This is a genomic window from Alteromonas sp. CH_MED4-4 (assembly GCF_037029575.1).
Taxonomy (GTDB): Bacteria; Pseudomonadota; Gammaproteobacteria; order Enterobacterales; family Alteromonadaceae; genus Alteromonas; species Alteromonas macleodii.
The window spans coordinates 57672-115342 of record NZ_JAYMEU010000012.1 but is presented as its reverse complement, the minus strand read 5'-3'; the positions used below and the strand labels follow the sequence as shown (position 1 = coordinate 115342).

General features: G+C 45.8%; 38 protein-coding genes (2 of these 38 cut by a window edge). 21 read left to right on the top strand and 17 right to left on the bottom strand.

Going from position 1 to position 57671, the window contains the following annotated elements:
- Both WA381_RS10485 and WA381_RS10480 read left to right on the top strand, forming a co-directional pair.
- Nucleotides 1–648, top strand: partial view of a TonB-dependent receptor gene (locus tag WA381_RS10485; protein WP_156087003.1) — the 3' end only. 1470 nt of this gene lie to the left of the window's left edge; only the last 648 of its 2118 coding nucleotides appear in the window; the start codon falls outside the window, past its left edge; the stop codon is at nt 646–648.
- A gap of 130 nt (nt 649–778) precedes the next feature.
- Nucleotides 779–2995, top strand: a complete 2217-nt coding sequence (locus WA381_RS10480; protein WP_156087001.1) for a molybdopterin oxidoreductase family protein — start codon at nt 779–781, stop codon at nt 2993–2995.
- 77 nt (nt 2996–3072) lie between these two features.
- On the opposite strand, the gene gorA is transcribed toward WA381_RS10480, so the two are convergent.
- The 5 genes from gorA to WA381_RS10455 form a co-directional block, all read right to left on the bottom strand.
- Nucleotides 3073–4422, bottom strand: coding sequence for a glutathione-disulfide reductase (gorA, locus tag WA381_RS10475; protein ID WP_014977556.1), 1350 nt, complete (start codon nt 4420–4422; stop codon nt 3073–3075).
- A 244-nt stretch (nt 4423–4666) separates the two neighbouring features.
- A complete protein-coding gene (locus WA381_RS10470; protein WP_014977555.1) occupies nt 4667–5974 on the bottom strand; it encodes a response regulator in 1308 nt (435 codons plus the stop codon).
- Nucleotides 5975–6044: 70 nt separating this feature from the next.
- Nucleotides 6045–7712 (bottom strand): HAMP domain-containing sensor histidine kinase, encoded by a 1668-nt coding sequence (locus WA381_RS10465; RefSeq protein ID WP_156086999.1) that lies wholly within the window; start codon nt 7710–7712, stop codon nt 6045–6047.
- Between the two features lie 10 nt (nt 7713–7722).
- Nucleotides 7723–8547 (bottom strand): phosphate/phosphite/phosphonate ABC transporter substrate-binding protein, encoded by an 825-nt coding sequence (locus WA381_RS10460; protein WP_156086997.1) that lies wholly within the window; start codon nt 8545–8547, stop codon nt 7723–7725.
- Between the two features lie 23 nt (nt 8548–8570).
- Nucleotides 8571–9131, bottom strand: a complete 561-nt coding sequence (locus tag WA381_RS10455; RefSeq protein ID WP_014977552.1) for a response regulator — start codon at nt 9129–9131, stop codon at nt 8571–8573.
- 316 nt (nt 9132–9447) lie between these two features.
- On the opposite strand from WA381_RS10455, the gene prlC reads away from it, so the two are divergent.
- From prlC to cspE, 6 genes are all read left to right on the top strand, one after another.
- Nucleotides 9448–11484, top strand: a complete 2037-nt coding sequence (gene prlC, locus WA381_RS10450) for an oligopeptidase A (RefSeq protein WP_014977551.1) — start codon at nt 9448–9450, stop codon at nt 11482–11484.
- 6 nt (nt 11485–11490) lie between these two features.
- Nucleotides 11491–12192: a DNA-3-methyladenine glycosylase I gene (locus WA381_RS10445; RefSeq protein WP_014977550.1), complete on the top strand. Its 702-nt coding sequence runs from the start codon at nt 11491–11493 to the stop codon at nt 12190–12192.
- 172 nt (nt 12193–12364) lie between these two features.
- On the top strand, nt 12365–13162 hold the full coding sequence (gene ubiE / locus WA381_RS10440) for a bifunctional demethylmenaquinone methyltransferase/2-methoxy-6-polyprenyl-1,4-benzoquinol methylase UbiE (protein WP_156086995.1): 798 nt from the start codon (nt 12365–12367) through the stop codon (nt 13160–13162).
- Nucleotides 13162–13797 (top strand): ubiquinone biosynthesis accessory factor UbiJ, encoded by a 636-nt coding sequence (locus WA381_RS10435; protein WP_156086994.1) that lies wholly within the window; start codon nt 13162–13164, stop codon nt 13795–13797. Before ubiE ends, WA381_RS10435 begins: the two co-directional genes overlap by 1 nt.
- A gap of 23 nt (nt 13798–13820) precedes the next feature.
- A complete protein-coding gene (gene ubiB / locus WA381_RS10430) occupies nt 13821–15449 on the top strand; it encodes a ubiquinone biosynthesis regulatory protein kinase UbiB (RefSeq protein ID WP_014950939.1) in 1629 nt (542 codons plus the stop codon).
- Between the two features lie 293 nt (nt 15450–15742).
- Nucleotides 15743–15952 (top strand): transcription antiterminator/RNA stability regulator CspE, encoded by a 210-nt coding sequence (gene cspE, locus WA381_RS10425; RefSeq protein WP_012519905.1) that lies wholly within the window; start codon nt 15743–15745, stop codon nt 15950–15952.
- Between the two features lie 149 nt (nt 15953–16101).
- Here the strand turns inward: cspE and WA381_RS10420 are convergent, their stop codons facing one another.
- The gene (locus tag WA381_RS10420) at nt 16102–16242 is read right to left on the bottom strand and encodes a hypothetical protein (RefSeq protein ID WP_156086993.1); all 141 of its coding nucleotides are present in this window, start codon (nt 16240–16242) and stop codon (nt 16102–16104) included.
- A 105-nt stretch (nt 16243–16347) separates the two neighbouring features.
- Here WA381_RS10420 and WA381_RS10415 point away from each other — a divergent pair, with 105 nt between their 5' ends.
- Both WA381_RS10415 and WA381_RS10410 read left to right on the top strand, forming a co-directional pair.
- Nucleotides 16348–16992, top strand: coding sequence for a hypothetical protein (locus tag WA381_RS10415; RefSeq protein ID WP_156086992.1), 645 nt, complete (start codon nt 16348–16350; stop codon nt 16990–16992).
- Nucleotides 16993–17071: 79 nt separating this feature from the next.
- Nucleotides 17072–17554: an Lrp/AsnC family transcriptional regulator gene (locus tag WA381_RS10410; protein WP_014977547.1), complete on the top strand. Its 483-nt coding sequence runs from the start codon at nt 17072–17074 to the stop codon at nt 17552–17554.
- A 41-nt stretch (nt 17555–17595) separates the two neighbouring features.
- Here the strand turns inward: WA381_RS10410 and WA381_RS10405 are convergent, their stop codons facing one another.
- From WA381_RS10405 to WA381_RS10390, 4 genes are all read right to left on the bottom strand, one after another.
- Entirely contained in the window at nt 17596–17760 is a 165-nt protein-coding gene (locus WA381_RS10405; RefSeq protein ID WP_014950935.1) for a hypothetical protein, read from the bottom strand.
- A 391-nt stretch (nt 17761–18151) separates the two neighbouring features.
- On the bottom strand, nt 18152–19159 hold the full coding sequence (locus WA381_RS10400) for a cytochrome d ubiquinol oxidase subunit II (RefSeq protein WP_014950934.1): 1008 nt from the start codon (nt 19157–19159) through the stop codon (nt 18152–18154).
- Nucleotides 19160–19170: 11 nt separating this feature from the next.
- Nucleotides 19171–20544, bottom strand: coding sequence for a cytochrome ubiquinol oxidase subunit I (locus WA381_RS10395; protein ID WP_156086991.1), 1374 nt, complete (start codon nt 20542–20544; stop codon nt 19171–19173).
- 11 nt (nt 20545–20555) lie between these two features.
- Entirely contained in the window at nt 20556–21113 is a 558-nt protein-coding gene (locus WA381_RS10390; protein ID WP_014999724.1) for a GbsR/MarR family transcriptional regulator, read from the bottom strand.
- Nucleotides 21114–21881: 768 nt separating this feature from the next.
- Here WA381_RS10390 and WA381_RS10385 point away from each other — a divergent pair.
- From WA381_RS10385 to WA381_RS10375, 3 genes are all read left to right on the top strand, one after another.
- Nucleotides 21882–39146, top strand: coding sequence for a tandem-95 repeat protein (locus WA381_RS10385; protein ID WP_156086990.1), 17265 nt, complete (start codon nt 21882–21884; stop codon nt 39144–39146).
- Nucleotides 39143–39913 carry an outer membrane beta-barrel protein gene (locus tag WA381_RS10380; protein ID WP_156086989.1) on the top strand — a complete coding sequence of 257 codons (771 nt, stop codon included), beginning with the start codon at nt 39143–39145 and terminating at the stop codon, nt 39911–39913. The genes WA381_RS10385 and WA381_RS10380 overlap by 4 nt, the downstream gene beginning before the upstream one ends.
- A 182-nt stretch (nt 39914–40095) precedes the next feature.
- The gene (locus WA381_RS10375) at nt 40096–42819 is read left to right on the top strand and encodes an ATP-binding protein (RefSeq protein WP_075177826.1); all 2724 of its coding nucleotides are present in this window, start codon (nt 40096–40098) and stop codon (nt 42817–42819) included.
- Nucleotides 42820–43053: 234 nt separating this feature from the next.
- Here WA381_RS10375 and WA381_RS10370 read toward each other — a convergent pair whose 3' ends face one another.
- From WA381_RS10370 to ubiD, 4 genes are all read right to left on the bottom strand, one after another.
- Nucleotides 43054–44079 carry a substrate-binding periplasmic protein gene (locus tag WA381_RS10370; RefSeq protein ID WP_156087375.1) on the bottom strand — a complete coding sequence of 342 codons (1026 nt, stop codon included), beginning with the start codon at nt 44077–44079 and terminating at the stop codon, nt 43054–43056.
- Between the two features lie 292 nt (nt 44080–44371).
- A complete protein-coding gene (locus tag WA381_RS10365) occupies nt 44372–45790 on the bottom strand; it encodes a M28 family metallopeptidase (RefSeq protein ID WP_101566059.1) in 1419 nt (472 codons plus the stop codon).
- 197 nt (nt 45791–45987) lie between these two features.
- Nucleotides 45988–46683: an NAD(P)H-flavin reductase gene (gene fre, locus WA381_RS10360; protein ID WP_049586742.1), complete on the bottom strand. Its 696-nt coding sequence runs from the start codon at nt 46681–46683 to the stop codon at nt 45988–45990.
- 99 nt (nt 46684–46782) lie between these two features.
- Nucleotides 46783–48249, bottom strand: a complete 1467-nt coding sequence (gene ubiD, locus WA381_RS10355; RefSeq protein ID WP_014950926.1) for a 4-hydroxy-3-polyprenylbenzoate decarboxylase — start codon at nt 48247–48249, stop codon at nt 46783–46785.
- A gap of 294 nt (nt 48250–48543) precedes the next feature.
- Here ubiD and WA381_RS10350 point away from each other — a divergent pair, with 294 nt between their 5' ends.
- Nucleotides 48544–48795 carry a TIGR02647 family protein gene (locus tag WA381_RS10350; protein ID WP_014950925.1) on the top strand — a complete coding sequence of 84 codons (252 nt, stop codon included), beginning with the start codon at nt 48544–48546 and terminating at the stop codon, nt 48793–48795.
- A 178-nt stretch (nt 48796–48973) separates the two neighbouring features.
- Nucleotides 48974–49618, top strand: a complete 645-nt coding sequence (locus WA381_RS10345) for a tetratricopeptide repeat protein (RefSeq protein WP_014977534.1) — start codon at nt 48974–48976, stop codon at nt 49616–49618.
- A gap of 137 nt (nt 49619–49755) precedes the next feature.
- Here the strand turns inward: WA381_RS10345 and WA381_RS10340 are convergent, their stop codons facing one another.
- Nucleotides 49756–50325 carry a cytochrome b/b6 domain-containing protein gene (locus WA381_RS10340; RefSeq protein ID WP_156086988.1) on the bottom strand — a complete coding sequence of 190 codons (570 nt, stop codon included), beginning with the start codon at nt 50323–50325 and terminating at the stop codon, nt 49756–49758.
- A 101-nt stretch (nt 50326–50426) separates the two neighbouring features.
- Nucleotides 50427–50708, bottom strand: coding sequence for a PepSY domain-containing protein (locus WA381_RS10335; protein WP_156086987.1), 282 nt, complete (start codon nt 50706–50708; stop codon nt 50427–50429).
- A gap of 320 nt (nt 50709–51028) precedes the next feature.
- On the opposite strand from WA381_RS10335, the gene WA381_RS10330 reads away from it, so the two are divergent.
- The 3 genes from WA381_RS10330 (at nt 51029) to WA381_RS10320 (ending at nt 54131) form a co-directional block, all read left to right on the top strand.
- A complete protein-coding gene (locus tag WA381_RS10330) occupies nt 51029–53392 on the top strand; it encodes a TonB-dependent receptor (RefSeq protein WP_156086986.1) in 2364 nt (787 codons plus the stop codon).
- A gap of 231 nt (nt 53393–53623) precedes the next feature.
- Complete coding sequence (locus WA381_RS10325; protein WP_156086985.1) at nt 53624–53872, top strand: CopG family ribbon-helix-helix protein; 249 nt, start codon at nt 53624–53626, stop codon at nt 53870–53872.
- Nucleotides 53853–54131, top strand: a complete 279-nt coding sequence (locus WA381_RS10320) for a type II toxin-antitoxin system RelE/ParE family toxin (protein ID WP_156086984.1) — start codon at nt 53853–53855, stop codon at nt 54129–54131. Before WA381_RS10325 ends, WA381_RS10320 begins: the two co-directional genes overlap by 20 nt.
- Before the next feature lie 143 nt (nt 54132–54274).
- Here the strand turns inward: WA381_RS10320 and WA381_RS10315 are convergent, their stop codons facing one another.
- Nucleotides 54275–55975: an alkaline phosphatase D family protein gene (locus tag WA381_RS10315; protein ID WP_156086983.1), complete on the bottom strand. Its 1701-nt coding sequence runs from the start codon at nt 55973–55975 to the stop codon at nt 54275–54277.
- A 228-nt stretch (nt 55976–56203) separates the two neighbouring features.
- Between WA381_RS10315 and WA381_RS10310 the strand changes: the two genes are divergently transcribed.
- The 3 genes from WA381_RS10310 to rnr all read left to right on the top strand — a co-directional run.
- Complete coding sequence (locus WA381_RS10310; protein WP_231506577.1) at nt 56204–56428, top strand: hypothetical protein; 225 nt, start codon at nt 56204–56206, stop codon at nt 56426–56428.
- Between the two features lie 73 nt (nt 56429–56501).
- Nucleotides 56502–56861 (top strand): HigA family addiction module antitoxin, encoded by a 360-nt coding sequence (locus WA381_RS10305; RefSeq protein ID WP_156086982.1) that lies wholly within the window; start codon nt 56502–56504, stop codon nt 56859–56861.
- A gap of 328 nt (nt 56862–57189) precedes the next feature.
- On the top strand, nt 57190–57671 hold the 5' portion of the coding sequence (gene rnr / locus WA381_RS10300) for a ribonuclease R (RefSeq protein WP_156086981.1). It continues 1936 nt past the right edge of the window; the window shows 482 of its 2418 coding nt (coding positions 1–482); it begins with the start codon at nt 57190–57192; its stop codon lies off the right edge, out of view.

Here is a 57671-nt window from a genome sequence, read left to right as displayed (position 1 = left end):
GCTGCAACGGTAGATGATATTGGTCTTATTCAAACGGAAGCTTCTATCATCGATAACTACGAAGTGGGTTTCACTTCTCTTTTCGACCAGGTACGCCTTGAAGTTGCGGCTTACAGAAGTACATCTGAACTTGGTACGACCAATAGTTTCAACGAAGTGACAGGTGTGTATGAGCCTGTACGCGCACCACAGGAAATTTGGGGTTATGAAGGCTTAGTAGACTATCGAATCTCTGAAACGCTCAATGTGATAGCCACATATAGTTACGTTGAAGGGAAAAATACCGAAGCTGATGTGTACCTTGGCTCTCGCCAAATTAGTCCACCCAAAGCAACGGCAAACGTAAACTGGAAGCCATCAGACACTTTATCGTTAACAGTTAGCTATCTGTATGTGGGTGATCGTAAACGCTTCTCGCCAAATGCTGACGGCGACTATGTGGGCGATCAAGGACCTATATCGAGCTATAATATTGTTAACCTAAGTGGACAGTACCAGTTCGCTGAAAACTGGAACGCGTTTATGGGTGTCGAAAACCTGTTTAACAGCGACTACTATCCTGCGCGCGCTCAGTCATACACCTACGGTGGCTACAATATTAAAGGATTAGGCACCACAGCAACCCTTGGTGTGACTTACTCTTTCTAACCAATAGCACCTCGTCTAATTGTGGCGAGGTGCCTTCTCTTTATCATCACTTTCAGTGATGCTTGTCTATTACAGCAATAATCGATAATTTCGTAGCAACTCATTAACAATGAATTGTGTAGGAATTACCGTGAGCAACGCTGAACAACAATTGCATTATTCTACTTGTACGCTTTGTGAAGCAATGTGTGGTATTGAGGTAGCGACGAAAGGCCGTCAAATACTGTCAATAAAAGGGGATAAAGAAAACCCATTTAGCCAAGGTCATATCTGCCCGAAAGCGAGTGCGTTAAAAGACTTGTACGACGATCCTGACCGCTTGAAGCGCCCGGTAAAAAGGGTACGAATTGACGGCGAAGACAGCGCCTGGGAAGAGATTACGTGGGATGAAGCTTTTGATTTGGTCGCAAGCAAGTTACACAACATCCAGCAGGCCCACGGCAATAATGCGGTAGGTGTGTATTTAGGAAATCCTAATGCGCACAATATGGGCTCAATATTATTCGGGCCGTATTTCTATCGTGCCCTCAAGTCGCACAACCGCTACTCCGCTACCTCCGTTGACCAGTTGCCCCATCATATTGTTAGTCGCCGACTTTTTGGTCATATTTCCCAAATTCCCATTCCTGACATTGATCACACGCAGCACTTTATGATTATCGGCGGGAATCCGCTGGCCTCTAATGGCAGCATTATGACCGTGCCAAACGTGAAAAAGCGTTTAAAGGGCATTCAAAAACGTGGAGGGAAGGTCGTCGTTATCGACCCTAAACGCAGCGAAACTGCCGATATCAGCTGTGAACATCACTTTATTCGTCCAGGCAGTGACGCGCTGTTACTGCTAGCTATGCTGCATGTATTGGTTGAAAAGCAGTTATACAAGGCGGATGAAATTTTACCTTATGCCGAGGATATAAAAGCGGTCGAAAAATACGTTCGCGATTATTCACCACAAAAGGTGAGCGAGCTTACCGGTATTACAGCTTCACAAATCACTCAGCTTGTTTTGGACTTCTGCAATGCTGAGTCTGCAGTTTGTTATGGAAGGATGGGGGCTAGCGTACAAGCGTTTGGTACGCTCACTCAGTATCTAATCATGCTGTTTAATATGCTCACCGGAAACCTAGATAAGCGGGGTGGCATGATGTTTACTCAGCCAGCCGCTGACGTATTACCTGTATCAGGCAAGGGCAGCATGGGAGGATTTACTTCTCGCGTAAGAGGGCTTCCGGCGTTTGCTGGTGAGTATCCGGTAGCGTGTTTAGCCGAGGAAATCTTAACCCCGGGAGAAGGACAAATTAAGGCCATGGTAATTGGTGCAGGTAATCCAGTGGTCACTACGCCAAATGCAGAACAGCTTGATAAAGCATTTTCTCAACTCGATTTTATGGTTGCGGTGGATTTTTACGTTACCGAAACCTCCCGACATGCAGATGTGATCCTTCCTCCGGTAACCGCGCTAGAACGCGACCACTACGACATTGTTTTTCACAACTTTGCCGTGCGAAATTTCGCTAAGTATTCGGAAGCGGTGGTGGACATTGACGAATACCAGCTTAGCGACTGGCAAATATACCTTTCGTTAGCAGAAAGGCTCGATGCGCTAAACGGAAAAAACACCGCACACTATGCTGCGCTTTGGGACAAGCAGCCTAAAGGTGTGGTCGACGATTTGTTGCAAGCAGGTCTTTATGGTCGAGCAGCAAGTAAAAAAGAAGGCGCTGACGCTAACTTAAGCGAAACTCCAACCGCTATTCCGGAAGGCGGGCTGTCGATTGATACGCTTAAAGCACACCCACACGGTATCGACTTGGGACCGCTACAACCGTCTTTGCCTCATGCCTTGTTCCATGAAGATAAGAAGATTCACTTAGACTTTGATTATTTCATGGCTGATTTAGACAGGGTTAACGCGCATTTTTTTGGAAAAGCGAACCATGGTACGCCGCAAAATCAGTCCGTCGTTTTAATAGGGCGCCGGCATATTAAAACCAATAATTCGTGGCTGCATAACAGCCCCCGTATGGTGAAAGGCAACAATCGATGTACGCTGCAGCTTCATCCTGATGACGGGGCTAAATATGGCATTACAGATGGCGATGAAGTAAGTGTGAAATCGCGGGTTGGCCGGCTAACCATAGAGGCTGAAATCACAGATGCAATTATGCCCGGCGTGGTATCTATTCCCCATGGATGGGGGCACAACAAAAAAGGCATAAAGTTGTCTGTGGCAAGTCAGCACCCTGGGGTAAACACCAATATTCTTACTGACGATTTACAGGTAGACGAATTATCGGGAAATGCGGTGCTAAATGGCGTGCCCGTGGAGCTAGAAAAAGTAAGTTAAACACATAAAAAAAGCCGGCATTAACTAATAAGCTAATGCCGGCTTTTGTGAGAAAGCGCTCAATTGAGCGCGTCTACCTAGGTCATAGTAACAAATTCTTCTGCACTGGTTGGGTGAATAGCTACACACGCATCAAAGTCAGCTTTGGTCGCACCCATTTTTATGGCAACGGCGAAGCCTTGCAGAATTTCATCCATGCCGTGCCCAATACCGTGAAGGCCTACCACTTTTTCGTCTTTACCCGCGCATACCAACTTCATCTTGGTCATTTGACGGTGGCGGGTTACCGCGGTGTACATAGACGCAAAACTAGAGGTGTACACTTTAACGTTGTCTTCACCGTATTCTTCAATAGCTTCTGGCTCTGTTAAGCCAATAGTGCCAATGGGTGGATGACTAAAGACCACGGTTGGAATCATTGAATAATCCATGTGAGCGTCTTTTTGGCCGTTGAATAAGCGTTCGCTTAGCAAGCGACCTGCTTTAACTGCCACTGGAGTAAGCTCTGCTTCACCGGTAATATCACCAACCGCGTAGACATTCTTCGCAGTGGTGTTTTGATATTTGTCGACCTTAACCGTGCCGTTGTCGTTCAGTTCAACGTCGGTATTTTCAATATCAATTTTGTCGGTAGAGGGTTTACGGCCAATCGCCCAAATCAAGCAGTCAGCTTTTAACACTTCTCCATTGGTTAAGTGTACTGATAGCTCGCCATCGTCAGCTTTTTCCACTTTCTCTACGCTAGCATGGTCGTGCAATTTGCAACCTTCAGCGTGGATCATATCCACTAAGGTTTCGTGAATAATAGGGTCGAAATTTCTAAGCGGAGCGTGTTTGCGAACTACCAGATGCGATTCTGTACCAAGGGCGTGAAGAACGCCGGCCAGTTCAACTCCAATGTAGCCTGCGCCAACCACGACAGCGCGCTTCGGCTGCTCTTTCAGGGCAAAGAAACCATCAGAATCAATACCGTACTCAGCACCTTCAATATCTGGGATGATTGGGCGGCCGCCTACAGCAATCGTAATATGATCAGCCGTGTACTTTTCGCCGTTGACTTCTACCGTGTTGTTATCGATAAACTTCGCGAAACCGCGAATTAAGGTAACGTCATTTGCGGTAAGAGCGCGGTCGTAAGAAGCATGAATACGCTCAATATAAGCCTGGCGGCTGGCAATTAGGCTGTCCCAGCTAAAGTGATTTACCGACAAATCGAACCCGTATTCAGGTGCATAGCGATGTATGGCTTCAGCCACCTGTGCTCCGTACCACATGGCTTTCTTAGGCACGCAGCCTACGTTCACGCAAGTACCGCCAATATCTTTCGCTTCAATGATGGCGGCCTTCTTTCCGTGTTTAGCTGCACGGTTTGCAGATGCGATACCACCGCTGCCACCGCCAATACATATATAATCAAAATGTGTCATTCAAAAAGCCTTCTTTGTCGGTTAGGCGAACATAAACGATAAGCATAGATGCCTTCGGTAGGTTCGCACAGCAAATCATTCTCTATCGGTCTTGTCATAAAGAGTGATTAAAAGACCGAGATTTGCTTTAGGGAATTTCATTTAGTTTATCAATGGGGACAGTGCAGCCTAATTAAAAGGCTAAGACAAAGCGAAGCATATTCATGCATCGCTCATCCTGTTTTCAGCACGTAACCTGTAGAACTTATTCACTTATAGTAGCAGAAAGCTCTTCTGGTTCTATTTGAATACTAAACGCTTTTCCACGTTCTTCTTCAAAGTGTACGAGTTTTTGAATGGTGGCATCACTAAACACATGTCCCTCGGGAAGGATAAGGATGTGACTATCGTTATACAAATTTTGGGCTAGTACCATGCCTGCTTTGAGCTGCGAGGCTTTCAATGATGTAGAAAGCAGTTTAGATGTCGTTACATCTTCTGCTTCGAGCAACAGGTCCAAAAATTCACCGTCATAGCGGGTGTTTCTGTGCTTTTTCATTTCTAGTTTGGCATCGCGAGGGCTCATTTCGATGCCGCTCATTCTGCCAGTTACTAAGCGCCAGTAATCTCGGGCTATGGCCAAGATACGCGCGCCAGCAGGTATTTCTTTTGCAACTTTGTTATACAAGCCTGAGCCATTATAGTGCTCGAACTGAAATTCAATAATGTCAGAAACTTGATGTAGTTCGTGCGCCGGAGCAAGTATTAACGCAGCCTGCTTGGTTTGCGATAGATAGTTTTGCTGCTGTTGATATTTAAGTTTTGAAAAAGGCGCCTTAAAATCTTCGCTTTCAAGCCCTAGTAACCCAAGCTCGCAGATAAGCCCCGCATAACGCACCTGTTTGATTTCTTCTTTCTCTAACCGAGCAATACGCGCCAGTTTTGATGCCAACTCGCTAACCTCAATGGCAAACTTACCATTAATGTCAGGGTTAATGCTTATCACGTTGAACAGCACCTGCTCCATTGCAAGGTTGTGTTTTTCGATTTTATTTAGCGCCGCTTTTATTTGGCGCGTGCGCTTTTGAACCACTTGTTCTAGTGAGGCATTTACGTCGCGTAGCTTTTTATTTTGCAGTCGTGTTAGTTTTTGTAGACGAAGGTTTTCCGCCTTTAACTTAACTCGCTCTAAGCCTTCTTCTACAACAGCGATAAGCTCTTGGTTGTCCCATGGCTTTTGCAGGTAACGGTGTATCTTGCCTTGGTTTACAGCTTTAATTGTTGACTCAATGTCGGCATAGCCGGTGAGCACAACTCTAAAAGTCTCGGGATAATTGATAGCGACCTGTTCGAGTAATTCCGCACCTGACATCTGCGGCATTTTCATGTCAGAAATAACTACATGAACATCGTGTTTACTCATTAAATCTAACGCTTTGGCACCACTATCAGCAAGCAGTAAGGTGATGTCCATAGTGAACAGCGCACGCTTAATAGCGCGAAGGATATTCGGCTCGTCGTCGACAAATAGAACCGTGTAGGTCGTGGCTTGTTCTGTAGTAGGCTCTGTCATAAATTATTATCCTTATAAGCGACGTTACAACTATTACACGCAATGCTGCTTGATAACACTATTAGTTGCTTCATCCTTCGCTCTCTAATGTTTTGTCTGAGTGTGAAACAAGGGGGAGCGCTAACGTAAATATGCTTCCTTCTCCCTCTTTGCTGGTGGCTGAGAGCGTGCCGCCATGCTCCTGAGCAATGCCAAACGAAATTGAAAGACCTAAGCCAGTGCCTTGCCCTTCAGGTTTAGTTGTAAAAAATGGATTGAAGAGTTTGTCTAAATGACTTGATGGAATACCGCAGCCAGTGTCTTCTACACGAAGCTCGACAAACTTGCCCGCAGTACAGGTGGTAATAGTTACCTTACCGTTCTTACCCGTGCTCTCTATCGCTTGTCCCGCGTTAATGAGTAAGTTGGTAACAACTTGAGAAACCTTGCCTACATTCATGGCAACGTCAGGGACTTTGCCTAAATGCGTTTCAACAGTACAAATATACTTTAATTGGTTGTTCACCATGGCAAGGGTAGTGCGTACACAATCATTAATGTTGTGCTGCTGCATGTGGTCACTGTCTACACGAGAGAATAGCTTTAACCCTTTTACAATTTCAGCAACCCGACTTAAACCGTCTCTCGAATCGCTGAGAAGGTCGGTGATATCTTCATTGATAAACGCCATATCCTGATTAGCTAACATTTTTTCTAGTTCTGACAAGGCAGAAGCACGCTTACCCTCGTCTTGCTCATTAAGGACCGCGTTAATTTGTGAAAATATCATTTGGTAGGTAGCAACGTACTCACTTAAGGTGGATATGTTGCTGCTGACAAAACCGACAGGATTGTTAATTTCATGGGCGACACCCGCTGCGAGCTGGCCAACTGACGCCATCTTCTCAGCTTGAAGTAGTTGTACCTGGGTCTCTTTTAGATCTTTATTGGCCTCTTGGAGTTGATAGTTTTTCTGATGCAGCAATGCGGTTCTATCCTGAACCTTTTCTTCAAGTAGCGTGTTAAGCTCTTTAAGCTCATCTTGCGCGTATTGACGCTGCGCATGTTCTTCTTTCAAACGCTCAACCAGTTGATTAAATGCCTCTGCCAGTTCGCTTAACTCATCAGTGCCGCGCACGGGAACAAAAACATCTTGATAGCTGTTGTTTTTCACTGCATCACCTAAACATTTAGCGCCTTCGTGTAATTGATGAAGTTGCGACATCAGGTAAGAGCCAAGTAAGTAAGAGCACAATCCGACCAAAATAAATTCTAGAAAAGCCAGTGTAACTGTCCAGTTTCTCACCCTCGATACTGATTCAGTTACTGAAGCAATGTTAAGCCCAATCTCTACATAGCCGTACAAAGTCCTGTTCACCATGATGGGGGCTCGGGTGTCGTAAATACCATCATCAGCGTCCGAAACACTTGTGTCGGCAGTAAAAGGGCGGTTTAGTGCGTTGGTGTTCCCCTTTTCTACGAAAACTCTGCCTAATTTGTCTTTAACTTTGACGTAAGCAATATTGGGGTTGGTAAGAATTTCTGAGACGTCGGCATCTAGAGCTGCAAGGTCGTAGCTTAAAAAGGCATTTTTTGTCGTCGAAACAAAAAGGGCAACCGTGGTGTCGGCTGACTTCTTTATGTTACTATCGACAAGGTCATTAAGTAGCTGAAACACCGTCACAATGAGCACTAGCAGCAAAAGCGCTGCTATTGATGCGATGCCTGTTATTGTTTTTATACGCAACGACAGTTTCATACGAGTCTACTCATAAATGCGGCCTCGATAGCGACGCTATTCCCAATGCTCTCACGTCGTCCCAATCACTGTCGTTTGACGCTATAAAGCCGTTAAACCCAATACCTTTTAAAATCCAAGACTTACTTGTGTCATTCGACAAAGCAAGTAATGCATTAAGAATAGCTTGTCTGTCAGCGAGTGCCATATTTGGATGGGTTGCGATAGCATGAGGCGTATAACCTTTGCTCTTCCAAAGGACACGTAATTCTTGTTTAACGTCGTCAGGTGAACTGTTAAGCGTACGGACAATGCCACCCCCAGCATTGAAAAAGCCCCGTTGTACTGCGAGGTACACAGAGTCATGAGAATTGACGTAGCGCGGTACAAAAGCAATGCTTTTCATCCGCAAGTGAGCGCTTGTGATAATTGTGGCAGCAAACGCAGCTGGCGCTGGGAAGGCTACTTCGGTACCGCTTAAGTCATCCAGAGATCGTATGGGGCTGTCTTTATGTACAACAAGTAAGCCGCGAATTTCTTTATCGCGTTGGCGCGCAAGCGCGCGGTATCCCGCAGATTCATTAAAGACCACAAAGTGGTAGGGGTTCATGTAGGCAATATCATATTTGCCGTCGGCGAGATTCGCCTCGAAGGTGGGAATGTCTTTTGCAGTTTTAAAATCAATCTCAAAACCGGTGTAATTGCTCACATAGTCGATTAAGGGTTGCCATGTTTCAGCCATTTTCTTGGCAGACTGCTGAGGTACAACAGCAAAAGTAAGGGGTTTAGCATTTGTCGGTAATGCGCAAACACCTACAAGCAAACTTAAAAGAGCGAATCGCGATAACCAAGCCATAATGTCACTCCCTTTAAATCGATTTACATCGACATAAACTGCTCAAGGACCATTGTTAAGTCATGATTTGAGAACGGCTTTTGTAAGGTGGCATCAGCCCCTATCTCAAGCGCGCGCTCCAGGCTAATTTCATCGAGTGCCGATATGACCACAATTTTGAGATCTTTATATTTACTTTGATCTCGCGTGAATTCGATAACGCTGTAACCGTCCATGCCTGGCATACTTAAATCAAGGGTCATGACTTTGGGCTCGTATTGGCTCAGCATAATCCCCGCTTGGAAGCCGCCTGTAGCGATATACGACTCATAACCCGCCCGTCTGGCCACGCGCTGAATAGACTTGGCAACTGGCATTTCATCGTCAACAATTAATATTGAGGGCGTGGCAATGCCTTTCAATGAATCGGGAATTGGCATGTCGTGTCGTTCAAGAAAGGCGACAAAATCTTCTACTAATACTCTGTTGTTTCCACGCCCAGGAAGTTTGAAGCCTTTCAGCTTACCGCTTTCGATCCATCGAATTACGGTGCGCAGATTTACATCGCAATACGAGGCTATTTCGCCTGAGGTCAACGTTTTCATATCTATGCCTTGTAGATTTATTAATCGAAATTATAGACGCTGAACAGCGAAGGGACAAAGTAGACAAAAGGATGAAATGTGACATTTGTGACAGCGCTTAGTAGAGGTGGCTGTGTTGTTCAGTTTTTATGAGGGGCATCAAGAAAAACGGTGCAGCGGCATTCATTGAATTCGTAAATATAGGCAATAATCATGATCCATGCACGTTAACGGCAAGTAAGTTCAAAATAGGTCAACAGTGGCTAAAACAATAGCTTGCTTTTAATCAGCGAAGCCCCATCATTATTCTATCAACGTGTTAAGAGTGAAAAAGATTATGACAACCCCTGCAATTGAAATGGTAGATGGTCTACCAATTTTTTCTGCTATTGAACCTGCCTCTATCAAGCCTGCAATTGAAAAAGCCATTGCGGCGTGCAAAAGCGAAATAGATGAGGTCGTGGCGTCGAAAGATTACTCTTACCAGAATTTAGTGCTGCGCCTTGAAGAGGCCGATGATCGTTTAAGTAAAATATTTTCACCCGTTTCTCATATGAATAGCGTGGTGAGCAGCGATGAATTGCGTGAAGCCCACGATGCGTGTTTACCATTATTATCTGAATACGGAACTTGGGTAGGCCAGCACGAAGGCCTTTACAATGCTTACGCTTCCCTCAAAGCGTCTGACGAATTTGCGACTCTAAGCGAAGAGCAGCAGAAAGTGATTGAAAACGCCGTTCGCGATTTCACATTGTCAGGTGTAGCGCTTCCCGCAGAGCAAAAGAAGCGTTTTGCAGAGATTCAGGCAAAGCTTAGCGAGCTATCATCAACCTTTTCCAATAATGTGATGGACGCCACTATGGGCTGGACTAAACACATTACCGATGAAGCTGAACTTGCCGGTATGCCAGAGTCAGCCCTTGAAGCAGCGGCGCAAGCTGCGCACCAAAAAGACTTACAAGGCTGGTTGTTTACGTTAGACATTCCGTCTTATTTGCCAGTCATGCTTTACGCCGATAATCGCGAACTTCGCGAAGAAATGTATCGCGCCTATGCAACAAAAGCGTCTGATCAAGGCCCTAATGCGGGTAAGTGGGATAACACCGATATAATCAAAGAAACCTTAACGCTGCGTACTGAACTGGCTGAATTGTTAGGTTTTTCAAGTTATGCAGAGCGTTCACTAGCGACTAAAATGGCAGACTCTACCGATCAGGTCATCGGTTTCTTACGTGATTTGGCGGCTAAGTCTAAGCCTCAGGCAGAGAAAGAGCTTGAAGAAGTACGAGCGTACGCGAAAGACAAGCATGGTGTCAGCGAGCTAGCGGCATGGGATTTACCGTATTACAGCGAGAAACTGAAACAGGAAAAGTACACGATTTCTGATGAAATGCTTCGGCCTTATTTCCCTGAAGATAAAGTGCTGTCTGGTTTATTCGAAGTTGTACATCGCCTGTACGGCTTAAAAATTATTGAGCAGCCTGGCATTGATACATGGCATAAAGATGTACGTTACTTCACCATTACTGACGATGCTGATGTGATGCGCGGCAGCTTTTACCTAGACTTATACGCACGAGCTAAAAAGCGTGGCGGCGCATGGATGGATGAATGTCGAGTTCGTCGTGAAAAAATGAATGGCGAATTGCAGCTACCCGTTGCGTACCTTACCTGTAATTTCAACGCACCTGTAGGGGATAAGCCAGCGCTATTCACCCACGATGAAGTGGTGACCATGTTCCATGAGTTTGGTCATGGGATCCATCACATGCTTACTAAAATGCGCGTAGCGGGTGTATCCGGTATTAACGGTGTGCCATGGGATGCGGTTGAACTGCCAAGTCAGTTTTTAGAAAACTGGTGCTGGGAAGAAGACGCGCTTAACTTTATCTCTGGTCACTATGAAACTGGCGAACCGCTTCCTGCTGATTTACTGGAGCGTATGCTTGCTGCACGGGATTACCAGTCAGCGATGCAGATGGTACGCCAGCTTGAATTCAGTCTTTTCGATTTCTTACTGCATAGCGAAAAAGGCAGTGAGGTAGACGTACAGGGCACATTGGATAAAGTGCGTGAAGAGGTGGCCGTGGTCATTCCTCCATCGTTTAACCGTTTCCAAAACGGCTTTGGTCACATATTTGCTGGTGGATACGCAGCGGGCTATTACAGCTATAAGTGGGCCGAGGTGCTTTCTGCCGACGCGTACAGCAAGTTTGAAGAGGATGGCATTTTTAACCGCGATACGGGCAAAGCGTTCTTAGAAAACATTTTAGAAATGGGCGGCAGTAAGCCTCCTATGGACTTGTTTGTTGCTTTTAGAGGGCGCGAGCCCCAAGTTGACGCTTTGCTTCGTCACAGCGGTATTAAAGGCTAGGCACACATGAAAGAGTCTAAGTTAGAGTCTTTTCAATCTATCTACCGCCGAGCGTGCGAGCGCAAAGGCGGTGAAAGGGTGCTTGAAGCCATGCTCCAAGCACCGCTTTCTAAAGCGCAAATTGAAGCAATTCCTGACGACCGTTTTTTAGCGGCGATGACCAAAAAAGTGTTCCAGTCAGGCTTCGTGTGGCGAGTTATTGAGCAAAAGTGGCCCGACTTTGAAACCGTGTTTTTCGGGTTCGACATTGATAAAGTGTTGTTGATGCCCGATGAAATGTTAGAGCAAAAAGCGTCAGATAAGCGCATTGTTCGCAACTATAAAAAAGTGATGACAGTGCGTGACAATGCCATGATGATCAAAGACGTAGCCCTGGAGCACGGTAGCTTTGGTAAGTTCGTAGCAGGCTTTGAAAAAGACAATATCACTGAGCTTTGGGCGTTTTTGAAAAAACGCGGTGCGCGATTAGGCGGTAACACCGGCCCCTACATGCTTCGTGCACTAGGCATAGACACGTTTTTATTCTCTCGTGACGTGGAAGATTACTTGCGAAAGAATGAAATTATCGACGGTGGCTTAACCTCGAAAAAGTCGCTGTCGGCGGCCAATGCGGCATTTGCGCAATGGCATGAGGAAAGTGGCCGTTCTTTGCAAGAGATCAGTGCGATTGTTGCCTATAGTTGGGGCACAAACAATCAGGTAGCGTAGAGCAAGCTGCTCTAGTCTTCTAAACAAGCGAGCTTGTGCCTTGCAGGCTCCGCTTTTGTAAAGGTCAAAGGCTTGATTTACATCAGGAGACAGTCAGGCATAAAGCTTTTGCTTGAGCACACAATCCTATACACTTCGGCATTAATAAAAATATTCAAATTACAGGACTGTCATGAGCGACAATCAAACTCCCGCTACGCAAGCAGACTCTGCAATCGACAATGCTACTGAGCACACAACGCACTTTGGTTTCAAACAGGTGGATAAAGGGCAAAAAGCCTCTTTAGTTGCTAATGTTTTTGACTCTGTTGCAGCAAAGTACGACGTAATGAACGATCTTATGTCGATGGGAGTGCATCGTTTATGGAAGCGTTTCACAATAGACTGCAGCGGTATTCGCACGGGCAATAAAGTATTGGATATTGCCGGTGGTACTGGCGATTTAACCGCTAAGTTTTCACGTTTGGTAGGTCCTACAGGGCGCGTAACCCTTGCCGATATCAACTTGTCTATGCTGAAAGTAGGCCGTGATAAGCTTCGCGATCGCGGCTTGGTAAGCAACATCGATTATGTGCAAGCTGACGCGGAAGCACTGCCTTTCCCCGACAACCATTTTGATGTGGTGACCATGGCATTCGGCCTTCGCAACGTAACGGAAAAGCAAAACGCGCTTAATTCTATTTTTCGCGTGTTAAAACCAGGCGGCCGTTTACTGGTATTAGAATTTTCTAAGCCTACGTCAGAGCAGCTCAGCAAACTTTACGATATGTACTCGTTTCACATTTTGCCAAAAATGGGTCAGCTAGTGGCGAACGATGCAGAAAGCTACCAATACCTTGCGGAAAGCATACGTATGCACCCAGATCAAGAAACCTTGAAGGGGATGTTCGAGCAGGCTGGCTTCGAGCAATGTGATTACCAAAACCTGACTGGCGGTATTGTAGCGCTACATAGAGGTTATAAGTTTTAATGCCTACTTCTGCGCTGGTTACCGCAACGGCTGAATCGGTTTTAAACAAGTTGCTGTCTTTAGACGAAGACAGCGAAGTAAGGCTAAAAGCGCTTGCTGGCGCCAGGCTTACCGCGTTCATTTCGCCGCTTCCTTATGGTATTACGCTGTCGTTTTCTGACCGTATTGACGTACTCAGCGAACAAGGCTCGTTTGAAGACGCCGTCGCGTCCCTTGGGCCGAAAGACTGTTGTATTAAAGCGTCGCTACAAACCTTGCCAGAGTTAAAAGAAACCAGCCAGTTGACTCGTCTTATTCAGCAAAAGGCCCTCTTTTTGGAAGGAGAGCTCAATGTTGCTCAGCAGGTCAGTGCCTTGTTTCAGCAGCTCGATATCGACATTGAAGAGTTGCTGGCACAAAAGACCAACGATGTTATTGCCCATCAGACCGTGAAAACGGTGAAAACCGTGCATGAGAAGTCGATGTCAGCACTAGCGTCCATGGCGAAGGTATTCGGCAACGCCGTAGTAGAAGAAAAGCAGCTTGCTGCACACAAGCTGGCGGTTATGCACTTTAGTGACGAAGTTAATGCGCTTCGCGATCGAGCAGAAAGTGCCGATGCGAGACTGCGCCGCCTAGAAGAAAAATTTAAGTAAGATTGAGAGAAACAGGCTCATAAATGCGTATTGTTAGGTTATACCGAATTAACAAGGTATTGTTGGAACACGGCTTAGACGAACTTATTCCAGCAAAGTGGTTACCCTGGTACGCGCGGGCTATGCGTCATACCATTTTTTGGGTGCGAAACAAGCACAAGGGCAAGTCAGCCGGCGAGCGTATTACCCTTGCACTACAAAACCTTGGGCCTGTTTTTATTAAATTCGGCCAAATGCTCTCTACCCGCCGAGACTTGCTTCCTCCTGCCATTGCTAACGAACTTGCTCGTTTGCAAGACAAAGTTCCGCCATTTTCATCTGACGCTGCACAAGACATTATCAAGCAAGCGCTAGGGCTTTCTGATTTAAGCGAATTATTCAGTGAATTTGAAAAAGCGCCGCTGGCGTCTGCCTCTATAGCCCAAGTTCACGCGGCAAAGTTGAAGCATAACAACGAAGACGTCGTGGTAAAGGTATTGCGCCCAGATATTCGCGATACCATCGTGGCGGACATGGAGCTTTTATTTAGCTTGGCTAACGTGCTTCAACGCTGGCTTCCTGACGGCAAACGTCTGCGTCCTGTCGAAGTGGTTGTGGAATACCGCAAGACCATTGTTGATGAGCTTGATTTACTGCGTGAATCTGCAAATGGTATTCAGTTAGGGCGGAACTTTGAAGGCTCAGACGCCTTATACGTACCTAAAATTTACAGTGACTACTGTCGCAGCAATGTGTTGGTTATGGAGCGTATTTACGGTCTGCCAATCTCAAATATAGACGCATTACTTACCCAAAATACCAATATGAAAAAATTGGCCGAGCGCGGTGTGGAAGTTTTCTTCACTCAGGTATTTCGCGACAGTTTTTTCCATGCAGACATGCACCCGGGCAATATCTTTGTATCTACCGAACACCCTGAAAACCCCAAATATATCGCCATCGATTTCGGTATTGTGGGTACGCTAAACCGCGAAGATAAGCGCTATTTGGCTGAAAACTTTATTGCCTTCTTCAACCGCGACTATCGCAAAGTCGCCCAGCTTCACGCTGACTCAGGTTGGGTGCCACAAGACACCAACATCGATGAATTTGAGATGGCCATTCGAACCGTATGTGAGCCGATATTTCAAAAGCCACTTGCTGAAATTTCCTTTGGTAACGTGTTGCTACAGCTTTTTAATACGGCACGACGTTTCAATATGGTTGTGCAGCCACAGCTTGTACTACTGCAAAAAACACTGCTGTATATCGAAGGCTTAGGCCGTCAGTTGTATCCTCAGCTCGACCTTTGGAAAACCGCTAAGCCGTTTCTTGAAAACTGGATGAAAGAGCAGATTGGCTTTACCGCCATGATGGGGAAGGTGAAAGACAACTTACCTTTCTGGTCTGAAAAACTACCTGAAATGCCAGATCTGCTGTACGACAGTTTACAGCAGATGAAGCGCTTGCCATTGCAACAACAAAGGGCACATTTGGCACTGCTCCAAGAGCAAAAGAAAACAACTCAGACCACTCATTTAAGCGTAGTGGGCGCCACTTTTGTGTTAATGACAGCAATACTGCCAATGTACGATTTATCATGGTATTTCCCTGCAAGTACAGGTGTAATTGGCGCAATTTGCTGGTATTTGGCCTGGCGGAAAGGGCATTAATTTTTGTTACGCTGCGGTGAAATATTTATGAAATCCGTAGTTTATCAATTAATTTGTATAGTAATCGTCCCGAAGAGTGTTATAGTGGCTATGGCTCTAAGCCAAAGTCTTTAAATAGACGCGATTTTGTATTATTTGCTATATGTTAAACCACTCGAGTTACCCGGTAATTTGTTGTAAGTTGTTTGTCCATTCGTAAGTAAGACCCAATACTCCGCCAATTTAAAGACTCTAAAGAACTTAGTTACACGCGCTTATGCGCAATTTAATACGATATTTGAGGTCTATACGACATGTCTAAAGTTACAGGCACAGTTAAGTGGTTCAACGCTGATAAAGGTTACGGTTTTCTAACTCAAGATAACGGCGGTAAGGACGTATTCGTTCATTTCCGTGCGATCATCTCTGACGGTTACAAAACGCTTCCAGAAGGTCAGCGAGTAGAATTTGAAGTTGAAGAAGGTCAAAAAGGTCTTCAAGCTGCTAACGTGCAAGCTATCTAAGAATTCAAAAACGGCGGTCATTTGACCGCCGTTTTTCTTTCTAATATCTGTATTTCCACACCCACGCTAAACGCGCGACAAAGCTTTTAGTCCATACCGCTTTTGGTATATATCATTTCTAACGAATAACGCTTTCACCAATAGCTAGTCTACTGCGTCGCTATCGCCATCCTCTCTCGGCTACACCACATAAGCACTCGTTCACCCCAATAAATTTGAAGCTCGCAGCATATTCCTAATATCAGTACGCCACGGTATTGCGTAGTCATAGCGTTTAATGCTTTACTCATTACAACGCCCATTTGGGTAATACTAGTCCGCACAGTTAATTACCCACTCAGCGAGACTCAAAGTGTTCGTAATCGCGGCGATAATACGTCTACAGGGAGTGCTAAATGCGCATGACATCAGCTATTCGATCTTCATTGGCCACCGCGCTACTTATTCTAAGTTCAAACCTTGCTTATGCTGCTCAGGCAAATGGACAAGTCGATGAGCAGGGTGTTTTAGCAATGGTGCTTAATACTGAAATCCGTATGGCAGACGTCGTGCCTAGTGAAGAAGAACGTAAAAACTTGAAGCAGCAAGCGAAAGACAATTACGCAGGTATGCTTGATTATGTGGTCCGTGTAAATGCGTCTAACAGAATTTATGAGCTTGTTTTAGAGGACTATGCAAAACAAAAAGGCATAACGGTTAATCAAACACTGGTAAGCAGGTTTATCGAGAAGTTTGAAGGTCAGGTTTCAAGTGAAACGGCAACGAAACCCATTAAAGAGATAGCGGCCAAGCAGGTTATACAGTTTCAAACAGAAAAAGCGATGTATGAAGAGTTTGGAGGGCGTGTTATCTTTCGCCAGTCTAACCCGCAAATGCCGATTGACGCTTACAACACACTGCTATCTCGCTATCGCGATGCAGGTAAACTTAGCATAATAGACGAGGACTTGCGGGATGCATTTTGGGATGTATTCACGCCTCCCTTTCAGTACGAAATTGCACCAGAAAATGTCGACTTTAATCAGCCTTGGTGGCTTTAAATAGCCTCCATAAAAGAAAAGCGCCTGACGTAATTCGCTGAAAAACTAAGAACACGGAAATAAAGGGCTACATCTCACTATGCGTAGTGAAAAAACAAGCGGTATAGACACAATAGATAAAGCCATTTTGGCCATGCTACAGAATAACGCTGACACGCCTGTCGCAGAAATCGCTGAGCAAATTGGGCTTACGGTAACGCCCTGCTGGCGGCGTATTCAAAAGCTAGAAGAGAAGGGCATAATCTCTAGGCGAGTAGCGCTGTTGCAAGCAAAACACCTGGGGCTGGCCATGACCGTTTTCGTGCAAGTAAAAGCGGGCAGACATGATGGAAAGTGGCTGGCAAGTTTCGCTAAACACGCCGCATCATTTGATGAAGTTGTTGAATGTTATCGTATGTCTGGCGAATACGATTACCTGCTAAAAGTCCTCGTTACCGATATGGATTGCTTTGATCATTTTTATAAGCGATTGGTTAACGGTATAGAGTTTTCCGACGTCACTTCAAGCTTTGCAATGGAGCAGATTAAGTACACAACCTCGGTACCGTTAAACCACATTTAAAATCCAAAAAAAAGGGGCCGGTTTGATGGGCCCCATATAAATTAATGATTTTGGTCTTCAACGTGCTGGTCGGCAAATATCTTGGATTTCTTTTTGATTTTACATCCTAAGATACGCTGCGCATTTTTACGGCCGATATAGTGAGCGACTGTGTAGGGGTGCGCGCGCTTGAAGAACCGTGAGAACGAATGGAATACATTTTCCATGGTATTGGCTCCTTCTATTAAAAATTGCCCCAAATAAAATATAGTAATATTACAGTTTGATGTCAACAAAATATTTAACGGTAAGTAACGTTTAAATTTTGATCACACCTTAGGGTAGACTAGCTAACGCTAAACATCCTCTAATCATTGGTATACATTGTTCGAGGGAAAGGATCATATTTTGATCGCAGGTTTTCAGATCGAGTTCGTGGATTGGGGATACTGGTCGCCGCAAATGCCCCAAGCACAGGAAAGGCGTCGGGAACCGCAAGAAACTCGCAATGTACAGCGTTTAGTATAGCGCTGAATAGAAAGTGAACACCATTGAATTTCAATGATGTTCACTATTGTTTCAAGTAATTGGGATCTGCTGCGATCCCATTAACAAAGGCTAGTAGTAAGAAAGCTTCTCTGATTTACCGGAGAATATCTTATATACCATGGCCGTATAAGCCAAAATAATAGGTACTACAATAACTACGCCAACAAGCAAGAAGCGCAGAGAGCTTGCATCACTAAGCGCATCCATCACCGTCATCTGTCCAGGGATGATAAACGGATAGTAGCTTATGCCAAATGCGGTGAAACAAAGTAAAAATACTAGAAGGGCAATAAAGAACGGAAGCCATTCGCCTTTCCCTTGTGCATCAGGCAGTTTTTTAAGCAACACACCACATAGTGCTAAGAGCGCAAAACACGCTACTGGAATAGCGAAAAGCACATAGCCCCAAGGAGCAGACAACCATAAATCTCGCACGTCATCGTGTAAGGTTAGGTTTGCGATACTTACCGCGACAATCCCTACTGCCAGTACCCCTAAACCTCTTCTGGCCCAGTAATACGCTTTTTGTTGAAGCTCACCTTCGCCTTTAAGTATTAACCAGCACGAGCCAATAAACGCATAAGCAGCCGTAACACCAAATGCAGCGAGAAGTGCAAAGCCTTGCGCCCAAATATCTGTGCGAAGCCCCGTCACGTATATACCTAACATATACCCTTGAGCTAATGTGGTTAAAAGCGAACCGTATTTGAATACCATGTCCCACTTACGCTTTTTCACCTGTACAACCTTGGCGCGAAAATCGAACGCTACGCCGCGCAAAATAAGCCCTAATAACATGAAGGTTGCAGGCAAGTACAAGGTTTGTAAAAACTCACTATGGGCTTCAGGGAAAGCAATAAGCAGTAGACCTATGGCGAGCACAAGCCACGTCTCATTAGCATCCCAGTAAGGGCCTATGGAGGCTATCATGTCATCGCGAAACGCTTCTGTTCTTGGCGGAATAAGTACACCCACACCCAAGTCGTAGCCATCTAAAATGGCGTACAGCAATACAGATAGACCAAGTAAACCCACATAAATATTTCCGAGCATTTCTGCTGATACATTTTCAAACATGTTTGCTCTCCTTAAACCGTGCTTGGGTCTGGGTCAGTAGGTTGCATTTTTGCCTTGGCAATTTCGCGCTCTTCCGTCGTTATCTCTTCAATTTCAACGGCTCTTCTGCACATCAACATAAGTGTTCCCATATATGCGATTAGAAGCACCGTATAAATAACAAGATAGAGCGTGAAGGACAGAGCAATATTCGCCGGTGGTAACTGGGTAACGGCATCAGCGGTTCTTAATACACCGCTTACCAAATAGGGCTGGCGGCCTATTTCCGTTACGTACCAGCCTGCTAACGTAGCAATCCAGCCGCTAAACGCCATGCCTGCAAACGTGCGTTTAAGCCAAATTGGGAAGTCTTTTTTGCGCATAAGATAAAGACTGCCAAGCCATGACACAGCAAGCATTAACATACCCATTCCCACCATAACCCTAAAACCGAAGAAAACAGGAGCAACGGGCGGATGCTCTCCTTCAAACTCATTTAACCCTTTAATCTCGCCTTTAAGTTCGTGAGTAAGAATTAAACTCGCACCATAGGGAATGGGAATTTCAAAATGATTCTCTTTGCTTTCTTCGTCAGGAATTGCAAAAAGCAACAAAGGTGCGCCTTCAGTGGTTTCCCAAAGTCCTTCCATCGCCGCTACTTTCTGAGGCTGATGCTCAAGCGTATTTAAACCATGCATGTCACCAGCAAAAATTTGTAGCGGGATTAACACTGCCGCCGTATAGGTGGCGGTTTTAAGCGCGAGCTTAGGTGCAAGCTTGTCGTCGCCTTTAAGCATGCGGTAGGCCGAAAGCCCAGCTATCAGGAAGCTGGCCGTCAGTCCAGACGCTAACATCATATGTACAAAGCGGTAAGGGAAAGATGGGTTAAAGATAATTTCTTTCCAGTTTGTGGCATACACTACACCGTCGACCACTTCAAAACCCTGCGGTGTTTGCATCCAGCTATTTAAGGCTAATATCCAGAACGCAGAAGTAGTGGTGCCAAGTGCAACAATAAGGGTTGAAGCCGTATGCAGCCAGTTCGGAACACGGCGTATGCCAAACAGCATGATGCCTAAAAACGTGGCTTCTAAGAAAAAGGCGGTAAGTACCTCATAACCTAACAGTGGCCCCGCCACATTACCTACTTTCTCCATAAATCCAGGCCAGTTAGTACCAAACTGAAATGACATGGTGACGCCGCTTACTACACCCAAGGCGAAGCTTAGGGCAAATACACGTACCCAAAAGCGATACATACGCATCCACACAGGGTGACCTGAAATATTAGAGCGCAGCTTAAAGTAAAATAGAAACCAGCCCATCGCCATGGTGATGGTTGGAAACAAAATATGAAAACTAATATTTAACGCAAATTGTAAACGAGACAGCAAGAATGCATCCACAGAAGGCCCCCTTAGTTAACGCTGTTTTTCCCCGGAAGTAGCTTGTCCTTAAGCTCAAGCATACGGCCCACGCCAGAACCCAACTTCATCAACGTGTTTAACTTTTCAGGCCCAAGATTTTGAAGCTCTTCAGACCATGCCGTAATTGATTCGAGTAAATCGTGAATTTCGTTCAGTTTATGTTGTGCATTTGCCTCTTTTTCATTGGCAGGTGCGTCAAGCAACAAATCACGCAGTAGACTCATGGTTGGGTCTATCTCGCGCTTTCTTCGTTCTTCGAATACTCTATTGGCCAATGTCCAAATATCGCCAGCCGGAATAAAAAACTCTTTTCTCTCACCAGGAACAAGATGCTGTTTAACTAAGCGCCATGACTGAAGCTCTTTTAAACCCATGCTGGTATTGCCTCTGGATATGTTGAGCGCATCTGCAATTTCCTGCGCCGAAATGGGCTCTTCGTTTAAAACAATAAGCGCAAGAATTTGCCCAACTGTTCTGTTGAAACCCCAACGACTTCCCATTTCGCCAAAGTGCATTACCGCAGATGTAATTAAAGGCGTCATTTTCATTTTTACCTTCCAGAAGTTTCAGAAATTACTGAAAGTTTAGTTATTAGTTTGATCAAGATCAATAGAAAGAGAATAAAAATAAGAAAAATTTAATGGCGAGGAGCTAATTACCCGAATTTAGGATGACCCAAAATAACGCAACGAATGCTTGATGTATTTGAGTAAAAAAACGTTTCAAATCCAAAAGAGTGCTAAGTGATAACGTCTGATGGAGGTTTGTTTTCTTTCCATCTTTATGTTTTGTTCGTGATGAGGGAGCACGGCCTTTAATAGGAACTGAGTTTACTCAAAACATGGATTTTTGACCTCTTGGTTAATTATAAAGCTTAACTCTGAGATGTGGTTCAATACGTGAGTATTGATTTTTATACCAATATGAAGGTGTGGGTTTTAAATAATATCGCTCGATAATAAATCTAATGATTCATACAGCTAACTAAATTTGGGGGTTTAGTAATTGCTATAGGGGTTTACCCCTATCCTTGTTGTCTTATCCTTATGTCTACTGTCTTTACACTTTTCAACGCGTTATGGTCTGCTTTGCTCAGTAACTCTATATAAAATAAAGAGATATTAGTTTTTGTTTATTAATAGTTACTGCTTTCTATCTGGCGAGAAGTTAAATCTTGTACTAGTTTTCAGGTTTTATCATTTGAATGTATTCAATGGTTTTTTACGTTGAGTTCGATGAAAACAAGCATGAAGTGATTACAACTGAACCCGATAGCTAACTGTTTTAAAAAGAAAAAAACGAATGAAAGGAAAGGCATGATCCGCACATTGTCCAAAGCCATCATCGGTACTTCATTGCTCTTAGGCGCATTGCAAAGCGCGCAAGCAGCAACCCCTGTCATCACAAACTCACCGCCGCAAAGCGCGTTTATAGGGGAGTCATTTTGTTACGACATACCGTTAATTAACTCAGGTACAACAGGGTATGGCCCTTATCTTCGCGTTATTCATGATGCTGACTTAACATTTAACGGTGCGACGTTTATAGGAAGTAACAGCGCTACGGTTAATGTAGGCACGTTTGACACCGTTGCGAACAACAATGAGCTCGAAGATCCTATCATTGCGCAAACCGTTGCGGGCACTGAAGGGTTCAGTTTTTCAACGGTAGATATCCCAGTGGGCTCGGTTGTAACCAATGGCCCTGATCTAACTACAAATGTTTGTTTCACTATAGACAGCAATGCAACGCCAGCGGAAGCGTTTGCTATCGAGGTAACGCCTGTTTATGAATTTGGTGACACAGCAACAGGTGATAACGGCCCAATAGTGGGAACAACGCAAAGTGCGTCGGTTGAGGCAGCCCTCTACCAAGTAACTACGCAAAGCTCTGCTGCGGAAAACGAGCTTGCTGCGGGCCCAAGTTTTTCAGCAACCGTTACACATACGTTAGATGTTGCAAATGGCCCTACGATAGACAGCTTACAGTTCACAGATGTTTTAGACAACGGTGTTCAGTATAGCAATCAAGCTACGATAACTGGTGGAACTGGGTGCTCTATAAATAGTCAACCCTCTACGTCAAACCCCGGTGGCATTTTAGATGTTTCGTGTGCTTCTGCTACGGGAACAAGCAGTGCAAATGATGTGCGCGTGAGCTACCCCATGCATTTTATTAATGTCCTGAATGCGCAGCAGTGCAGTGCGTCAAGTATTGTGCATCCGCTTGACTTTAATGCGAGTTTTAACGGCAATGGGCTTACCCAGGTTTCTAGCAGTGACACGGTTACGGCAAAGCATGTTGCAATACAGCAAGGTGTAAATACAGGAGAGTCAAGTCCCGGCAACACACTTACCGTTACTAACTCAATCCAAATTTCTGATTACGTATCGGTAGACTCTTTAATTCTTAACGACACCATAGCCGATGGCGTCGATTTTTCATCTGATATCACGGTTAACTATGGTGGAAGTACGTTTAACATAACGAGGCCTGCTTCAAGTACTGATGCCAGTCAAAATGAGGCCATCACTTACAACGTTACTAACGCAACAGGCACGCTTCCGGGGGGAAGCGTTTTGACGGTTTCTTACACCGTAGATATTCAGCAAAATTACGTTGGTGGTTACACAGGGGTTGATAGTAATGCCCCTGTCGTTGCTAACGATTCACTGTCGTTTTCTCAAAGCGCACAATATAACGTAGCAAGTGGTGCGTCGAGCTGCTTGGAAGGCTCAAGTGCTTCGGTCTCTATTGAAGGTATTCGTACCTCTAAATTTCTTGTTGACGGTAACGGCGATACAACCACACAACTATTACAGTACGCACCGGGTGAAAGCGTTATCTATCGTTTGCGCATGGATATTCCTTCTGGCGATACTAACGACATTGTATTTGTAGATTTTCTTCCTTTGCCCGTTTTCTTAATCCCAGAAACGACTGTCGATACAAATTCAAATATTGCGAGCAACACCAGCTTCTCTTATACCGCTGAGAATACCGTAACAACCCTCACACCTACAATCACGGTATCATCCGCTGAAAACAGCGTAACATTAGATTGGGGCAGTATCTCAACAACCCAAGCTGAAGTACTAGAAGTTGATTTTACCGTTGAGGTAACCGATAAGCCCTATGCTGATGGGTTGGAATTGGCGAACTTATTCCAAGGTACTTCGACCAATACGCCTGATGCAATCACTGCCGATCTTAAGTCAGCTAAAATTCTTGTTCGTGCTCCAGAATTGACCGTTTCACTTGCTACTTCTGCAGGAAACGTAGATGCCGGTGATACCGTTCAGTACACCTTAACAGTAACTAACGAAGGTGGCGCCACATCATTTGACACCACCGCCAGTGTTCCTATCGTTTCTGGCGTGGCTTCGCAGAGCCTTGTATCTGCAACAGTCGATGGGAATGGTGTAGCCTTGGGCAGCGGCTCACTAGCAGATGGTACTTACAGCATACAGAACCTCGCCGCGGGTGAGGTTTACGTGCTTACTTTCACACAAGATATTGCACAAACTGCAGAGCCTAACGATGTCATCACGTCTGAAGCGACGATTGATTGGGCTTCTGCACAGGGGCAGGCTGCGACCTTTGATCCGCAGTCAGATGACGCATTTGTCACCGTTTCAGATATTGCTATTGCTTCAACAATAGTAAGTCCCACGGGGAATGTTGTGGTAGGTGATACCGTACAGTATCGGGTAGACGTGACTTTGCCAGAGGGTACAACGAATGACTTAACGGTAGATATGACGCTTCCTGCTGGCTTTGAATACAGCAATACGTTAACAGTAGACTCTACTGGGTTTGATGGAACGGTCAGTGCCAGCCCAACCGTGACATCGTCTGGCACTGTCGCTAGTGGGCAAACGGTTAGAGCCGTGTTTAACGGCAGTACAACCACTAATAATGATAACGATCCAAGCGATAATACATTTTCAATCACGCTTGAAGCCTTGGTGCAAGATATCGCGCAAAATGCCGCTACAACGTCAACGCAAAGCAAGCAGCTGCAGGTAAATGCGGGAACCAACAATACCACCAACAACGCTTCAGCTACGTCAACTAATCAGTTTGCTGAACATGTGTTAAGTGCAACAACAAGCGTGGCGCCTAGCTCTGGCGTAGAAGCAGGTGATACGGTAACCGTAACTATTGATGTTGAAAATACAGGTACAGCTACCGCTTATGATGTTGAAGTGGTCAGCAATGTTAATACTGATATTTTCACAAATGTAAACGCAGGAACAACCCCAACTGGTTTTACGTATGCACTTCAAACTTCACCAGACAGAGTAACCTATTCAGGTACGGAGCTTGCCGCTGGTGATAGCGTGCAGTTCACTTATACTGCTGAAGTAAAAGCAGGTGCACAGACTGGTTCCTCTTTTGATATTACCGCGCAAGCTACAGGTGATAGCCAAACAGGCGATCAAGCCGTTGAGCGTGACTCTCAGTCCAGTAGCACAGGTACCACGGCCACAAGAGCAATTTCAGCTGACAATATTACGTTGATAGCTTCTTCAGAAACTTTTACGAGTGATTCAGGTACTCGTGAATCGGCTATAGGGGAAGTGCTTACCTACGCGTTTACAACTGTCGTACCAGAGGGACAGACGCTAGAAACTGCTAATCAGGACATTATCGAAGTTATTCTGCCTGCTGGAATGGCCTATCAAGCGGGCACCGCAAAAATTCGCGGAACATTTGATACGGGCTTTACGACTGCAAACGGCGTGTCAATTACTGCGTCAGATACAACTATTACCCCGGTTGTTAGTGGTCAGTCTGTTATCTTCGATTTGGGTGATGTTACAAATAATGACGACGATGCAGGTGATGAAAGTATCACCGTTACACTTGATGTGCTTACCTTAAACACCAGTAACAATAACCGTACAAACAATAAAACGGTAACAGGTGAAGTAAACTATTTAAATGAAAGCAGTGCTAACCAGAGCAACAGTGCGACGCAGAATATTCGAATTGCAGAGCCTAATTTAACAGCAACAAAGGCAGCATCGCCGTCAACCGTTGATGGTGGAAGCGAAGTAACATTCACCGTCACGTTAACAAATACTGCGGGCTCTCGAGTTTCTCGCGCTTACGATTGGTACATCAACGATAACGTACCTGCACGATTTAATACGGTTAGCTTGGTAAGCGCGACGCATTCAAGAGGGGCAGGCATTGATGTAGCAGCCTGTGCAAGCATCAGCGGCAACGAGCTAACGGTTGAGTCTGATAGCTGCGCGGTTAGCGACATTGATTACCTGGAAGCGGGCGAAAGCGTCACCGTTGTGTACACTGCTCAGGTCAATTTTGATATTGCTTTTGAAGAAACCGTAACCAATACCGTTTCAACCTCAGCAACGTCTTTGCCAGGCGCATCAGGTACTGGAAATGCGACGCCAGGCGCAGCCGGTTCAGATACCGGTGAACGTACTGGTAGCGGCGCGAATAACGACTCAGGCCAAAACGTTAACGATATCGCTGATTCTGCTATGGCATCAGTGACCGCCAATGCGCCCACGCTTACGTTAACGACTACTGCAGCCGATGCTGCTATTGGAACTGTGGTTGATTTAACCGCAAGTTTCTCTATTCCAACCGGCACGACAGACAACTTTGTTTATACGTTAGATCTTCCTTCTGGCTTAACGTATACCGGCGACGCCATCACTATTACAACGCCAGTGTCAGATTTCACCAGCACTAATATACCTAATACCACTCCGGCTCAGGGAACCGACCCAGTAGTATTAGATTTTGGTACCATCACCAACAGCGCTTCAACGTCTCAACAAGTTACCATCGCTGTGCCTGTTGAAGTCGCCAATATCTTAAGTAACCAAGCTGGAACAACGCTAACTAGTACTGGTTCACTTAGCTACCAAGACGTAAGCACGCCAGCACCTTCTGCGAATGTTGACGTGGATGTTATCGAACCCAATTTATCTATTACGCAAACCATCATTGCAGGTGCAACAGCAAGTGATAGTGGCGATACGGTAACGTACCGTACCGTGGTAACCAACACGGGGAATACAGCAACTGCGTATGCAGTGACCTTTGAAGATGTAATGCCTGCTGAGTTATTGGGTGGGCCTGACGGCAGCGGCTCTGGTGTTACCTTCTCTGCGATAACGCTAACCAACCCGAGTGACGATGCAGTACTAACCGGCACAAACACAGCACTGACCGTGAGTGATGTGAGTGAGACAACTACGACCAACACTGGCGATACGCTGTCGGTTGCAGCATTCGACCTGCCAGCTCTTGCAAGCGTTACCGTCGAATACAGCGTCGTAATGGCCAACGAAGCAAGCGCTGGTGAGACGCTAACTAATGCAGTTGAAGCAACCTATAACAGTCAGTTGGACGGCAGTGGGCTAAACGGACGTAGTGGCGCCGATGGTACAGACGACGATGATGACACTGCGCTAAATAACTATCGTGAAACAGCTAGTAGTAATGTAACGGTGGATAACACACTGGCTATTCAATCTACACTTAATGCTACACATAGCGATAACGATTTCGCAGTGGGTGAGTCGGTTTCTATAGATGCGCGTATCGATTTAGTGGAAGGCACAATTAGCGGGGTTTCTGTTGTAAATACGCTGCCAGCGGACATTCGCTTTGACAGTATTAGTATTAACAGTCCGGCGCAAATCAGCTATGACGGCGCGGCAACGGCTAGTGTTTCAGGCAACGATGTCACGGTTGATTTTGGCACTGTGAGTAATACCGCTGATGGCGATAGCACCAATGATTACATAACTGTTACCTTTACCGGTGTTGTAGAAAACGAAGTAGGCAACGCGCAAGGTACAACACTTACAAACAGCGTGAATGCATCAGGCGGCGGCGAAAGCGCAGGTCCATCTACTCTCGAGATCGATATCGTTGAGCCAAATCTAGACTCAACAATGACGCTCGATAAAACCTCTGTATCGTTGGAGGATACCTTTACCTTAACTATCGACCTAGGCCACACCTCTAGTTTTGCTGACGCGTTTGAGACCACGTTTAACGTTTCAGTTCCTAGCGGTCTAACTTATGTAGCAAATAGCTTCATGGGGCAAGGTACGATAGATGATACGACGCCTACGCTACTTGTTGTAGATATGGGCAGTATTACGTTGGTAGATGGCAGCAAACAAGTAACCCTTCAGTTCACCGTCGATAGTGATGCTGATGTGGGTAACGCGCTATCTATTGGGTTGACCAATGGTGCATATAGCTCAATGAGCGGCGACACTGCTGACGAGCGAGACTACAGCTTTGCCGATTCAATTAACGTAACAGGTGATATCGCCGCATTCATCGGTGCAACCCAATCAGTTGTGCTATCTGATGATGTCAATGGTAATGGTTTCATTGATGCTGGTGATACCGTATTAGTCACTTCAACGCTAACTAATGAAAGCGATAGTGCCACAGCCACTGACGTTGTATTTACTCATGGGATTCCTGCGAATACAAACTATGTAGCAGGGTCCGCGACAACCACGAAAGGCACCCTTGATGATAGTGCTGGCATTACGGTAAATGTTGGCGATATGGCTTTTGGTGAATCTGAAACCATTACATTCGAGTTGCTTGTTGATGCCAATGTGGCTAACAACACGTTAGTCTCGCTACAAGGTAGCGTAGATTCATCTGACACAGTAGCAGAGCCAACTGATGCTGATGGTAACGATGTAAACGGCGACCAGGCAAACACTTTCAGAGTGGGCACACCTGCAAACACAGCAGATTTAGATATTACTCAGCTAGTAAGTTTATCAACCGATGCTGACACCAATGATGTCATTAGCCCTAACGATACGCTAACCATTACGTATTTACTTGAAAATACAGGTAGCCAAGCGCTATCAAACATTGCCCTAAGCGACGCTATTCCCACAGGTCTTACTTACGTTGCTAATTCGGCGACGGTAAGCGGTGGGCATACGGTTAGTGTAATTGGTAGCTCATTGAGCGCAGATTTTATCACGCTAGCGGCTGGCGCCAGCGAAACGGTTTCTCTTGAAGTTACCATCGACTCACCGCTGGTTGATTTCAACGGCAATGCCGCAAACGAGAGCTTCTCGCTACAAGGTGAAGCTACCAGCGATGAAACTGATACTGTCTATGCCGACAATAACCGTGCAGATAGTGATGGCTTCCAGCCACTTACCTTCAGTGCATCAACGGGCGCAGGCACGCCAGAACTAGAGATTATTCAATACTATGAACTTGTTAACGATGTAGACGGTGATGGGGTTGTTGATCCAGGTGACAGCGTACGCATTTACACCGTGGCAACCAATCAAGGTTCAGCGATTGCAGAAAACGTTTCGTTTACTCAGCCGGTTAATGCAGGCTTAAGCGTAGTAGCTAATACAGCTGTTACTAGCCAAGGTGTTGTAGTAAGCGAAACGCCATTTGACGTAAACGTGGGCGGAATTGCCCCAAGTGAAACGGTAACCGCGTCTGTGGTGCTAACGCTAGATGCTAATGCAGCTGACAACACCGTATTTTCAGTTCAAGCGTTGTTTAGCGGTGACAACCTCGGTGCCAACCAGTTAAGCGACAACGACAGTAACGCTTCTGATGGCGAGAATGCTCTGCTTATTCCGGTTACTTCACAAGCGCAAACCGTATCTGCGCCAACCTTTGCCCTTACCGATACCAGTGATGGTGGTACATCTGGTAACAACTTTGTCCAGGGCGAAACACTAACCCTTACACAAACTGTTACTGTACCTAAGGGGACAACAGACGATTTAAGCTTAAGCGTTACCTTACCTGCTAATGTTTCATTGCTCGCAGGGGCGGGGGAACTTGCTCGTACCTTTAATACTGGCCTTTCTTCAGGTGTCAATCCAGCAAGTATTAACAGTGCTGCTAGCGGCACAGCAGTTAATGTGAACGGCAATATTAGTGTGTCTAACAATACGCTAACGCTTGATTTAGGCAGTATTGTAAATAGCGATAATGATGGTGACACTGAAACCTATGTGTTTAGCGTTGAGCTAGACACCAGCGCGCTAGTGCCTAGTGCGGCTACCCAGGATTTAACCATTTCTTCTGCGCTTAGCTACGTTGATGGGGCAGCTCAGCCTCAGTCATTAAATGCTAACGACGTGACGGTAACCTTGCTCAACCGTGTACCCGCTGCGAATGACGATAGCTTTACGGTAGATGAAGATACAACCAGCAATACGTTAGCGGCCCGTAGCAATGATAGCGATGCAGACAGCGGTCAAAGTATCATCATTACCTCTGTAGCTACGCCAAGTAACGGCGGTACGGTAACTACAGATGGCGCGAACTTGATTTATACGCCGGCAGCTGATTTCTTCGGCACCGAAACCGTGCAATACACCCTTACCGATAGCGCAGGCGGTAGCGACACCGCCACAGCAACATTTACGGTAAGCAATGTTCAAGATGCGCCTGTAGCACAGGCCGACTCAGCCAATACCACTGAAGACACACAAGTGGTAGTAAATGTCTTGGCAAATGATTCCGATGTGGATGGCGATTCACTGTCTATCACAGCAGCTAATTCTAGCAACGGTGCGGTTTCGTTTGCGGGAAGCAACATCACCTTCACGCCTGCACAAGACTTTAACGGTCCAGCACTTGTGACCTATACCATTTCTGATGGAAATGGGAACAGTGATAGCGCGAATCTAACGGTAGACGTGCAAGCAGATAACGATGCACCGGTTGCCACAAACGACAGTGCGAATACTAACGAAGATAATGACGTAATTATTGATGTGTTAGCTAACGACAGTGACGTAGATGGCGATGCCCTAAGTGTTACTGCGGTGTCGGCAAGCGCTGGTGCGGCCTCCGTAAATTCAAATGGCGATGTTCTTTATACGCCACCGGCCGATTTCAATGGCCCTGTTACACTTAATTACACGGTTTCTGATGGAAATGGCGGAACCGATTCAGCTTCTGTATCGGTAACGGTTAATGCAGTAAATGACGCGCCAATAGCTAACCCTGATTCAGGGACGGTGAACGAAGACAGCAGCGTAATTATTGATGTTTTGACTAACGATACTGACGTAGATGGCGATGCGTTGTCGATCACCAATGCAACATCGCCAAATGGTTCAGTAACCTTTAGCGGAAACAATATTACCTTTACACCTACGGCCGACTTTAATGGCGCAACAACCGTAACTTATACCATTAGTGACGGTGCAGGTGGTACGGCATCAGGTACGGTGACTATTAATGTTACTAACGTCAACGATGCACCAGTGGCAAGCGACGACACGGCCAGCACGAACGAAGACACAGCGGTAGTTATTAATGTATTGGCTAACGACACCGACATTGATAACGATGCATTAAGCGTATCAAGTGTATCGGCAACCAATGGTAGTGCAGTAGTTAATGGCGATGGCAATGTGGTGTTTACGCCTGCGGCAGATTACAACGGCAGTGCCACAGTAGCCTATACGGTAACAGACGGTAACGGCGGCAGTGACAATGCGTCGGTGTCTGTAGCTATTGCAGCGGTTAACGACAACCCAATCGCTAATCCAGATACCGCAAGTGTCAATGAAGACGAGTCGGTTAGCATTAATGTACTTGCTAATGATACCGATGTTGACGGCGACAGCTTAAGTGTGGCGAGCGCCTCTGTGACAACAGGTAGTGTGCAGGTTGTAGGTAACCAGGTGAACTACACGCCAGACGCTGACTTCAACGGCAGCGCCACTATTACTTACACCATCGAAGATGGTGCTGGCGGCAGCGCTAATTCAACGGTGGCAGTGACGGTTGTAAACGTTAACGATGCCCCCGTTGCGAATAATGATACAGCTAGCGTTGATGAAGACAGCAGCGTTGTGGTTAACGTTATTGCTAACGATACAGATGTAGACAACGATACCCTTGAGTTAACTGCTGTTAATGCTAGTACTGGTACGGCGACCATTAATAGCGATGGTAATCTTTTGTATACGCCGGATGCCGACTATAACGGTGCTGCAACAGTGACGTATACCGTTTCTGATGGAAACAGCGGCTCTGATTCAGCAACAGTGTCAATTACGGTAAACCCAGTAAATGACAATCCGGTGGCTGTGGCAGATACGGCGAGTGTACAGGAAGACGAAACGGTAATTATTAATGCGCTTTCAAACGACAGTGATATTGACGGAGACACGTTGCAGCTGTCGGCTGCAAGCAGTAGCCAAGGCACTGCAACCATTACCGGCGATAATACGCTTAGCTTTACGCCAAGTGCCGACTTCAACGGTACAGCCACGATAACTTACAGTGTATCTGATGGCGCTGGTGGTAGCGCATCATCCACAGTCACCGTTACGGTTGCGCCTGTTAACGACGCTCCAGTAGCTAATGATGACGCCGGAAGAGTTACCGAAGACTCAAGCACTACGCTTGCTGTATTAGACAATGACACAGATGTTGACAATGATGAATTGAGCGTAACATCTGCTAGCGCATCTGAGGGGACTATTACAGTTAATGCAAATAACAGTGTGACCTATACACCACCTGCTGATTTTGATGGGGCGGCAACGGCCACCTACACTATTTCAGATGGAAATGGCGGTACCGCCACTGCAAGCATTAGCTTTACGGTAGAAGGGGTGAACGATGCTCCTATCGCTTTGGATGACACCGCTGTTGTTGATGAGGACGCTTCAGTAACGGTAGCTGTTCTCGCCAATGACTCTGATATAGATGAAGATGTGCTTTCAGTCTCAGCCGCCTCGTCAGCGCAGGGTAGCGCAGTGATCACGGCAGATAGCCAGGTTACTTTCTCGCCTAATGCTGATTTTAATGGAGAAGCGACAGTGTCATACACGGTAAGCGATGGCAATGGTGCCACTGATACAGCAACGATTACTGTTACCGTTAACCCGGTTAATGATACACCGGTAACGGTGGATGATACGGCCACAGTCGAGGAAGATGGCTCTGTTGCTGTCGACGTACTCGCGAATGACTCTGACATTGATGAAGACGTACTGACTATTTCAGACGTAACCGTTGACGAAGGTTCAGTAGCTATTCAAGGTGGCCAAGTAAGCTACACACCAGATGAGAACTTCAATGGTACAGCAACCATTACCTACACGGTTTCTGATGGCAATGGAGCAACAGCTACAGGTACGCTTGTTGTAACGGTTACCGCTGTTAACGATGCACCTACACTTGCTGATTTCACTGCTGCAACGAACCAAAATGAAGCGTTAACCATCGATGTTATCGCCAATGTTGAAGATGTAGATACAGATGATACGCATACTATCGTCAGCGCCACATCTTCAGACGGCACGGTTGAAATCGTTGACGGCAAACTGGTTTATACGCCGTCTGAGGATTATTCCGGCGAAGTAACCATCGACGTTTGTATTCAAGATGCTGAGGGCGAAGAGGCTTGTGCGCGTATTACCGTTACAGTGGTGTATACAAACATAGGTCCAGTAGTTGAAGATTTTGAATTCACTATTCAAGAAGGAGATAGCCTTCCGATAACGCTAATGGGCACCGACGCAGACGAAGACGTTTTAACGTTTGAATTGGTAACGTTGCCAACAGGTGAAGTGTTAGGTTCAGCCCCTTCTTTGCTGTACGTTACCCCAGAAAATTACAACGGTACGGTACTGTTCAGCTATAAAGCGAACGACGGTCAAGAAGATTCGAACACCGCCAATATCACAGTGAATGTGGTGGCCGTGAACGATGCGCCTGTGGCGGTTGCGGATACGGCTGCTACATTAGACGACACAGCTGTAGAAATTGACGTACTAAGCAACGACCTTGACGTTGAAGGCGATGCATTATCAATACTTGGCGCAACAGCGGATAGCGGCAGTGTCGAAGTTGAAAATGGGATACTTGTCTATACGCCTGCGCTTGGAACGCAAGGCGATGTTCAAATTACTTATACTATTACCGATGCAAGTGGCGCAACATCGCAAGCAAGTGTAATAGTTACTGTTAGTGCCTCTGAGCAAACTGCTCAAACCTTCCCAGTTGTCGAAGCACCAGCGGATATTGAACTTGATGCCACAGGATATCTAACAGAAATTGCACTTGGTAATGCAACAGCTGTAGATGCAGGTGGTAACCCAATACCAGTAACCTTATTGAACGGTCAAACCCGCTTTACGCCAGGGCTACATACCGTTTACTGGCAGGCAACTGACGATGAAGGCAATACGACAACGGTTAGTCAAACTATCCGCGTAAACCCTCAAGTGTCTTTAAGCGATGACGGTGTTGTCACCGAAGGTGGCGCAGCAAGCTTTGATGTACTGCTAAGCGGTAATGCACCTAGTTACCCAGTAACAGTGAGCTACACGGTTTCAGGTACTGCAGATACTAGCGATCACGACCTTATCTCTGGCACTGTCACCATTGAAGGTGGCACACAGGCCACAGTTAAATTCAATATTATCCCTGACACGGTTATCGATGACGGCGAAACGGTAATCGTAACGCTAAATGAAAATGTAAATGCCGGAGAAAAAGCGTCGCAGACTACCACAATTGCAGAAACGCCTGTGGCCCCAGTTGTAGCGCTGTCAGTTGAGCAAGCTAACACTGCAACGTTAACTGTTGGCCAAAATGATGGCTTAGTCGACGTCCTAACGGCTATCAGTCACACCAATCCGGCCGCCGATTTTATCTACGACTGGAGTAATTCAGCACATGAACTTACTAATGTTTCAAATGATGATGGCGTATTTACATTCGACCCTGCTTTAGTAGCGCCAGGTGTTTATGCGGTGACAGTACTAGTAGCAGACAGTGAAAATCCAGTGCTTGTTACTTCACGCACAATTTACATTGAGGTGGTAGAAACCTTACCTGAGCTGACCGGTGCTGACACTGACGGTGATGGCCTGCCAGATAATATCGAAGGCACAGGTGATGCCGACTTAGACGGTGTTCCTAACTACTTAGACAGCATCGCGCTGTGTTCACTTGCGCCAGAAATTGCAGGTGAAAGCGCGCAATATCTTGTTGAAACAAACGCTGGTGCATGTGTAAGCGCGGGTGAATACACTCGTGGCACTTCAAATGCTGGCGTATTGCTACTTGCTGATGACAGCGTTGTGACAAACCGCATTCCAACAGACACAGAAGCAAACAATGTAGGTGGCCTGTTTAACTTCGACGTGGTGAATAATCAGTCTAATCAAGCACAGTTCGATGTGGTTATTCCACAGCGAAATGCCGTGCCAGAAGACGCATTTGTGCGCACTTGGACTGCTGAACTAGGTTGGTTTGATGTCATTGCAGACGGCGACGCAGTAATTTACTCAGCGCCAGGCGCGCCAGGCTTTTGCCCTAACGTTAATAGTAACACTTGGCAAGAAGGCCTTGTTGCAGGTAGCTGGTGCGTGAAGCTGACCCTAACGGATGGCGGAAGTTACGATGCTGACGCTACAACCAATGGAGCGGTTAGCTTTGTTGGTGGAGTAGGCACATTTGTTGATGGCAATACGCTTCCTGACGTTCAAGACGATCAGCTGGCTATTAAGCTTAACGAAGCGGTAGAGGTTGACGTACTGGCCAATGACACAGATGCAGATGGCGATGCGCTTACGCTTACCTCAGTATCGGCTGATTTTGGAACGGCAAATATTGTCGATGGATTAGTGTCATACACGCCACCTGAAGGTTTCGTAGGCACAGTGATGGTTACCTATACCGTGTCAGACGGTATGGGCGGCACGGTAACGGGTACCTTGGTGCTAACTGTTGCTGAGAACAATATTCCTGTGGCAAATGATGACAGCTTTACGTCTGAAGAAGACAAGTCGGTAACCTTGGATGTGCTGTCTAACGATACTGATGAAGACGGCGATACGTTAACCATTACCGAAGTAACAGCGTCTACAGGCTCGGTGATATTGTTGCCAAGCGGTGAGTTAAGCTATCAAGCCCCTGCCAACTATAACGGGGTGGTCACTATTGAATACACCGTTTCAGATGGACATGGTGGCACTGATACAGCGCAGGTAACCCTAACTGTCACTGCAGTGAACGATTCCCCTGTTGCCGTTGATGACACGGCAAGTGTTACCGAAGATGGCAGTGTTACAGTAACCGTACTAACAAACGATAGCGACGTCGACGGCGATGTACTAACAGTAACCATGGCAAGTACTGACAACGGAAGTGTGGTGGTCAATAACGGCACTACCGTTACCTACACACCTGTTGCCAATGTAAATGGTGAGGCAACATTTACCTATACTATTAGCGATGGCTTTAGTGGTACTGATACCGCAACGGTTACCGTAGTTATCGTTGCTATTAACGACGCACCAGTAGCAAATAACGACCAAGCTAATGTAAGTGAAGACAGCAGTGTTATTGTTAATGCACTTGCCAATGACGCTGACATTGACGGCGATACGTTAATCATCACAGATGCAACGGCTAATTCGGGCACGGTAACCATCGGCAGTGAAGGCAATATTGTTTACACACCGCTACCTAACTTTGTTGGAACTGCGATCATCACCTACACCATTTCAGATGGGAATGGCGGTGAAGCGACTGCGCAAATTACGGTGACGGTTGAAAATGTAAATGATGCTCCGACTCTTGAAGGTGCGGAAGTATCTACTAACCAAGACACGCCGCTCAGCATCAATGTGTTAAATGACGCCACTGATATCGACGGCGATACGTTAACTATTGCTAGCGCCGAAGCCACAAACGGCACCCTAGAAATCGTCAATGGCGTTGTGACATTTACACCTGCAGATGGTTTCCACGGTACTGCTACCATTACGGTATGCGTAGCTGACCCGTCGGGCGCGCAAGCGTGTGCGACCTACACGGTAACGGTAATCGACACTAACGATGCGCCAACGGTAATGGACTTAACGTTCACAATGGAAGAAGATGCAACACTGCCAATTCGACTACAGGGTAGTGACGCAGATGGCGACGCGCTAACTTATCAGCTGGTAACATCACCAGAAGGAGAGCTTGTAGGTAGCTTACCTAGTGTATTGTACGCGCCTGAAGCTGACTTTAGTGGCACAACAAGCTTCACCTATACTGCAAATGATGGGGAGGAAACCTCTAACGTGGGTACCGTAACCATCAACGTGACCCCCGTGAACGATGCGCCGGTGGCCCGTGATGATGCGATAACTTTAGGTAACTACAACCCAGCTACAATTGATGTAATGGCCAATGACTCTGACGCTGATGGCGATACATTACGCATTATCGGTGCCCGTGTTGAATTAGGTGACGTTTCTTGGACTGACGATTCACTAACCTATACGCCGCTTGAAGGTTTTGTTGGGGAAATAGTGATTGACTACACCATCACCGACCCTCAAGGCGAGGTAGCTCAGGCATCGGTACTGGTAGATGTAATGCCAGATGACTTGGCCGATCGCCCAGTTATTGAAGTGCCAGAAGACGTGTTCGTAGATGCCAATGCGCTATTTACCAAAATTGACCTTGGCGTAGCCTCGGCGGTCGATAAATTTGGTAATCCATTGCCTGTGTCATTGGTTGATGGGCTAATCTTCTATGAGCCGGGTAATAATACGGCTTACTGGCAAGCGACTGACGAAGACGGCTTAACCTCTGTGGCAAGTCAGGCCGTACGCGTACGTCCTCTTGTTTCCATCACTAAAGATCAAGTTGTACTGGAAGGCCACGAAGTAGAATTTGGTATTCACTTAAACGGCACGTCACCGGTTTATCCGCTAGAAATTCCATTTACGGTAAGCGGTACGGCAGACAGCGGCGATCATGACTTAGTCGATGGCATCATTGTGATGGAGTCGGGTAGTGATAAAACGGTGAGCTTCAATGTTTTCCCTGATGCGGATATTGAAGGGACTGAAACCATTATTATCGAGCTTTCAGATGTGTTGAACATAGGTAACAAATACATTCACGAAATAACTATCCGTGAAGATAACGTGAACCCAGATGTTGACCTGTTTACCGAGCAGGACGGCGAGTCAAGAATTCGGGTTATTCCTACAGGCTCTGACGTGTTGGTAACCTCTCGAGTTGACCACCCAGACCCAACCAACGAGTACGAGTTTGTGTGGACATCACTGGATACAGATATTGCTGATAGCGATAACGTGAATGACACCTTTACGTTTGACCCAAGTGGTCTAGAGATTGGTGTGTACCGAATCCGTGCAACGGTCACCGACGCAGATGACACAGCCTTCACAGACTCGGATACTTTGTATATTCAAGTAGTGGATGCACTACCATCGCCTACTGAACTTGATAGTGATGGTGACGGTGTACCGGATGTTGTGGATGGTCTTGCCGATAGCGATAGAGACGGTATTTTAGATTACCTAGATCCAACGCCTGAATGTAATGTGCTTCCGCAAGAAGTGGCGTTTGTTGACGGCTACATGGTAGAAGGCGACCCAGGTGTTTGCTTGCGCTTAGGTAACTTCTCTGTAAGTAGCGAGCTCGGTGGCGCGAAAATCATAGATGGTGATATTGCGGGCGATGATGACATTGTCCCTGACCCAGAAGCGACAAACATTGGCGGCATTTTCGATTTCATCGCCTATGGTCTACCTGAGGCCGGACAAACGCTGAACATTGTTATGCCGCAGCTTAAGCCAATTCCTGCGAATGCGGTCTATCGTAAGTTTACGCCTGAAAACGGTTGGGTAACGTTTACGGAAAACGCAAACAACCGTTTATGGTCAGTTCAAGGTGAGCCGGGCTACTGTCCTCCGCCGGGCGGCGACTATTGGACCGAAGGGCTAACCGAAGGGCACTGGTGTGTGCAGCTCGAAATACTAGATGGTGGCGTTGATGATGACGACGGTTTGGTGAACGGTACGATTGTTGACCCAGGTGGTGTAAGCGTATTGTTCAACGGCAATACTCAGCCAGTGGCGACCGATGATGCCGTGACTATCATAGTCGATGAGTCTGTAACTATTGATGCCTTAAACAATGATTCAGACCCTGACGGTGACGACTTGCGCATTACATCAGCGACAACGACCTTTGGCACTGTTGAGATCATTGGCGATACCATCGACTACACACCGCCACTTGGCTTTATTGGCGAAGTGATTGTTAATTATGGTATCAGTGATGGAAACGGAGGTTCAGACCTGGGTGTAATTACGGTAACCATTATTGGTAACAATCCTCCACAGGCTGTAGACGATACTGTAACGATAGACGTTGACCAATCTGTAACCGTTAACGTGCTTGCCAACGACTTCGACGAAGATGGCGATAGTATTCGTGTTGTAAGTGCCCAGGCATCAATCGGTAGCGTATCTGTTAACCCTGACGATACATTGACCTTTACGCCGCCTGCTGCATTTACGGGCAATGCTGTAGTCACCTATATTATTGAAGATACACAGGGCGGAACGAGCGAGGGTAGACTAACCATTACTGTTCAACCCGTGACCGTTAGAATTGAAAACTCTGGCGGAGGCGGTGGTAGCATGAACGCTATGCTGCTGATGTTACTGGTATTTGTTATGACACTGCGCCGCTTATTAGCGGCGCAAAGAAAGGGAGTAAAAGCGTGAGCGTAGCTAAGATGAATAGAACTTTTAGGTATGGGATTGTTAGCGCTGTTGCAATGGGAGCAATGTTTTCATTTCCAGCCATGGCTCAGCAATCTAATAAAGAAAGGGATGCTTCCCCTTTTTTAGCTAGCAAAACTCAATGCTTATCTGAAGAGGATGCCTCAAAACTTTCTAAAGAATATGAAAAGTGCACGGCTAAACAGTTTTTCATAAGCGGGAGTTGGGGGAGCGCATCAGGAGATTTCAAGGAAAGGGATGTACAACAAGAAGCCGCAGAGCTAGGCTTTGATGTCTTCGACATAGATATTGATGACACCCGCAGTGCGTGGAAAGCGGTAGTAGGTACCAATATTACCGAAAACAGCTTTATTCAAGTCGGTTATACCGATTTAGGTGATGTATCGGCAGCATTTTCAACCACGACCAACGAGCCATCTCGCTTTTTCAGCGAGACATCGCGTATTCGCCCAACATCAGTAGATGGCTATACATTAAGTGTAGCCTATCAGTTTTTACGTCATGAGGACTGGTTTTTACATGCGCATGTGGGCTTATATTTTTGGCAAGGTAATTACGATTCGTTAGATGTGTTTGAGGATACAGCCCTACTTCAAGACGTTGATGATGAAGGCACGGATTTGTTCTATGGCATTGGCGCTAACTGGCGTATCCACGATGATTGGGTTGCAACGATTGAGTATGAACGTTACGACATAGATGATAATGCTACTGACCTCGCGTCCGTTGGCATTAGCTATTTGTTTTAATATTTGCGGTCTAAGGCCTAAACTACTCGCAAACAAACTCAAGGAAGGGAGGGGAAACGCCTCTCTTCCTGAGATCTACTTTTCCGATATAACATGCTTTCTCAGCCATAAGTTGTTATCGTGTGGGTTACTCTACGGAACACACGACGAAAGCTTGCTTTCTTGATACTTGGCGCAAAGTAATGCAAACAATTGACAATACCCCTACAACGCTTCAAAACTGTGAAGATGAAGCTATCCACTTGATTGAAAGCGTACAAAGTTTTGGGTATGTCATAGCCATTAACCCTAGTACCAAAAAAATTCAGGTGGTGAGCGAGAACATCAATGACATGTTCAACGTAGACGTCGTTCCCGGTGAAACACTTATCACTGAACTGATTGACATTCCCTCTCCTGAAGCGCGCACATTCCAGACTATTCACGATGCTGTAAAAGGCGGAAATGTACGCCACGCCTACCAGTGGAAGTTTGCTGAAAATGCGCTCCATCTCAAAGATTGGGAGAAAGAGGGCAGTGGTGTTGCCTTCGATTCAAATGGCCTGTTGGTTATAGAGCTTGAGCCAACCCCTCAACTAAGCTTTGAGGCGGCGCAGCAATGGGTGCCAATGGATGTAGATATTCGCGCATTGTTACCCAATGTCGATGACCGCGACTCCATAGGGGATGTTGCCGATGCTATCGCTCAGGTATTTAAGCAATACATAGGTTTCGACTCGGTCATGGTTTATCAGTTTGACAAAACCTACTGTGGTGAAGTGATTGGTGAAGCCGCAAGTGCAGATTCTCGCTCATTCAAAGGGTTGAAGTTTCCCGCTTCAGATATCCCTAGTCAGGCCCGTGAACTGTATCTAAAAAATCGAGTGCGCTGTGTCTACGATGTAGAAGAGCAAGTTATAGGCCTTAAGCCTTCGGTTAAGGAGGCTGAACGTCCGCCATTGGATTTATCAATGTCAATGGTTCGCTCTGTTTCGCCTATGCACATTGCCTACCTTAAAAATATGGGGATCCGTTCTTCATTTTCAGTTTCGCTTGTTTTTGAGGGTAAGCTGTGGGGATTGTTAGCATGCCACAACAGTGAACCTGCTTACATCGACCAGAAGAAACGTTTAGTTTGCGAATCATTAGGTCACCTTTATGCCTGGCAGCTTCACACGAAAGCACTGCATAAAAAGAAAGAGCAATTTCAAATTCGCCAACGCAAGCTGAACTATATTGTTCATCAGCTTACTTCATTCACGAACCCGCTTGAGGCCATCACGCAGAAAGAAGGAGACTTACTGGATGTTGCTGATTCGTGCGGTATGGCGGTGGTTACCCCTACGGGCAACTATCTGGTTGGTAAGACTCCCACAGAGAAAACCTTGGCAAAATTACTCGAAAAATTTGCCATTAGCGGCTCTGAGCAGTCCATTGCCATAAACCGATTAACAAATGAAATTTTAGATAGCGGCGACCTAAACGGCATTCGAGGCATGTATATTTCCTGCGTGTCTTCAAAACTGGGCTACTACACGGTTTGGTTTAGAGAGCAGAAAGACAAGACCATACGTTGGGCGGGGCGCGATGCGGCCAGAAAAGATATTGGAAAGTCTCTTACCCCTCGTAATTCGTTTGATATGTATTTGCAAAGTGTCGCTGATGAATCGGTAGAGTGGACCGAAGATGATCAACTAATCATTGAAGGTTTTGACCATCTGTTTATACCTTACGCGCTAAGCTTAAAAGCGTCGCTCGATAAGCAAATTAGTAAATTAGAAGAGCTGGATAAAGCGAAAGATCAGTTTCTTGCCAGCATTTCTCACGAGCTACGTTCACCACTTAACTCTATTGTGGGGTGGACCGATTTAGCGCTTATGGATGTCGGCAATGTGGACAGAATGACTGATGCCCTTGGGGTGATAAAGCGCGCGGCATCAACTCAGGCAGCACTGATCAACGACATTCTCGATTTATCTCGTATTATTTCAGGCACGATGAAGCTCAGTACCCATTCGCTTAATATTGCTGGTTCTATATCTGAAGTTGCCAAATCTTTCGAGGCTGGGTTTGCGAGCAAGAATATTCAGCTATCGATAAATTGCGAAGACGATCACACGCAAATTCTGGGTGACAATCTCCGTATAAAACAGGTTATCAATAACCTGTTGAGCAATGCGCTTAAGTTCACGTCGAAAGGCGGTACTGTGCATGTAAGAGGTCGAAGAGAACATTCGAACTACCTTTTCCGCGTTAAAGACAATGGCAAAGGTATGACGCGCGAGCAGCTATCTCATGTTTTCGAACGTTTTTATCAGGGCAAAAACGAGCACAACAAACATGGGTTGGGCTTGGGCCTGTCTATTGTGAAAAGTTTAGTAGAGATGCACGGTGGTGAAATTTATGCTGAAAGCGACGGACCTAATACAGGAACAACGTTTTACGTAACGCTGCCTATTGCGCCGCTTAATTTGCACGACGACATTATTGAAACTAAGAACTCTGAAATTAGCGACCTGACTGAGTCTTTGCGTTTGAACGGCTTACGGATTTTAGTCGCAGAAGATGAGCAAGACGCCCGTGATTTCATAAAGCTATTTCTAGAATCTAACGGCGCGCGAGTTAATGTTGTGAAGAACGGCCTGTTAGCATGGAAAGAAATTAACGATATGCCAGAAGCCTTCGATCTTCTGCTATCGGATATTGGTATGCCGGAAATGGACGGGCTGGGTTTAGTTTTAAAAATAAGAGCCAGTGAAATACCAGAAATTGCAAAGCTTAATGCCGTAGCACTGACCGCTTATGCCTATACATCTGATCGCGTTAAAGCACTTAAAGCTGGCTTTAACAACTATGTGTCAAAGCCAGTCGATGGCGAAGAATTGCTGACTATTCTGGAAATGTACTTGCCAGAAACGACACACTAACGCAGCCGACTCCCCGTCTTTTTTGCAACCTTTGATCAGCAGAATTGCGAAGATAGAGCGCGAAGATAGAGCGTTAACAAGGCTGACGCATATCTTTGAATAGGCCGTTTAGTTTAAGCAACGACAGGTATGCTTTGTAGTGTAGAAGTCGCGTAGTCGACTTCGTGTTTCTCTACCTAATTTAATGCCTTTCAACGCTCATTGCTTTCAAAGTTCACCGAAGTCAAAATTCATCTACCAGCGGCGAAGCAATTGTTGGTAGGTGGTTTTATCTAACAGCGACTCGCGGGGCGACGAACTTTCTGCATCGGGAAGGGCTGCACGCGCTTCCTCAAGCGATGCATATCTATCCCCGTCAATATAAAACGCGCTGGCTTCAGATGTAGGTTTACCGTCAAGGGAATAGGCGGTGTTTAACAAGTCTGACGTGGTAGTTATGTTGCTGTGCCCGATAAAGTCGGCAACGCCATCGCCATTCACATCTTTGGTGAGCCAAGCTAACTCAAGTGGCTGATTTAATTCCCCCGAATTCTGCATTGTCGACACAGCTTGATTGAATTGCGCAACAATCCTTTCAGCGTTAGCAACATTTTTGCTGATAGCTATTTGAAATCCGGTTTTTGCTAGAGGTTTTGCTGAAAAGTGCAGGGTTTCTTCATTATCGTTAGCCAGCAGTATGTTTAGCTCTCGCGCAAGCAGCTGGGTGGTAATTAAGTAAGGCGCTCTATCGTCGGCAAGTTGGCGAAATGCATCAAAAGTAGTGGGGTTGCGTGACCACTTTATATCTTTCAGCAGTCTGAATGAGGGCGTATTCGCAAAGCGATTTTCAATAGCGACCCGGTTGTCTTTTAAATGAGGAAAAAGCTTTATTGCCTCAACGTCCGCCTCTTTGCTTACCGCGTAAAGGTAAATGGGTAAGTAGATATCGGATAGAACATAGTTGCTGCTATCCTCGCCCAAATTAACGTAGGCAAATTCACCGTCTAGCTTACCTGTCAGTACAGAACTGCCCAAAAAAGCTTGTCGCATAACCTGAAGTTGGATATCCAACTCCGCCTTCTGAAACACCTTTTCGAGCAGTGTGTTAACTCGAGCAGGCTCCCCATCGTCGCTTATGTAGGTCTCGAAGGAAGCTGCACCTAATTTGGTAGGGGCGGCATGTAATTGCGAAATATTTAAACAACAAAGGGCTAGGCTTATGCCTAATAAAGAAAGACGTTGAGTGAAAATAGAGAGCGAGAACGCGCTGAATCTTACCAAAGGTGAACTCCGAACTGCCGTCATACATTTACTACACTGTAATGCAGTTAGTCGCTTAATTCCAATAAACACGTACTGGCTTAAATTAACAAAATGTAAGCGACATCAATATATTGAGTGTAGTGTCCACGTTTATATTAGCTTTTATTAAGTAAAGTCATTCGCGACGATAAGCCGGTTTCACTACCAGCTTAACGTCACGAACTTGATTGCATGCGTAATTGGGGGCGTAATTGGATGCGTATAAGCGCGCTCAATATAGGCGCTCAACATAAACGCTCAATTTAAACGCTTATTCTCCAAAGCTTCCCGCAGGACCTGGATAAACCACTACGCTTTCAACACCGTCCTTGTTAACGCTGGCTACGCCAAAGAAGTAGTTGTCGATAACGACGTTCTCAAGCATGGCCTCGGTGACATTACCCACATATTTACTGTATTCCCATTGCGGAGCATCAGTATGACGCCAGTATACTTTGTACCCTTTAAGTTGAGGGTTCTCTTCCGCGTCTAGTGCATCCCACTTTAAAAATGTTGAAGGTTGAACTGCACCGGCAATTTCTACATTTGCAGGTGGATTCGGTGCCCACGCCATTGCAGCAAGTGAAACAGCATTAAGGCCAGTAAGTTTGGCAGCGTAATCAAAGTCGACGCCATCCAAGGTGTCACCATAGGCAATACCGTCTTCTACGCGAAGGTCTTGATGCTGGCGGGTGTAGTTTTCGTTAGTTTCCATAATACGAATACCCGGGTAGCCCAAGTCGTTGAACGGGCGGTGATGGCCGCCACGACCAAAACGGTCCAAGCGATAAATCACCATCGTGTCTAAATTCTCAATATACTGATCGGCAATTTTATCGATGTAACGGGCAAGGTTACGGCTTGGTGAGTCAACTTCACCCCCGGTGAAACGTCGCATGCGTGCTTCCTTATCCGTTTCGGTTACGCGTGTACCTTCAGCAAACAAGCGAGCGGTGGTGTTGTTAATCACACCGTTAACCCCTTCGATATTGCCTATCATGTCATTATTGAGCACGGCTTTAATTCGCCAGCCGTCTTCCTTGGCTTGGTTTGCCATAATACGCCCGCCGAAAAGCCCTTGCTCTTCACCAGATAAAGCAGCATACACGATACTGCCGTTAAACTTGTATTTGGATAGTACTCGCGCAGCTTCAAGGGTACCGGCAACACCAGAGGCGTTGTCGTTTGCCCCTGGTGAGTCAGAGGTGAAGTCCATTACATCAGACACCCGTGAATCGATGTCGCCTGACATGATGACGTAACGGTCTGGATCGGTGGTACCGCGTTGTATCGCGATAACGCTAACCACTTCTACTGGGTCGGGAATACGTTTTTCTCCGCTGATGACTTCCGACTGGTAGTACACTTCTAAGCAGCCACCACACTCGGCTGAAATTTTATCAAATTCAGATTTAATCCAACGTCGCGCAGCACCAATACCACGAGTATCGGACTCGGTTTCAGAAAGGGTATGGCGTGTACCAAAGTTCACCAGCGTAGTAATGTCTTTTTCAATGTTTTCAGCGGAAACATTTTTGGCAATATCATAAAGTGCTTGCTGCTGCTCGCTTTGTGCGTGAGCGGAGAATGACGCTGTGCTACTTACCAATACAGCTGATGCCAGTACTTTCGTTAATTCAGTTCTTATTTTTGCACTTATACTAGCTAGTGCGGGTCGGTTTTTTATCATTGTTATCTCCTGTTTTTATTTTTTCACCATAACGAATACGTGGCAAAGCTACAATTAGAGTAAACGTGTTTAATGGTTGGTCATCGCAAGGCATCGCGATTGAAAAACGGAGTAAGACGTTGGGAATGAAAAATGACTTTAAAAAAACAAAAAAGCCGGCATTCGCCGGCTTTCAGAATATGGGTTTACGCTAGCGCTTAAATAAACGCAAACGCGTCGCCAAACAGGTTCTCAACTTTTAAGCCGCGTTGTGTAAAATCATCGCGTACGACTTTGGCCATTTCAAAGCGACCTGCTACGTAAACCTGAATATTGGCAAAGTCAGCGTGGTCTGCCATTACCGCATGGTGTACCCAGCCCGTTCTGCCTTTCCATTCGTCGCATGCAAACTCTACAACCGGCACAAAAGTGAAGTGTTCGTTAGCTTCAGCGAGCTCAGTTAGCTTGTCAGCTAAATACAAATCAGCCGCGTGTTTTCCACCCCAATAAAGGGTAAGTGGTGTCTTGTCGCCGCTGTTAAGATGCTCTTGCAGAATAGAGTAGGTATATGAGAAGCCAGTACCACCAGCAATAAGCACCATAGGCAGGCCATTACTTTGCAAAAAGGCATTGCCATTGCCCACATTTACAGTAATTTCGCCATCCGCACGCATGCGCTCTAGCACTTCACCAGCGTAGCTGTTGCCAGGCTCTGCGCCAATGTGTAATTCAATGCGGCTATTATCAAATGCGGCATTGGCAATAGAAAATGGACGCATATCTTTTTCGCCCATTACCACCATGGCGTACTGACCCGCCTTAAACTCAACAGGGCTTTCTGGCGTTAATTCAACTTTTTGAACCACTTCGGTTAAAGGCGTGATGCTTGCAACCTTACACTTAATTTCTGACATGTATTCTCTTCTAACCTTCTTGCTTAGCGTGTCGCCTTTTCATGCGCTTAAAAAAAAGCGCATGCTTCAATACAAAATAAATAGCGCTAAAAATAGTCGCTACATAATACCAAGACTGTCCCAAATATCATCAACGCGTTTCTTAACGTCTTCGTCCATCACAATAGGTACGCCCCATTCTCGGTCGGTCTCGCCCGGCATTTTATTGGTGGCGTCCATTCCCATTTTAGAACCTAGCCCTGAAACGGGGGACGCAAAATCCAAGTAGTCGATAGGCGTATTTTCTATCATTACCGTGTCGCGGGCTGGGTCCATACGGGTGGTGATAGCCCAAATAACATCGTTCCAGTCACGCGCGTTGACGTCGTCATCGCACACTATCACAAATTTGGTGTACATGAACTGGCGCAAGAACGACCACACACCCATCATCACCCGTTTCGCATGCCCTGGATACTGTTTCTTCATCGTCACCACTGCCATGCGATAAGAACATCCTTCAGGCGGTAAGTAGAAGTCGACAATTTCAGGGAACTGCTTTTGCAAAATGGGCACAAACACTTCGTTTAGCGCAACACCTAAAATAGCTGGCTCATCTGGTGGACGGCCTGTATAGGTCGAATGATAGATAGGATCTTTACGATGGGTAATATGAGTAACGGTAAATACAGGGAAGTCGTCGACTTCATTGTAGTAACCGGTGTGATCTCCATAAGGGCCCTCAGGTGCTGTTTCATCTTGTGCGATATAGCCTTCAAGCACAATCTCGGCACTGGCAGGTACTTGTAAGTCGTTACTAATAGACTTAACTACTTCGGTTTTATCACCACGTAGTAAGCCCGCAAAAGCATATTCAGAAAGGGTATCTGGAACAGGAGTAACTGCACCTAAAATGGTAGCGGGATCTGCGCCAAGGGCCACAGATACCGGGTAGGGTTCGCCTGGGTGTGTTTGACACCACTCACGAAAATCAAGGGCGCCACCACGGTGTGACAACCAGCGCATAATAAGTTTGTTTTTGCCGATAACCTGCTGACGGTAAATGCCCAGATTCTGGCGCTTCTTATGCGGCCCTTTAGTAACACTCAAACCCCATGTTACCAAAGGCGCAGCGTCACCCGGCCAGCAGCGCTGTACCGGAATTTTCGATAAGTCTACGTCGTCACCGGTAAGCACCACTTCCTGACAAGGGGCTTTTTTAAGGACTTTGGCAGGCATATTAAGCACCTGCTTAAATACTGGCAGCTTCTCCCAAAGATCTTTCAGCCCCTTAGGCGGCTCAGGCTCTTTCAAATAAGCCAGTAGCTTGCCTACTTCACGCAGTGCTTCAACAGACTCTTGACCCATGCCCATAGCTACGCGCTCTGGTGTACCAAACAAATTTGCCAATACGGGCATGTCGTGATTTTTAGGGTTTTCAAATAACAGCGCAGGGCCACCGGCACGCAACGTCCTGTCGGCTATTTCTGTCATTTCAAGGTCGGTATCAATGGGCTGGGTAATGCGTACCAATTCACCTTTAGCTTCTAGCTGGCGAATAAAGTCGCGTAAATCTTTGTACTTCATCAGTGCAGGTGCATCCACAAACTCAATTTATGGCAAGAATATACTATTTAGCGCCAAAGTCCGATCAGTAAGCGCCGTGTTTACACGATTAAACGTTTTACAGATAAATTACGCTTTACAGAGGTGCCATTTGGGTGTGATATAAGAAAGCGTTAAAAATATTAACAAATCTAGGGCTAACAGTGCTTTGGTGTGTTCGCTTCGGTATAGGTTGTTACCATAGTGCTTTGCCGAGGTGTTTTACAGTGGCCAGCGTGCTAAATCCCTACTAACCCTTTTGCCTAAGGTGGTTACATGAGTTCATTCGATCAGGACATGTTAGACGAATTAAATTTGTTACTGAAGTTTCCAACAGACAGCCTACTTCAAGGTTTAAAAATTCATCACGATGCAAGCCAAAGCATGGTGAACGCAGCATCCAGGCTATACTCCAAAGGCCTAATCACCCAGCCAGACGGTGGTTACCTAACTGATTTAGGTATTGACCTAGCAGATCACGCCCGCCATATCCAATCGGCCATGTGCCCACGAAAAAGTAGTCACTAAAAGCAAGATGCTGGCGTACGGTTAAATGCAGGTGGTCAACATAAAGTTGAAAGCAGATATGAGCTGGCCGCAGACGCTCATGTGTCCATTCGTAAAGAAAAGTATGTCTTGGTTAAGATAATCTATAATTAGTCGATACCTTAACTAAGACATTGTAATCAACACATACTCTTTTGCTATGAAACGTATTCTACACACAGCCTTATTTATCTGCGCGACTGTCACCGGCTTTTCCGCTCATGCTCTTGAAGGGGAAACGATTGAAGAGCTTCGCGCAGTTCAGCTTTACAGCCAAGATGCCTTAATCGATATGATTAATGCTAATACGCATTTAGACAAAGTAGTGGCTGATCGATGCCAATTAGTACAAGACATTGAAGCGCGTGCCAACGTGTTGAAAGTACCGGCCTACCAGTTTTTATGGGGAGATATGCTGGCATGGGGCGTGTGCGTAGACGCTGAACCTGCCCGTGGTATTGGCTACATGGAAGATGCCGCGAATCAAGGTTTGCCAGCAGCACTAGAGCAATTGGGGCGTTACTATGCAAAGGGCACGCTTGTGCAGCAGGATAAATCTCGCGCCGTAGTGTATTTGCGTGAAGCCGCTGCGCTTAAAAACCTAAAAGCGCAAATTCACTTGGTTGAGTTGTTTTTGGACGGTTATGGCAGTCCTTACGATTATGAAGACGCATACCACTGGCTTTATAACTCGGTGACCAACGATAAAAAGCAGCATCAGCAAATTGCGTCTTACCTCGCTCGCTTAGAAAAATTAATGCACCCGAAAGCCGTGCGAGAGGCAAAGCGGCCTTTAGATAGTTAAAAGCCACAAGCGGCGAGGTGATAACGAACACCTGCAGGCAACTAAAATCTTTAGGGCAGAAAGGCTGGCAAACAGAACAAGCCAGCTTCTGCAAAAGCGTATTTATGTCCGTAGCACATCTATGTCTTTACGTAGGCTTAACGCTTACGCCAGCCAGTAAGCATAGGGCGAACTAACTGAATATTACCCATACGTTGTACAGCAAACACGGAAGCAATATGCACCAACACACAGCCGTACAATACATCAGCCATAATGCTGTGTATCCATTCCAGCGTACTATTGCCAAACAGTGCATCTATTTCTTCCATCATAAAACCGGTAATACCTAAACCCAGCAGTAGCGTGATAACGGCCATTATCATTAGCCAGCCGAAAGGGTTGTGGCCATGGTGAGTGGGAATTTTCTTTTGTTTTACGTGCTGAATATGTTCAGCGAAGGCTTGTTGACGCAATGATACTTTAGAAAAGCTTGCGTATTCAGTAGCAACCCTTTTACTTCCGTCGAATTTGGTGGATAAAATGCCCCAGCCAATCCTTATAGATATGAGCGCTACCGCCATATAACCGGCTATTTCATGATAAAGGCGACCTGGCTCTACAATAAAATAGTTGGTCACAAAGGTAACGACAAGGCCCCAGTGGCACACGCGCACAATCCAATCCCAAATATAAATATCTGAACCCGTGTCTTTAGCTTTGTGCATTACGTGACTTTCTCAGGGTAAAACAAAAACGCTGCAATAGTTTGCAGCGTTTTTATCAAGTTTTAAAGCAAGCGTTCGATGAACCGTTTGCTAAACAGAATTTACTGCATTTCTTTTTTAACAATGCTGCCATCAACAGGGTTAAAGTAAATCTCTACTTTGTTCTCTTCTTTATCGAAGCCGTAGATTTCGTAGCAGTTACCGCCTGTCACTTTAAATTCGTTGATTTTGTAGCCTTGCGCTAATAGCTGAGCCTGAAACGCATCTTGGTTTTGCCATTCAGCTTCCGGCGCAGTAGTACACTGAGTGGTGCCGTGCTCTGCACTACATGCGCTTAATAAGGTCGCGGCGCCAATAGCCGTAGCCATCATTAGTTTTTTCATTGCAGTCTCCGTTTCGCTTTTTATTTAAAAGTTCTTTCTACCCTACTTAAATATTGTACTGACATTGTTCTTTTGTGCATAGAGGTTGCACAACTTTGTTGTACAGAATTGAGTTCTGTTTGGTTTCATAAACGGGGCACAGAATACTTGTCACAAAATTGCCTCCGACATGTCACGGATAGTTCATCGAACCGTCTCAAAAGCGCTCTACATTCTTTTGCTTCGATAATTCTAAAAGGTAAGCAATGTCGCCAATCTATAGGCGAAATGCTTATAAAAACACACAAAACATACTGTAAGCACACAAAAGGAATGATTTGATGCGTCCTCTGTACCCACGAACGGTTTATCCACGCTCTATGCTTGCCACAACAATTGCATTTGCACTATCAAGCGCCGTAATTGCACAAGAAGTAGCGCCCGACACTGAAAACGAAACTGACTATATAGAAGAGATTACGGTAACCGCACAAATGCGTGAGCAGTCCGTTATGGATGTGCCTGTTACTATGGATGTAATAGGTAGCGAGTTCTTAGAGCGCACCAATATCATGGAACTTGATGAGCTTTCTCGTATTTTACCTAACGTTCAAATTCAAGAGCAGGCCGTAAGCTTACCGTCTTTTAATATTCGAGGCGTGACTGACGACGTATCTTCGGTGTCGGCAACGCCTCGCATCTCTGTATATCAAGATGGCTTTGATATCAGTAAAAAGACGGTAGCCAGCGTCGCGCTTTTTGATATTGCGCGCGTAGAGGTTTTAAAAGGCCCCCAGCCAACCTTGTTTGGTGTAGCGGCAGCCAATGGTGCGGTGAGTATTCATTCTAATCTTCCCACCTTCGAACAAGAAGGCAAGGTGCAGGTTGGCTATAACTCAGAGCAAGGGCAAGAACTTGAATTCATGTATAACCAACCTATTAACGACAACCACAGTTTTCGTATAGCAGGTCTTTATCGCGAAATGGACGGCATTGTAGAAAACAATGCCTGTAGCGCAGATTCCTATTACGGTAATGCAAATATGTACAACCATCTTGGTGAAGAAGTGCCGTGCAACAGCGAAGATCTTCAGGGTGTTTCAGTACAAGCACTACGTGCAACATGGCGAGCGAATTACGATCAGCTTGAAATCATTGCGCGCGCAGCCATGGAGTATAACGACCAGCCGGGCATTGCCTTCAAATCAGGCTCTATCGCCCCCAATGGCGGAGATACTAGCCCTTTTACTGATGCTGAATTTAGTTTAGGCAGTGAACTAGGCATTGAACGAACGCTTCAAGCTTATGACTTAACCGTAAACTACGATTTCAACCAAATGCTCAGTCTGCATGCCGACGCATACTATAAAGATGTAGAAGTAAGCGAAGGTTTTGATGCTGATGGTTCAGCGTTGCGTATTCAAGATGCCTATTTCGATAACGATGCCACGCTTAAAGGTGCGTCAATGCGTTTAGTGTATGACTCGGGTGATAAATTGGCCGCGTTTGTAGGTGCGTCCATTACTCAAGACGATTCTATTTTGCCCTACTATGTGATGGTAGACCCATTTGTACGTGGTACCTTCGATGCGGTAAAAGCACAGCTTGAGGCCACCTCAAACATTCCGCTAAATCAGAATATCGCTACTGACGCATCGTTAGAAGAAATAGAAGCACTGCGTGCGATGTTAGTGTCGCAACTGTTTAATGAAGATGGTTCTCCTATTTCTAACCCTGCACTGCCGCCTATTATGATACAAGGGCCGTTTATATTTGAAGCTGAACTTGATATAGCGTCTTATGTTGCTGAAGTGTCGTATTTTGTTACCGACGACATCAACATTACTGCTGGCGTGCGCTATATAGACGAAACACGTTATACCCGTAATACTTATACTACTGCAGATGGTGCATTTACGTTCGATGCCGAGCGCGATTTTGACGATACCCTGCCGCGCTTTGCCGTAAGCTATGATATTAATAACAACTGGAACGTATACGCGAACTACGCAAGGGGACGACGTTCACCAGTTGTGGATGCTAACGCAGGTGGCGTTAATGTGACTAAACCTGAAATAGTAGACAGTTACGATTTAGGTATTAAATACCAAAGCGCGAACTTCCTGTTCTCAGGTGCTATTTTCACCTACGAATACAGCGATTATCAGCAAAGCTTTACCGACGCAGAAACCTTACAGTCTATTACTGTAACGGTAGGCGACTCGACCATGTCGGGTATTGAAGGCATGGCGACCTATAACTACAGCGAGACGCTGACGCTAACAGCAAGCCTTGGTTTCCTTGATGCCGAATTTGCAGACAATACTGCTGATGGATCTGAGTTCCAATACGGTGGCAATAAGTTCCGCTTAGCGCCAGAAGTTAGCGGCGCGATAAACATCAACAAAGTATTCAATATGGACAGTTTTGACATTGATGTTAACTGGCTTACCAGCTTCCAGTCAGAAGTGTTTTTTGAAAGCAGCAATTACCCTGGTCTTTCTCAAGATACTTACTCACTGACTGATGTATCGGTGAAGCTGCTTCAAGACAACAGCAAGTTTGCCTATGAGTTTTACGTGAACAACCTGTTTGATAAAGAATTCTTGATTGATGCTGGTAATACGGGCGGTGGATTGGGTATTCCTACCTTCGTACGCGGGATGCCACGCATTGCTGGTGTGCGTGTTTATTACGAGTTCTAGAAGTAAAGAGTAAGAGAGTACCTATTCCCGTCAATATGCCCCTATTTTGATGGGAATAGGACGTAACTTAAATTGTATGGATTACAAGAAGGAGTATCAGAGGCTCTGATTTTAGTTGGTACAATTTAACTATAATGTCTTGCACTCTGTCTTTGTTGATGAATAGCAAAGAAGACATTGAATGCTAGTGCAATTACAATAAAGATTCTCAGAGAACCTCGGAGAATCTACATGCCTTTAAAAGCTACCTCAGTGAGATTAGATGATGAAACACTTGCACGTGTAGGCGAAATGGCTAAGGCGATGGACAGACCTAGGACGTGGCTGATGGCCGAAGCCATCAAGCAGTACGTTGCTCGCGAAGAGTGGTTTATCCAAGAGGTGGAAAAAGGAGTGAAAGCCGCTGATGAGGGACGCTTGACCGACCATACTGATGTCAAAGCTAAGTGGGAGGCTAAGCGTGCAGCTCAAATGGACTGATCTTGCAGGTACCGATTTAGAGAAAATTGAAGCTCATATTGCTCAAGAAAATAGCCCCTCTGTAGCTATTGACGTTGTCATGAACATTATTGATAGTTCGCACCTAGTCTTATCAGAACATCCTAGAGCAGGCCGCCATGGCCGATTGAAGAATACGCGGGAACTTGTGATTAATGGCCCGCCGTTTATCGTAATATATCGAGAAAACATCATTACAAATTGCATCGAAATACTACGTGTTCTTCATGATGCTCAGTAATAACCGAGCGCAGATTAAAAACACACTATTTGTTCAAAGCACTAAGCTCGTTGTGAGACTTGTAAGGTAGCGTTTGTAGCCTTTAACTTTATAAATAACGTGTATAGGCTCAAGCCTATACACGCTTATAAAATTGTAGAAAGCTATGCCTTAATCTCAAAGCTATGCGTGTTAACCACCTTTCCAGCCTTGGTCAAAATTGCATCCACATAGTGCCACGTGGCTTTTGCGCTGTCTTCGCTAACGGTCAATGTCATAAAACCGCGCTGGTGAAGATTACAGTACTGCAAATCTTCAATTAGAAGCGGTAGGTCGTCTGCAAGCGTTTCTGCCATTTCATCATCCATGCTTAAGTAATGTTCCATACCGGGTGATGTCACGCCTGGTGTGGCAAGTTCAACCCCTACCTCTTTACCATCTTTAAGGGTTAATTTATTATGCCAAGCATTATGTGTATCACCTGCAAGGGCAATAATTGGCTTGCCGATGGACTTAAGCTGCATCAGCACCTGTTCCCGCTCAACAGGGTAGCCATCCCACGCGTCTAGGTTATATGGCATTACGGTATTAATAAGCGCCTGCTCTTGCTCACTGAGTGCGCCACCTTGCATTTGTTTGCGTTTAATATTCGCGAGCCTATGTACATGGGCAGGTATTGCTTTGCGTTCAACGCCGTTAAAAATAGATACAGGGAAAAGCATGCGGCCTATTAATAGCTGTTGCCCTAACACCTGCCATTTAGCCTGGCTTTGCTGCATAGACGAATGTAGCCAGTTGCGTTGGGTTTCACCGAGTAAGCCGCGGTTCGGGTTGCCGATGTCTTTCATAAAGCGCGCTTGGTCAAACGCTTTAGTTTCAGCATCGCGATAGTTGGCGTATTCAAGCTGTTTGTCGCGGGCAAGAACGCGGGTGTCGAGCATGTATAAGTCAAGAAGTTTACCAAAAGTAAACTGACGATAAATTTCTAAGCGCTCGGTGCCAAACGGTGGGCGAATAGGTAGCCATTCATAATAGGCTTGAACGGCCGCTGCACGGCGTGCATAAAAATCGCCTTCATCAGCTTGGTGATTTTCCGCGCCATCCTTGTAGGTGTCGTTAGTGATTTCATGGTCATCCCACACAACAATAAATGGCTTGTTTTGATGCAACGACAGCAAGCCTTCATCTGTGCGATATAGCGCATAGCGATTGCGATAGTCGGTTAGCGTATAAAGCTCGGTATCGTTATCTGGCGCATAGGTCCTGCCAATTTCCTTGGCGTGCTCAGTTGCGTAACCTTCACCATCGTACTCATAAATGTAGTCACCAAGGTGTAATACATAATCGATGTTGTCGTCTTTCGCTGCTTCCATGTAAGGCGTGAAAAAGCCAGCGGGGTAGTTGGAACAAGAAAATATGCCGAACGTGACGTTAGACACATCGGCTTCAGGTAGCGTACGGGTTTCACCCACTGGGCTTGTATTATCAGCGCTTTTAAACCGGTAAAAATAACGGCTTGCTGGGGTAAGGCCTGTTACGTCTACCTTTACGGTAAAGTCATGCGTTGCTTTAGCTTCAACTATCCCGCTACTTACCACGTTGGCAAAATCAGCATCGCTTGCCATTTCCCATAAAATATTGGCTTTTGCTAAACCCGAGCCTGACTCTGTTGTCGGGGCGGCGCGCGTCCAGATAATAACGGCGTCTTTTAACGGGTCGCCACTAGCCACACCATGGGTAAAGGTAGCGTTAGTTTGCGGTTGGCTATTTGCTGAATTGCTCACTGTGCAGCCCGCTAGCCCTGTAGACACTGCCACGCTCGCACCTGCGAATGACGACAGCTTTATAAACGTTCTTCTATCCATATGCCTGCTCTTTATAAGTTTGTAAGGTAACTGGTGATGTCATTGTTTTGTTGAACGCTCATGCAACAAAAACCCATTTTTATACTGAGTGTTTGTGACATAGAGATGTCAGGCTTAGTTGAATCAATAACAGTACGTTAGATCGAAGTTTACGTTTTAGATTCTGGTTAATATATGAACATCTTTTTGAAGCGAAATTACCTCTGTGGTAATCTTATGGGTAGTTGGATGGCAATTGTAAGCTTTCTACATCAAAAGCTACTTTCAATGTGGCTCTCTGATTACGATGAATGGCTGCCGTTAGCATATCGTCATGAAGTCTGGAACGCGTTGTTCGATTTAGATGCTGCCTCACATGTATCAGATTTGCTAGATATCGGAGCAGTAAGCCCTGAAGGAAGCGCCCTTTGGTATGTGACTATCACGGTGAATAATGTAGAACCTAGAATCTAGAACCTAGTGGCGCGGTAACTTGCTATTTTAACGATGGTGACTGTTTCAGCCTTGATTACAGAGAGTACAACCCATGAAACAAAGCATGCACATAGGTATTGAATATCAAGATGACCGGGGCAAAGCATTAATTGATACCGGAGAGCGAGGTTCAAGGCCCGAACATCTTAAAAGACCTCATCCAGGTGAAGTATTCAAACGCAGGTGCATGTCGAAGTCACCCTTGAAGCAATCAGAGATTGCGCAATGTTTAGAAGTCTCATGCAAACATTTATCGCGATTCGTCAACGGCCATTCAAGTTTGACTATTGAATTCGCACGTAAGCTTGAAGCCGTAAGTGGGATAAGTGCTCAGGCATGGATGCATTACCAAGTCGCTTACGACTTATATAGGACAGCAAATAATAAACCCAGCTTACAATCTATTTATTAACTGTTATTTCAGCTATCGGGCTCATCGCCGTGATACTTGGATAAGCCGGACTTACCAAACTTTTTTATCTGCACCTACACTAAAATGGGCTACTTTGGACAGCGGCGCTATCTGCGCACCTAGCTAAGTAATTTTCCAAATCCTGTGGGCCCGAAGAACGCACAATCTTTTACCGCAAATACTGTTATACTGTGCAGCAAATAACCACATGAACCAAAAATGGTTTGTGTGTCTAAACAATCATATTTATGTTTTCTACAGGGCTTTGAAGAACTAAGCCACAAACGAAAACACGTTGAACAAAATACGAAAGGTAAATTTAAAATACATGAGTGATGATCCGCATTATCAGCGCGAGAAAGAGAAGTACGAAAATCCGGTAGCCAGCCGCGAATATTTAATGAGTTTATTAAAAGAGCATGACAAGCCGTTGTCGTTTCTTGATATCTGTAACTTGGTGAACGCCTTCGACGAAGAAGCGCGAATTGGTATTCAGCGCCGACTACGTGCTATGGAGCGCGAAGGGCAGGTGCAATTCACTAAGCAGAAAAAGTACATACTTCAAAACCGTGACGAACTCATTAAAGGCAGAATTATTGGTCACCGTGATGGTTACGGCTTTTTGCGTCCTGAAGACAAAAGCGGTGACTTATTTATCAGTGCAGGGCAAATGAACTTGTTCCTTCACGATGATGTGGTGGAAGCGCGTATTAGCGGTACCGACCGTCGCGGCAGAAAAGAAGCCTTTGTGACGCAAGTCATTGAGCCGCGCAGCGAGCCTATTGTTGGTCGTTATTTTGTTGAGCAAGG

Bases quoted from the DNA above. Each gene is read 5' to 3' on its own strand.
- gorA (WP_014977556.1), bottom strand. From the start codon at position 4,422: ATGACACATTTTGATTATATATGTATTGGCGGTGGCAGCGGTGGTATC.
- WA381_RS10470 (WP_014977555.1), bottom strand. From the start codon at position 5,974: ATGACAGAGCCTACTACAGAACAAGCCACGACCTACACGGTTCTATTT.
- WA381_RS10465 (WP_156086999.1), bottom strand. From the start codon at position 7,712: ATGAAACTGTCGTTGCGTATAAAAACAATAACAGGCATCGCATCAATA.
- WA381_RS10460 (WP_156086997.1), bottom strand. From the start codon at position 8,547: ATGGCTTGGTTATCGCGATTCGCTCTTTTAAGTTTGCTTGTAGGTGTT.
- WA381_RS10455 (WP_014977552.1), bottom strand. From the start codon at position 9,131: ATGAAAACGTTGACCTCAGGCGAAATAGCCTCGTATTGCGATGTAAAT.
- prlC (WP_014977551.1), top strand. From the start codon at position 9,448: ATGACAACCCCTGCAATTGAAATGGTAGATGGTCTACCAATTTTTTCT.
- WA381_RS10445 (WP_014977550.1), top strand. From the start codon at position 11,491: ATGAAAGAGTCTAAGTTAGAGTCTTTTCAATCTATCTACCGCCGAGCG.
- ubiE (WP_156086995.1), top strand. From the start codon at position 12,365: ATGAGCGACAATCAAACTCCCGCTACGCAAGCAGACTCTGCAATCGAC.
- WA381_RS10435 (WP_156086994.1), top strand. From the start codon at position 13,162: ATGCCTACTTCTGCGCTGGTTACCGCAACGGCTGAATCGGTTTTAAAC.
- ubiB (WP_014950939.1), top strand. From the start codon at position 13,821: ATGCGTATTGTTAGGTTATACCGAATTAACAAGGTATTGTTGGAACAC.
- cspE (WP_012519905.1), top strand. From the start codon at position 15,743: ATGTCTAAAGTTACAGGCACAGTTAAGTGGTTCAACGCTGATAAAGGT.
- WA381_RS10420 (WP_156086993.1), bottom strand. From the start codon at position 16,242: ATGAGTAAAGCATTAAACGCTATGACTACGCAATACCGTGGCGTACTG.
- WA381_RS10415 (WP_156086992.1), top strand. From the start codon at position 16,348: ATGCGCATGACATCAGCTATTCGATCTTCATTGGCCACCGCGCTACTT.
- WA381_RS10410 (WP_014977547.1), top strand. From the start codon at position 17,072: ATGCGTAGTGAAAAAACAAGCGGTATAGACACAATAGATAAAGCCATT.
- WA381_RS10405 (WP_014950935.1), bottom strand. From the start codon at position 17,760: ATGGAAAATGTATTCCATTCGTTCTCACGGTTCTTCAAGCGCGCGCAC.
- WA381_RS10400 (WP_014950934.1), bottom strand. From the start codon at position 19,159: ATGTTTGAAAATGTATCAGCAGAAATGCTCGGAAATATTTATGTGGGT.
- WA381_RS10390 (WP_014999724.1), bottom strand. From the start codon at position 21,113: ATGAAAATGACGCCTTTAATTACATCTGCGGTAATGCACTTTGGCGAA.
- WA381_RS10385 (WP_156086990.1), top strand. From the start codon at position 21,882: ATGATCCGCACATTGTCCAAAGCCATCATCGGTACTTCATTGCTCTTA.
- WA381_RS10375 (WP_075177826.1), top strand. From the start codon at position 40,096: ATGCAAACAATTGACAATACCCCTACAACGCTTCAAAACTGTGAAGAT.
- WA381_RS10365 (WP_101566059.1), bottom strand. From the start codon at position 45,790: ATGATAAAAAACCGACCCGCACTAGCTAGTATAAGTGCAAAAATAAGA.
- fre (WP_049586742.1), bottom strand. From the start codon at position 46,683: ATGTCAGAAATTAAGTGTAAGGTTGCAAGCATCACGCCTTTAACCGAA.
- ubiD (WP_014950926.1), bottom strand. From the start codon at position 48,249: ATGAAGTACAAAGATTTACGCGACTTTATTCGCCAGCTAGAAGCTAAA.
- WA381_RS10350 (WP_014950925.1), top strand. From the start codon at position 48,544: ATGAGTTCATTCGATCAGGACATGTTAGACGAATTAAATTTGTTACTG.
- WA381_RS10345 (WP_014977534.1), top strand. From the start codon at position 48,974: ATGAAACGTATTCTACACACAGCCTTATTTATCTGCGCGACTGTCACC.
- WA381_RS10340 (WP_156086988.1), bottom strand. From the start codon at position 50,325: ATGCACAAAGCTAAAGACACGGGTTCAGATATTTATATTTGGGATTGG.
- WA381_RS10335 (WP_156086987.1), bottom strand. From the start codon at position 50,708: ATGAAAAAACTAATGATGGCTACGGCTATTGGCGCCGCGACCTTATTA.
- WA381_RS10330 (WP_156086986.1), top strand. From the start codon at position 51,029: ATGCGTCCTCTGTACCCACGAACGGTTTATCCACGCTCTATGCTTGCC.
- WA381_RS10325 (WP_156086985.1), top strand. From the start codon at position 53,624: ATGCCTTTAAAAGCTACCTCAGTGAGATTAGATGATGAAACACTTGCA.
- WA381_RS10315 (WP_156086983.1), bottom strand. From the start codon at position 55,975: ATGGATAGAAGAACGTTTATAAAGCTGTCGTCATTCGCAGGTGCGAGC.
- WA381_RS10310 (WP_231506577.1), top strand. From the start codon at position 56,204: ATGGCAATTGTAAGCTTTCTACATCAAAAGCTACTTTCAATGTGGCTC.
- WA381_RS10305 (WP_156086982.1), top strand. From the start codon at position 56,502: ATGAAACAAAGCATGCACATAGGTATTGAATATCAAGATGACCGGGGC.